The organism is Pseudomonas sp. IT-P176 (assembly GCF_949767245.1).
Taxonomy (GTDB): Bacteria; Pseudomonadota; Gammaproteobacteria; order Pseudomonadales; family Pseudomonadaceae; genus Aquipseudomonas.
Map to the genome: position 1 here is coordinate 114164 of NZ_CATKPN010000101.1, position 56731 is coordinate 170894.

49 protein-coding genes (2 of these 49 cut by a window edge) are annotated in these 56731 nt (G+C 61.6%); 22 read left to right on the forward strand and 27 right to left on the reverse strand.

Annotated features, from left to right (window positions below; all coding sequences use genetic code 11):
• From ACM6IP_RS24485 to ACM6IP_RS24495, 3 genes are all read left to right on the forward strand, one after another.
• Positions 1-351: the 3' portion of an NADP-dependent oxidoreductase gene (locus ACM6IP_RS24485; protein ID WP_320332673.1), read on the forward strand. It extends 684 nt beyond the left edge of the window; 351 of the gene's 1035 nt are visible here — the last part of the coding sequence; its start codon lies beyond the left edge, outside the window; its stop codon occupies positions 349-351.
• 76 nt (positions 352-427) lie between these two features.
• Positions 428-1030, forward strand: a complete 603-nt coding sequence (gene recR / locus ACM6IP_RS24490) for a recombination mediator RecR (protein ID WP_095165387.1) — start codon at positions 428-430, stop codon at positions 1028-1030.
• 114 nt (positions 1031-1144) lie between these two features.
• The gene (locus ACM6IP_RS24495) at positions 1145-2293 is read left to right on the forward strand and encodes an acyl-CoA dehydrogenase family protein (protein ID WP_095165385.1); all 1149 of its coding nucleotides are present in this window, start codon (positions 1145-1147) and stop codon (positions 2291-2293) included.
• 47 nt (positions 2294-2340) lie between these two features.
• On the opposite strand, the gene ACM6IP_RS24500 is transcribed toward ACM6IP_RS24495, so the two are convergent.
• The 8 genes from ACM6IP_RS24500 to ccoG all read right to left on the reverse strand — a co-directional run bounded on the left by ACM6IP_RS24500 (position 2341) and on the right by ccoG (position 10783).
• On the reverse strand, positions 2341-2889 hold the full coding sequence (locus ACM6IP_RS24500) for an adenine phosphoribosyltransferase (RefSeq protein ID WP_095165383.1): 549 nt from the start codon (positions 2887-2889) through the stop codon (positions 2341-2343).
• Positions 2890-2967: 78 nt separating this feature from the next.
• Positions 2968-3702 (reverse strand): fumarate/nitrate reduction transcriptional regulator Fnr, encoded by a 735-nt coding sequence (gene fnr, locus ACM6IP_RS24505; protein WP_095165381.1) that lies wholly within the window; start codon positions 3700-3702, stop codon positions 2968-2970.
• Positions 3703-3812: 110 nt separating this feature from the next.
• Positions 3813-5195 (reverse strand): oxygen-independent coproporphyrinogen III oxidase, encoded by a 1383-nt coding sequence (gene hemN / locus ACM6IP_RS24510; protein WP_320332671.1) that lies wholly within the window; start codon positions 5193-5195, stop codon positions 3813-3815.
• 98 nt (positions 5196-5293) lie between these two features.
• Positions 5294-5977 (reverse strand): sulfite exporter TauE/SafE family protein, encoded by a 684-nt coding sequence (locus tag ACM6IP_RS24515; protein ID WP_414862441.1) that lies wholly within the window; start codon positions 5975-5977, stop codon positions 5294-5296.
• Positions 5970-6197, reverse strand: a complete 228-nt coding sequence (gene ccoS / locus ACM6IP_RS24520; RefSeq protein ID WP_401127364.1) for a cbb3-type cytochrome oxidase assembly protein CcoS — start codon at positions 6195-6197, stop codon at positions 5970-5972. Before ccoS ends, ACM6IP_RS24515 begins: the two co-directional genes overlap by 8 nt.
• Positions 6198-6219: 22 nt before the next feature.
• Entirely contained in the window at positions 6220-8670 is a 2451-nt protein-coding gene (locus ACM6IP_RS24525; protein WP_401127362.1) for a heavy metal translocating P-type ATPase, read from the reverse strand.
• A gap of 146 nt (positions 8671-8816) precedes the next feature.
• Complete coding sequence (locus ACM6IP_RS24530) at positions 8817-9356, reverse strand: FixH family protein (protein ID WP_159997066.1); 540 nt, start codon at positions 9354-9356, stop codon at positions 8817-8819.
• An 11-nt stretch (positions 9357-9367) separates the two neighbouring features.
• Positions 9368-10783 carry a cytochrome c oxidase accessory protein CcoG gene (ccoG, locus tag ACM6IP_RS24535; protein WP_095165370.1) on the reverse strand — a complete coding sequence of 472 codons (1416 nt, stop codon included), beginning with the start codon at positions 10781-10783 and terminating at the stop codon, positions 9368-9370.
• 378 nt (positions 10784-11161) lie between these two features.
• On the opposite strand from ccoG, the gene ACM6IP_RS24540 reads away from it, so the two are divergent.
• Complete coding sequence (locus ACM6IP_RS24540; protein ID WP_414862442.1) at positions 11162-12175, forward strand: metallophosphoesterase family protein; 1014 nt, start codon at positions 11162-11164, stop codon at positions 12173-12175.
• Positions 12176-12246: 71 nt separating this feature from the next.
• Here ACM6IP_RS24540 and ccoP (ACM6IP_RS24545) read toward each other — a convergent pair whose 3' ends face one another.
• From ccoP (ACM6IP_RS24545) to ccoN (ACM6IP_RS24580), 8 genes are all read right to left on the reverse strand, one after another.
• A complete protein-coding gene (gene ccoP / locus ACM6IP_RS24545; protein ID WP_095165367.1) occupies positions 12247-13224 on the reverse strand; it encodes a cytochrome-c oxidase, cbb3-type subunit III in 978 nt (325 codons plus the stop codon).
• Positions 13221-13406: a CcoQ/FixQ family Cbb3-type cytochrome c oxidase assembly chaperone gene (locus ACM6IP_RS24550; RefSeq protein ID WP_003175465.1), complete on the reverse strand. Its 186-nt coding sequence runs from the start codon at positions 13404-13406 to the stop codon at positions 13221-13223. The genes ccoP (ACM6IP_RS24545) and ACM6IP_RS24550 overlap by 4 nt, the downstream gene beginning before the upstream one ends.
• Before the next feature lie 5 nt (positions 13407-13411).
• Positions 13412-14020 carry a cytochrome-c oxidase, cbb3-type subunit II gene (ccoO, locus tag ACM6IP_RS24555; RefSeq protein WP_009042961.1) on the reverse strand — a complete coding sequence of 203 codons (609 nt, stop codon included), beginning with the start codon at positions 14018-14020 and terminating at the stop codon, positions 13412-13414.
• Positions 14020-15462, reverse strand: a complete 1443-nt coding sequence (gene ccoN, locus ACM6IP_RS24560) for a cytochrome-c oxidase, cbb3-type subunit I (protein WP_095165365.1) — start codon at positions 15460-15462, stop codon at positions 14020-14022. The genes ccoO (ACM6IP_RS24555) and ccoN (ACM6IP_RS24560) overlap by 1 nt, the downstream gene beginning before the upstream one ends.
• Before the next feature lie 481 nt (positions 15463-15943).
• Positions 15944-16897 (reverse strand): cytochrome-c oxidase, cbb3-type subunit III, encoded by a 954-nt coding sequence (gene ccoP / locus ACM6IP_RS24565; RefSeq protein ID WP_095165363.1) that lies wholly within the window; start codon positions 16895-16897, stop codon positions 15944-15946.
• Positions 16894-17109, reverse strand: coding sequence for a cbb3-type cytochrome oxidase subunit 3 (locus ACM6IP_RS24570; RefSeq protein ID WP_095165361.1), 216 nt, complete (start codon positions 17107-17109; stop codon positions 16894-16896). Before ACM6IP_RS24570 ends, ccoP (ACM6IP_RS24565) begins: the two co-directional genes overlap by 4 nt.
• Positions 17110-17112: 3 nt before the next feature.
• Positions 17113-17721, reverse strand: coding sequence for a cytochrome-c oxidase, cbb3-type subunit II (gene ccoO / locus ACM6IP_RS24575; RefSeq protein ID WP_095165359.1), 609 nt, complete (start codon positions 17719-17721; stop codon positions 17113-17115).
• A 10-nt stretch (positions 17722-17731) separates the two neighbouring features.
• Positions 17732-19156: a cytochrome-c oxidase, cbb3-type subunit I gene (ccoN, locus tag ACM6IP_RS24580; RefSeq protein WP_095165357.1), complete on the reverse strand. Its 1425-nt coding sequence runs from the start codon at positions 19154-19156 to the stop codon at positions 17732-17734.
• Between the two features lie 98 nt (positions 19157-19254).
• Here ccoN (ACM6IP_RS24580) and ACM6IP_RS24585 point away from each other — a divergent pair, with 98 nt between their 5' ends.
• Complete coding sequence (locus ACM6IP_RS24585) at positions 19255-19932, forward strand: alpha/beta family hydrolase (RefSeq protein ID WP_414862443.1); 678 nt, start codon at positions 19255-19257, stop codon at positions 19930-19932.
• Positions 19933-20036: 104 nt separating this feature from the next.
• On the opposite strand, the gene ACM6IP_RS24590 is transcribed toward ACM6IP_RS24585, so the two are convergent.
• On the reverse strand, positions 20037-21602 hold the full coding sequence (locus tag ACM6IP_RS24590; RefSeq protein ID WP_159997057.1) for a methyl-accepting chemotaxis protein: 1566 nt from the start codon (positions 21600-21602) through the stop codon (positions 20037-20039).
• 212 nt (positions 21603-21814) lie between these two features.
• On the opposite strand from ACM6IP_RS24590, the gene ACM6IP_RS24595 reads away from it, so the two are divergent.
• Both ACM6IP_RS24595 and ACM6IP_RS24600 read left to right on the forward strand, forming a co-directional pair.
• Entirely contained in the window at positions 21815-23275 is a 1461-nt protein-coding gene (locus ACM6IP_RS24595) for a PAAR domain-containing protein (RefSeq protein WP_414862444.1), read from the forward strand.
• A complete protein-coding gene (locus ACM6IP_RS24600) occupies positions 23272-23883 on the forward strand; it encodes a hypothetical protein (RefSeq protein WP_414862519.1) in 612 nt (203 codons plus the stop codon). Before ACM6IP_RS24595 ends, ACM6IP_RS24600 begins: the two co-directional genes overlap by 4 nt.
• Before the next feature lie 82 nt (positions 23884-23965).
• Here ACM6IP_RS24600 and acnA read toward each other — a convergent pair whose 3' ends face one another.
• Positions 23966-26707, reverse strand: a complete 2742-nt coding sequence (acnA, locus tag ACM6IP_RS24605) for an aconitate hydratase AcnA (RefSeq protein WP_414862445.1) — start codon at positions 26705-26707, stop codon at positions 23966-23968.
• A 198-nt stretch (positions 26708-26905) separates the two neighbouring features.
• On the opposite strand from acnA, the gene rlmM reads away from it, so the two are divergent.
• Together rlmM and tusA are read left to right on the forward strand one after the other, a co-directional pair.
• A complete protein-coding gene (rlmM, locus tag ACM6IP_RS24610; RefSeq protein ID WP_414862446.1) occupies positions 26906-27979 on the forward strand; it encodes a 23S rRNA (cytidine(2498)-2'-O)-methyltransferase RlmM in 1074 nt (357 codons plus the stop codon).
• 116 nt (positions 27980-28095) lie between these two features.
• Positions 28096-28338, forward strand: a complete 243-nt coding sequence (tusA, locus tag ACM6IP_RS24615) for a sulfurtransferase TusA (protein WP_174244624.1) — start codon at positions 28096-28098, stop codon at positions 28336-28338.
• Between the two features lie 76 nt (positions 28339-28414).
• On the opposite strand, the gene ACM6IP_RS24620 is transcribed toward tusA, so the two are convergent.
• Positions 28415-29830, reverse strand: coding sequence for an MATE family efflux transporter (locus tag ACM6IP_RS24620; RefSeq protein ID WP_159997051.1), 1416 nt, complete (start codon positions 29828-29830; stop codon positions 28415-28417).
• Positions 29831-29978: 148 nt separating this feature from the next.
• Here ACM6IP_RS24620 and pdxB point away from each other — a divergent pair, with 148 nt between their 5' ends.
• Positions 29979-31121, forward strand: a complete 1143-nt coding sequence (gene pdxB, locus ACM6IP_RS24625) for a 4-phosphoerythronate dehydrogenase PdxB (RefSeq protein WP_414862447.1) — start codon at positions 29979-29981, stop codon at positions 31119-31121.
• Between the two features lie 63 nt (positions 31122-31184).
• On the opposite strand, the gene ACM6IP_RS24630 is transcribed toward pdxB, so the two are convergent.
• Positions 31185-31364: a PA1571 family protein gene (locus tag ACM6IP_RS24630; protein WP_095165344.1), complete on the reverse strand. Its 180-nt coding sequence runs from the start codon at positions 31362-31364 to the stop codon at positions 31185-31187.
• A gap of 260 nt (positions 31365-31624) precedes the next feature.
• Between ACM6IP_RS24630 and ACM6IP_RS24635 the strand changes: the two genes are divergently transcribed.
• Both ACM6IP_RS24635 and ACM6IP_RS24640 read left to right on the forward strand, forming a co-directional pair.
• Positions 31625-33400 (forward strand): ABC transporter transmembrane domain-containing protein, encoded by a 1776-nt coding sequence (locus ACM6IP_RS24635; protein ID WP_401127347.1) that lies wholly within the window; start codon positions 31625-31627, stop codon positions 33398-33400.
• A gap of 68 nt (positions 33401-33468) precedes the next feature.
• Positions 33469-34527, forward strand: a complete 1059-nt coding sequence (locus tag ACM6IP_RS24640; RefSeq protein ID WP_414862448.1) for a Fic family protein — start codon at positions 33469-33471, stop codon at positions 34525-34527.
• 72 nt (positions 34528-34599) lie between these two features.
• On the opposite strand, the gene ACM6IP_RS24645 is transcribed toward ACM6IP_RS24640, so the two are convergent.
• On the reverse strand, positions 34600-36528 hold the full coding sequence (locus ACM6IP_RS24645; RefSeq protein WP_414862449.1) for a transglycosylase SLT domain-containing protein: 1929 nt from the start codon (positions 36526-36528) through the stop codon (positions 34600-34602).
• A gap of 213 nt (positions 36529-36741) precedes the next feature.
• Here ACM6IP_RS24645 and ACM6IP_RS24650 point away from each other — a divergent pair, with 213 nt between their 5' ends.
• Positions 36742-38658 (forward strand): ATP-binding cassette domain-containing protein, encoded by a 1917-nt coding sequence (locus tag ACM6IP_RS24650; RefSeq protein WP_095165638.1) that lies wholly within the window; start codon positions 36742-36744, stop codon positions 38656-38658.
• Positions 38659-38873: 215 nt separating this feature from the next.
• Here the strand turns inward: ACM6IP_RS24650 and ACM6IP_RS24655 are convergent, their stop codons facing one another.
• Positions 38874-39311, reverse strand: a complete 438-nt coding sequence (locus tag ACM6IP_RS24655; protein WP_095165337.1) for a universal stress protein — start codon at positions 39309-39311, stop codon at positions 38874-38876.
• A gap of 104 nt (positions 39312-39415) precedes the next feature.
• Here ACM6IP_RS24655 and ACM6IP_RS24660 point away from each other — a divergent pair, with 104 nt between their 5' ends.
• From ACM6IP_RS24660 to ACM6IP_RS24690, 7 genes are all read left to right on the forward strand, one after another.
• On the forward strand, positions 39416-39853 hold the full coding sequence (locus ACM6IP_RS24660; RefSeq protein ID WP_095165335.1) for a hypothetical protein: 438 nt from the start codon (positions 39416-39418) through the stop codon (positions 39851-39853).
• A 516-nt stretch (positions 39854-40369) separates the two neighbouring features.
• A complete protein-coding gene (gene fadB / locus ACM6IP_RS24665) occupies positions 40370-42517 on the forward strand; it encodes a fatty acid oxidation complex subunit alpha FadB (RefSeq protein WP_095165333.1) in 2148 nt (715 codons plus the stop codon).
• Positions 42518-42548: 31 nt separating this feature from the next.
• The gene (gene fadA / locus ACM6IP_RS24670; protein ID WP_095165331.1) at positions 42549-43724 is read left to right on the forward strand and encodes an acetyl-CoA C-acyltransferase FadA; all 1176 of its coding nucleotides are present in this window, start codon (positions 42549-42551) and stop codon (positions 43722-43724) included.
• A 99-nt stretch (positions 43725-43823) separates the two neighbouring features.
• Positions 43824-44060, forward strand: a complete 237-nt coding sequence (locus ACM6IP_RS24675) for a DUF1653 domain-containing protein (RefSeq protein ID WP_414862450.1) — start codon at positions 43824-43826, stop codon at positions 44058-44060.
• 114 nt (positions 44061-44174) lie between these two features.
• The gene (topA, locus tag ACM6IP_RS24680; protein ID WP_095165327.1) at positions 44175-46796 is read left to right on the forward strand and encodes a type I DNA topoisomerase; all 2622 of its coding nucleotides are present in this window, start codon (positions 44175-44177) and stop codon (positions 46794-46796) included.
• 143 nt (positions 46797-46939) lie between these two features.
• On the forward strand, positions 46940-47461 hold the full coding sequence (locus tag ACM6IP_RS24685) for a DUF6586 family protein (RefSeq protein ID WP_095165326.1): 522 nt from the start codon (positions 46940-46942) through the stop codon (positions 47459-47461).
• Positions 47462-47601: 140 nt separating this feature from the next.
• Positions 47602-47835: a hypothetical protein gene (locus ACM6IP_RS24690; RefSeq protein ID WP_095165324.1), complete on the forward strand. Its 234-nt coding sequence runs from the start codon at positions 47602-47604 to the stop codon at positions 47833-47835.
• 107 nt (positions 47836-47942) lie between these two features.
• Here ACM6IP_RS24690 and sulA read toward each other — a convergent pair whose 3' ends face one another.
• Together sulA and lexA are read right to left on the reverse strand one after the other, a co-directional pair.
• Complete coding sequence (sulA, locus tag ACM6IP_RS24695; RefSeq protein WP_159997039.1) at positions 47943-48416, reverse strand: SOS-induced cell division inhibitor SulA; 474 nt, start codon at positions 48414-48416, stop codon at positions 47943-47945.
• Positions 48417-48426: 10 nt separating this feature from the next.
• The gene (gene lexA / locus ACM6IP_RS24700) at positions 48427-49035 is read right to left on the reverse strand and encodes a transcriptional repressor LexA (protein ID WP_095165320.1); all 609 of its coding nucleotides are present in this window, start codon (positions 49033-49035) and stop codon (positions 48427-48429) included.
• Between the two features lie 252 nt (positions 49036-49287).
• Here lexA and ACM6IP_RS24705 point away from each other — a divergent pair, with 252 nt between their 5' ends.
• Complete coding sequence (locus ACM6IP_RS24705; protein ID WP_320332661.1) at positions 49288-49995, forward strand: TetR/AcrR family transcriptional regulator; 708 nt, start codon at positions 49288-49290, stop codon at positions 49993-49995.
• Positions 49996-50192: 197 nt separating this feature from the next.
• Positions 50193-51203 carry a beta-N-acetylhexosaminidase gene (gene nagZ, locus ACM6IP_RS24710; RefSeq protein ID WP_414862451.1) on the forward strand — a complete coding sequence of 337 codons (1011 nt, stop codon included), beginning with the start codon at positions 50193-50195 and terminating at the stop codon, positions 51201-51203.
• Positions 51204-51285: 82 nt separating this feature from the next.
• Here the strand turns inward: nagZ and ACM6IP_RS24715 are convergent, their stop codons facing one another.
• The 3 genes in view from ACM6IP_RS24715 to mfd are tightly spaced (at most 11 nt apart) and all read right to left on the reverse strand, a layout consistent with a single transcriptional unit that may run on beyond the window.
• Entirely contained in the window at positions 51286-53976 is a 2691-nt protein-coding gene (locus ACM6IP_RS24715; protein ID WP_414862452.1) for a DEAD/DEAH box helicase, read from the reverse strand.
• A gap of 11 nt (positions 53977-53987) precedes the next feature.
• Positions 53988-54554, reverse strand: a complete 567-nt coding sequence (locus ACM6IP_RS24720) for a CsiV family protein (protein WP_414862453.1) — start codon at positions 54552-54554, stop codon at positions 53988-53990.
• A gap of 10 nt (positions 54555-54564) precedes the next feature.
• Positions 54565-56731, reverse strand: the 3' portion of a protein-coding gene (mfd, locus tag ACM6IP_RS24725; protein ID WP_414862454.1) for a transcription-repair coupling factor. It continues 1283 nt past the right edge of the window; only the last 2167 of its 3450 coding nucleotides appear in the window; its start codon lies off the right edge, out of view; the stop codon is at positions 54565-54567.

The window sequence follows — 56731 nt, forward strand, 5'->3', positions numbered from 1 at the left end:
AAGGTATTCGACGCGGTCCTGCCGTTGCTCAATCCCAAGGCGCGGGTCCCGGTGTGCGGCTTGATTGCCCAATACAACGCGCACGAGGCGCCACCGGGCCCGGACCGCATGCCGCTGCTGCAGCGCACGTTGCTGACCAAACGGGTGCGGATGCAGGGGTTTATCGTGTTCGACGACTATGGTGATCGCCACTCCGAGTTTGCCAAGGCCATGGCGCCCTGGGTACGCGAGGGCAAGGTGAAGTTCCGCGAGGACGTGGTCGAAGGCCTGGAGCAGGCGCCCGAGGCCTTTATTGGCCTGCTGGAGGGGCGCAACTTCGGCAAGCTGGTGGTGCGGGTGGCCAAGGACTGACCGACCGATGAGCATTTGACGCTGGCCAGAGGCGCGGGTATAAACCGCGTCTCGTTGTTTTGTCGGACCTTTGCCCATGAGCTTCAGCCCTTTGATTCGCCAACTGATCGACGCCCTGCGCACCTTGCCTGGGGTCGGCCAGAAAACTGCCCAGCGCATGGCGTTGCAACTGCTCGAACGCGACCGCAGCGGTGGCTCGCGGTTGGCGCTGGCCTTGAGCCAGGCAATGGAAGGGGTCGGTCATTGCCGTCTGTGCCGTACCCTGACCGAAGAAGAACTGTGCCCGCAGTGCTCCGACACCCGCCGCGACGACAGCCTGCTGTGCGTGGTGGAGGGGCCGATGGACGTGTATGCCGTGGAGCAGACCGGCTTTCGCGGTCGCTACTTCGTGCTCAAGGGCCATTTGTCGCCACTCGACGGCCTGGGGCCGGAAGCCATTGGCATTCCGCAATTGCTGGCACGGATCGAAGACGCCGGTACCTTCAGCGAAATAATCCTGGCCACCAACCCGACCGTGGAAGGTGAAGCCACCGCTCACTACATCGCCCAGTTGCTCGCCAACAAGGGCTTGATCACCTCGCGTATCGCCCACGGCGTACCGTTGGGGGGCGAGTTGGAACTGGTGGATGGCGGCACACTGGCGCATTCGTTTGCCGGGCGTAAGCCGATCGCTTTGTAATCCAGCATCTGGTTTGATGCCTTCGCGGGCAAGCCTTGCTCCTACGGGCATAAATCTGTTGAAAACCAAGCAAGCGCTCGGTTAACTTCGCTGAACCTTCAGTGGAGTTCGCCGATGCCTGCCTTTCAGGAATACTTCGATCCCAGCCATGAATTGGTCCGCGATAGCGTAAGACGTTTCGTCGAACGCGAGATCATCCCGGACATCGACCAGTGGGAGGAGGCCGAGGGATTTCCTCGCGAGCTCTACCTCAAGGCTGGCGCGGCGGGCATCCTGGGCATCGGTTACCCCGAAGCGCTGGGTGGTAGCCACGAGGGTGACCTGTTCGCCAAGATCGCCGCCAGCGAAGAGCTGATGCGCTGTGGCTCCGGCGGGCTGGTGGCGGGGCTGGGATCGCTGGACATCGGACTGCCGCCGATCGTCAAGTGGGCGCGGCCCGAGGTGCGTGAGCGGGTGGTGCCGCAGGTGCTCAGCGGCGAAAAGATCAGCGCGCTGGCGGTCACCGAGCCTAGCGGCGGCTCCGACGTGGCCAACCTGCAGACCCGTGCTGTGCGCGACGGCGATCACTACCGGGTCAATGGCAGCAAGACCTTCATCACCAGCGGGGTGCGCGCGGACTTTTATACGGTGGCGGTGCGCACCGGCGACACCGGGTTCGGCGGCATCAGCCTGTTGCTGATCGAGCGCGACACCCCAGGGTTCAGCGTTGGGCGTCAATTGAAGAAAATGGGTTGGTGGGCGTCGGACACCGCCGAGTTGTTTTTCGACGATTGCACAGTGCCCGTCGGGAACCTGATCGGCGCCGAGAACATGGGCTTTGCCTGCATCATGGGCAACTTCCAGAGTGAGCGCCTGGCCCTGGCCCTCATGGCCAACATGACCGCGCAACTGGCACTGGAAGAAAGCCTGAAGTGGGCCCGCCAGCGCGAAGCGTTCGGCAAGCCCATTGGCAAGTTCCAGGTGCTCAAGCATCGCCTGGCGGAAATGGCCACGGCGCTGGAGGTGTCCCGGGAGTTCACCTATCGCCAGGCGGCAAAAATGGCTGCCGGGCAAAGTGTGATCAAGGAAATCTCCATGGCCAAGAACTTCGCCACCGACACCGCGGATCGGATCACCCACGACGCGGTGCAGATCCTCGGCGGGCTGGGCTACATGCGCGACAGCCTGGTGGAGCGGCTGTACCGCGACAACCGGATCCTGTCCATTGGCGGCGGCACGCGGGAAGTGATGAACGAGATAATCAGCAAGCAGATGGGGCTGTAGATTGCGCTATGGCGGCTTGCCCGCGATGATCTCAGCACCGACACCGGCTACTGTTCGGACAAGGCAAACTGCGTCAGGCAGAACGTCGGGATGCCCATGTCTTCCAGGCGCTGCGAGCCGCCCAGTTCCGGCAGGTCGATGATCGCCGCGGCTTCGAAAATTTTCGCGCCCATGCGCCGGACCAGATTGGCCGCGGCAATCAGGGTGCCGCCGGTGGCGATCAGGTCATCGAACATCAGTACTGAGTCGCCTTCGCACAGGCTGTCGGCGTGGACTTCGAGGAAGGCTTCGCCGTACTCGGTCTGGTAGCCCTCGGCCAGTACGTCGGCCGGCAGCTTGCCTTGCTTGCGAAACAGCACCAGTGGTTTGTTCAGTTGATAGGCCAGCACCGAGCCGATCAGGAAACCACGGGCATCCATTGCACCGATGTGGGTGAAATCGGCTTCGACATAACGATGGGCAAAGCTGTCCATCACCAGGCGCAGGGCCTTGGGCGACTGGAACAAGGGGGTGATGTCGCGAAAGATCACGCCAGGCTTGGGAAAGTCGATCACGGGGCGGATCAGGGATTTGATGTCGAAGGAGTCGATGAGCATCGTCGAGATGTCCTGGCAGGCTGCAAATGCAGCAGTATAACGGCGGCCGAGCAGGTTCGCTCGGCCGCCCGTGCCTCCTCAGCCTTCGACAGAGCCGCCGGCCAGCGCGCACAGTTGGATCGGGTCGAGGATGTGTACTTCCTTGCCCTCGGCGGCGATCAACTGGTTTTGCTGAAAACGGGTGAACACCCGGGACACGGTTTCCACCGCCAGCCCCAGGTAGTTGCCGATTTCGTTGCGCGACATGCTCAGGCGGAACTGGTTGGCCGAGAACCCGCGTGCGCGGAAACGCGCCGAGAGGTTGACCAGGAAGGTGGCGATTCGCTCGTCAGCGGTCTTCTTCGACAGCAGCAGCATCATTTGCTGGTCGTCGCGAATCTCGCGGCTCATCACCCGCATCAACTGACGGCGCAATTGCGGCAGTTGCAGGGCCAGTTCATCGAGACGCTCGAAAGGGATTTCGCACACTGAAGTGGTTTCCAGCGCCTGGGCGGACACCGGGTGAGACTCGGTGTCCATGCCCGACAGGCCGACCAGTTCGCTCGGCAAGTGGAAGCCGGTGATCTGTTCTTCACCGCCGTCGCTGAGGCTGAAAGTCTTCAGGGCGCCGGAGCGCACGGCAAATACCGAATCGAATCGGTCGCCCTGACGGAACAGGAACTCGCCCTTTTTCAGCGGACGGCCGCGTTTTACGATGTCGTCCAGCGCATCCATGTCTTCCAGATTCAGCGATAGTGGAAGGCAGAGGGGGGCCAGGCTGCAATCCTTGCAGTGAGCCTGGCTGTGAGCGCGCAGTTTAACTGGCTCGGACATTTCTTAGATCCTTGTGGGAAAAACACACATAAGACGTAAGGGTACCCCACGGGAGGACCCGGAGGCCAGACTGCGGCAACATGGCGCAGTCTATTTGTCCGTAGCTTGGGTCAAATTACTCGCGAAAAACGCTGGCGGTTCTGCTGTTCCAGGTATGCGTCGAACACCATGCACACCGATCGCACCAGCAGGCGCCCGGCCGGCAGGATCAGGATTTTCTCGCTATCGAGTTCAATCAGGCCATCAGTGGCCATGGCCTGCAACTGCGGCCAGAGCTCGCCGAAGTAGCCACGAAAGTCGAGGTTGAACTGCTGTTCGATGGTTGCGAACTGCAGATGGAAATTGCAGATCAACTGCTGGATCACCGCTCGCCGGATCCGGTCGTCCTGGGTGCAGACCAAGCCACGGCTGGTGCCCAGTTGGGAGCTGGCCAGGGCATTCTGGTATTCGTTGAGATCGCTGCTGTTCTGGCAGTACAGGTCGCCGATCTGGCTGATGGCCGAAACCCCCAGGCCGATCAGGTCGCAATGTCCGTGGGTGGTATAGCCCTGGAAGTTGCGCTGCAGGGTGGTCTCTTCCTGGGCAATGGCCAGTTCATCGTCCGGCAGGGCGAAGTGGTCCATGCCGATGTAGCGATAACCGGCGGCGGTCAATTGCTCGATGGTGCGCTGCAGCATCTGCAGTTTTTCCGCCGGAGCGGGCAGGTCGCTGCTGTTGATCCGCCGCTGCGGCATGAAGCGCTCGGGCAAGTGAGCGTAGTTGAACACCGAGAGCCGGTCCGGCTGCAGGCTGATGACTTCCTCGACGGTGCGAGCGAAGTTTTCCGCGGTCTGCTTGGGCAGGCCGTAGATCAGGTCGATATTGATCGAGCGAAATTGCAGAGTGCGCGCCGCATCGATCACCGCACGGGTCTCTTCCAGACTCTGCAGGCGATTGACCGCCCGCTGCACTGCCGGATCGAGGTCTTGCAGGCCGATGCTGACCCGGTTGAAGCCCAGTTCGCGCAGCAGGCCCATGGTCGACCAGTCGGCCTCGCGTGGGTCGATCTCGATACCGTAGTCGCCGGAGTCATCGTCCAGCAGGTTGAAATGCTTGCGCAGTTGCGCCATCAGCTGGCGCAACTCGTCGTGGCTGAGGAAGGTCGGGGTGCCGCCACCAAAATGCAATTGCTCGACTTTCTGCTGCGGGTCCAAGTGGCAGGCCACCAGCTGGATTTCCTGCTCCAGGCGTTGCAGGTACGGCAGCGCACGGCCACGGTCCTTGGTGATGACCTTGTTGCAGGCGCAGTAGTAGCAAATGTTCGCGCAGAACGGCACATGCACGTACAGCGACAACGGTCGCTGGGCCTTGCGACTCTCGCGCAGGGCGTGGAACAGGTCGAAGGAGCCGACCTGGCTGTGGAATTGCACCGCGGTCGGGTACGAGGTGTAGCGAGGTCCCGCCAGGTCGTAACGGCGGATCAGATCTGTGTCCCAACGAATGGCGTCGAGCATGCGGGCATTCCCCGGATAGGCTGGCAGTGACAGCGAGTCTAGGGGGTTGCCAACGTGGGCATGTTGACTTGTATCAAGGGGCGCGGCGGGCGCCGTGCTCAGTGCCCCATCAACCAATGCTGATGCGGCCCCGGCAGGGTCCAGATGCCGAACAGGATCACCAGCAGGCCACCCGCCATGCGCACGCTACGCTTGCGCAGCAGGGCGGTGACTCGTTCGGCGGCCAGCCCGGTGGCCAGCAGCACCGGCCAGGTGCCGAGGCCAAAGGCGAGCATCAGCAGCGCACTGTCCAGCGCATTGCCCTGGCTGGCGGACCACAGCAGGGTGCTGTACACCAGCCCGCAAGGCAGCCAACCCCACAGCGCACCCAGCAGCAAGGCGCGCGGCAGGCTCGAGACTGGCAGCAAACGGTTGGCCACGGGCTGGATATAACGCCACAGGCCACGGCCCAGGCTTTCGATGCGGGTCAGGCCGCTCCACCAGCCCGCCAGATACAGGCCCATGGCGATCAACAGCAGGCCGGCGAGGATGCGCATGAACATCGCGGCCGGGCTGTTGGCCACTGCCCATCCCGCCAGGCCGATCAGCAGGCCGGCGGTGGCGTAGCTGAGAATCCGCCCGAGGTTGTACGCCAGCAGCAGGCGAAAACGCCGACTGCGTTGATCCTTGGGGATCGCCAGGGTCAGCGCGCCCATCAGCCCGCCACACATGCCCAGGCAGTGGCCGCCACCGAGCAGCCCGAGGATCAGTGCCGAGACCAGCAGGGGTGCCAGTTCAAGCATGGGGTGGGGTCTTGTCGGTCGGCTTGGCCGGATCCGCCGGGTGGCCGTCGGCTTCGTTGATCGCCGCCTGGTGGTTAGGGTCCTGGTCGTCGAACAGGATGCTGTGGGCCGGTCCGTCGAGGTCGTCGTACTGACCGCTGTCGACCGCCCAGAAGAAAATGTAGATAGCGATGGCGACGATCAGCAGTGCCGCCGGGATCATCACGTAGAGAGCTGGCATCGGGACTCCATGCGCGCGCGGCTCAGGCCGGCAGCGCGGGGGTGTGTGGCGGGGTGCTTGCGGGCGCGCTCGGCAGGCGAGTCAGGCGCAGGGCATTGAGCACCACGGTCAACGAACTGATGGACATGCCGACCGCGGCCCACACCGGAGTGATCCAACCGAGGGCCGCGAATGGCAACATGAGGCCATTGTACAGCCCGGCCCACAGCAGGTTCTCGATGATTACCCGACGGGTCCGGCGGGCCAGGCTAAAGGCTTGCACCAGGGCGTCCAGGCGGTTGGACAGCAACACCGCATCGGCGCTGGTTTTCGCCAGGTCAGTGGCCGAACCCATGGCCACGCTGATGTCGGCGGCGGCCAGCACCGGCACATCATTGACCCCATCGCCGAGCATCAACACCTTGCGGCCTTGCTGTTGCAGTTGCTTGAGCACTTGCAGCTTGTCGTCCGGGCGCAAACCGCCCCGGGCTTCATCGATGCCCAGCTCGGCGGCCACGCTGGCGACCATTGGCGAACTGTCGCCGGACAGCAGCAGCGTACGCCAGCCCCGGGCCTTGCAGGCGGCGAGCAGGGCGGGGGCGTCACTGCGCAGGCGGTCGTCGAGGACCAGCCAGGCCAGTGCGCCGCTGCTGTCACCCAGCAGCAGCCACTGCCCGGCTTCCTCAGGCATGGCCGGCACCGCACAGCCGCTGAGCGCGCAGACGAAGGCCGGTTGGCCAATGCGCAGGCGCTGCTCGCCGACTCGCCCTTCGAGGCCCAGGCCTGGGCTGCTGAGGACTTCTTCGGCGGCCAGCGGGGCGCGGCCGAATGCGCGGGCAATCGGGTGTTCGGAACGGTTTTCCAGGGCGGCGGCGAGGGCCAGGCACTGGTCGCTGTCGAGGCTGGCCAGGGGTCGGATCGAGCGCAAGGCCAGGCGTCCTTCGGTGAGGGTTCCGGTCTTGTCGAAAATCACCGTGTCGATCTGGTTCAGGCCTTCGAGCACATGCCCACGGGTCAGCAACAGGCCGAGTTTGTGCAGGGTGCCGGTGGCGGCAGTCAGGGCGGTGGGCGTGGCCAGTGACAAGGCGCACGGGCAGGTAGCCACCAGCATCGCCAGGACGATCCAGAACGCCCGGGACGCATCCAGTTGCCACCACAGCAGGCCGATCACCGCGGCGGCCACCAGTGACAGCAGGAGGAACCATTGCGCGGCTTTGTCGGCGATCTCCGCCAGCCGCGGTTTTTCCGCCTGGGCCCGCTCCAGCAAGCGGACGATGGCCGACAGGCGCGTGTCCTGGCCGAGGGCCTGGACCTCGACGGTCAGCGCGCCTTCGACATTCAGCGTGCCCGCGGTGACCGCATCGCCACGCGTGCGGGCCTGGGGCAGGTATTCGCCGGTCAGCAGCGACTCATCGACGCTCGACTGGCCGTCGAGAATCCGCCCGTCCGCCGGCAGGATCGCGCCGGGGTGCACCAGCACCTGGTCGCCCAGGCGCAACTCGCTGAGCAGGATCCGTTCGCTTTGGCCATCGGTGCTCAGGCGCAGGCAGGAGGCCGGCAGCAGGTTCACCAGCTGCGCGGTGGCCGCGGCCGTGCGCTCCCGGGCCCGGCGCTCCAGGTAACGCCCGGCCAGCAGGAACAGGGCGAACATGCCGACCGCATCGAAATACAGCTCGCCGGTGCCGGTGATCGAGGTCCAGATGCCCGCCAGGTAGGCGCCGCCAATGGCCAGCGAGACCGATACGTCCATGGTCAGGTGGCGGGTGCGCAGGTCGCGCATCGCCCCTTTGAAGAACGGCGCGCAGCTGTAGAACACAATCGGCGTGGTCAGGAACAGCGCGACCCAACGCAAGATGGTGTGCAGTTCGGGGCTGAGGTCGATGTTGAATTCCGGCCATGTCGCCATGGTTGCCATCATCGCCTGGAACCACAGCAGGCCGGCTACACCCAGTTGGCGCAGGGCCAGGCGGTTTTCGCTGGCCAGTTGTTCGCTGGCGCGGTCGGCCTGGTAGGGGTGGGCGGCATAGCCGATGTGGCGCAACTCGCTGAGCACCTGACTCAACGGCAACTGGCTATCGACCCAGCGCACGTGCAGGCGATGGTTCGACAGGTTCAGCCGCGCCTCGGCCACGGCAGGCAGGCCACGCAGGTGTTTTTCGATCAACCAGCCACAGGCGGCGCAACTGATGCCTTCCATCAGCAGCGTGGTTTCGGCCAGGTCGCCGTCGTGACGGACGAAGGGTTGCTGCACGTCGGCGCGGTCGTACAGCGCCAGTTCGTCGACCAGCTGCACCGGCAAGGCTTCGGGGTTGGCCGAGGCTTCGCTACGGTGACTGTAGTAATGCTCCAGGCCACCGGCGACTATCGCTTCAGCCACCGCCTGGCATCCTGGGCAGCAGAGCTCGCGGGTTTCGCCGAGGATCACGGCAGTAAACCGGCTGCCAGACGGGACGGGCAGGGCGCAGTGGTAGCAGGGGATTGGGCTGGTGGTCATGGGGTAATCACTAGTACCGCTGGATCTCTATCGTCGGATAGGGCCGCTTCTCGGACAAACCCGCTCCCGCAGGGATCGTTGGCGAGCTCACGACCGCTGATCAACTGTGGGAGCGGGCTTGCCCGCGAATGCGCGAAGCGCAGTTTTTAGTTCTTCAGGTCTTCGGCGCCTTGCAGTGGTTCGTCACCCAGCAGCAGGTCCTTGTCGTGGCTGACCTGTTCTTCTTCGAACATGCGCCAGATGTGATCGTCCTGGCTGCCGAGCAATTCGACAAAGCGGCGGCCTTCGACCTTGTCGGTCACCTGGCCGATGTAGCGGCCTGGTTCGGTTTCGCTGCGAGTCAGGGTGATCTTGCGGTCTTTCTCAGGCTGGGTCGGCGAGATCAGGTTCAGCTCCAGGGTCTTGGGCTGGCTGTTGCCGGTCAGGTGCAGGTCGACTTCGCCGGTGACCCCATCCAGGTGCACGCTGGCGCGCAGCAGCAGGGTCTGGGCCAGCAGCTCACGGTCCAGGGAGCGGTTGATGCCTTTGCCAGCCTCGTAGTAATTGTCGTTGACCAGGTTGTCCGGGTTGTTCACCGCGATGGTCACCATCGACAGGGTCAGCGTCACCGAACAGGCCAGGATCGCGATGATGATCCAGGGCCAGAGGTGCTTGTACCAAGGGCTGGTGGCATTTGCTGCAGGCATGATGACTTCTCTCAACGAATTTGTGGGCCGATGAATCGGCTCTTGGCTTCAATGTGGACGCTGTCGTCGTCGGCATCCTTGAGGATGAATTTCACCTCGTTGGTGCTCGACGGCAGTTGCTCCGGTGCACTCGACAACTCGACCGGCATGCTGAAAATTTCCCCGGCGGCGACCTTGATCTCACGCTTGCCTTGCAGCTTGAGGTCTGGCAGGCCAGCGGCTTCCAGCAGGTAGGTATGGTCGCGCTGGTCCTTGTTCATGACTTTGAGGCTGTAGACGTTCTCGATCCGCCCTTCGGCGTTCTCGCGGTACAGCACGCGGTCCTTGCTGACGTCGAAGCCCACCAGTGGGCGCATGAAGAAAGCGGTCACCAGGAGGCTGATCATTGCCAGCAACACCAGCGCATAGCCGATCAGGCGCGGTCGCAGTTTATGGGTTTTCTGGCCGGACAGGTTGTGCTCGGTGGTGTAGCTGATCAGGCCGCGGGGGTAGTCCATCTTGTCCATGATGCTGTCGCAGGCGTCGATGCACGCGGCACAGCCGATGCATTCGATCTGCAGGCCGTCGCGGATGTCGATGCCGGTCGGGCACACCTGTACGCACATGGTGCAATCGATGCAGTCACCCAGGCCCTGGGCCTTGTAGTCCACGCCTTTTTTGCGCGGGCCACGGGCTTCGCCACGGCGCGGGTCGTAGGAGACGATCAGGGTGTCCTTGTCGAACATCACGCTCTGGAAACGTGCATACGGGCACATGTAGATGCACACCTGCTCGCGCAACCAGCCGGCGTTGCCGTAGGTGGCGAGGGTGAAGAAGCCGACCCAGAAGTACGACCAGCCATCCGCCTGGCCGGTGAAGAAGTCGATGACCAGCTCACGAATCGGCGAGAAATAGCCGACGAAGGTCATGCCGGTGACGAAACCGATCAACAGCCACAGGCTGTGTTTGCTGAACTTGCGCAGGAACTTGTTGGCGCTCATGGGCGCCTTGTCGAGCTTGATGCGCTGGTTGCGGTCGCCTTCGGTGACCTTCTCGCACCACATGTAAATCCACGTCCAGACGCTCTGCGGGCAGGTATAGCCGCACCAGACGCGTCCGGCGTAGACGGTAATGAAGAACAGGCCGAAGGCGGCAATGATCAGCAGGCCCGAGAGCAGGATGAAGTCCTGCGGCCAGAAGGTGGCGCCGAAAATGAAGAATTTGCGTTCAGGCAGGTTCCACCACACGGCCTGGTGGCCGCCCCAGTTGAGCCACACCGTACCGAAATACAGCAGGAACAGCCCGGCACCGCCCATCATCCGCAGATTGCGGAACAGGCCGGTGAAGGCGCGGGTGTAGATTTTTTCTCTTGAGGCGTAAAGGTCGACGCTGTTGTTCGCGTTCTTGGCAGGTGGTGTAACGTCGTGTACCGGAATTTGATTGCTCATCATTGCATCCCACGGCAGTGGAAAAATGCCTCGGTCAGTACGTGCCGACCGCGGTCAAAAAGGCTGTTGCAGTGGCGCAATGATACGCCTGAAGCTCTAGCGCAAGGGTGCGACCTTTGGTCGCGTTGGGAAAAATGGGAGGATGGTGTAGCAAATGTAACAAATCATGATGCAGGTCAATTGACTTGTTCAGTATGGACGATTTCCCCCCCACCATCCTCACGCCTGGCCAGCATCGCCACCACCGGCGCTGAAACATCGGCACTTGATTAAGTGCGGCCAGGGGTTTGTTTCATTTTCGCAAGGGGCAGTAAGTTGGTGGCGAGCCAGGATCGACCTGGCTCATTCACCTTAAACCCTTTATGAAAATGGAATTTTATGAAGCTCATTAATTGTTACAAGTTAGCCGCCGTGCTGGTGCTCTTCTGCGGGGCGCCCGGCGCATTCAGCGCGCAGGAGACTGTATCACCTGTGCACCTGGTCTTTGCCTCCGACCCGCAGTATCCCTGGACTGAAAGCTCCGATGACGGCTCGTCCGAATCAGACTCAGCGCGCGACGCCCGTTCGAAGTGGCTGATCGATACCCAATACGCCGATATTGCCAGTTTCCGCCGCAATTTCGGGGGTGTCCAGCGGGTGCCAGTGATGATCAATGGCGACCTCACGGCGTTTGGCCACGGCTGGCAACGCTCGGTGCTGATGCCGATTCTGGAGTCCCGGCTGGAGGGGGTCTATGACTACGGGTTGGGCAATCACGACTATGAAAACAACGTCGACGATTGTTTTCTCAACAGCTGCGCTGCCGACAGTATCGAGGCGCTCAAGCAGCGTTACTGGGGCAAGGTCGACAGCATGGACTTCGGCGTGCGGGTCTCGGGGGGCACCGATATCTATTACGGCAGCCTGGCGTATTCGCGCAACCAGGGTGATGTGCATCTGGTGCAACTGCACAACGAGCCGACCTATTCGGTGAACTTCAGCTCCGGAGTGCCTCTCATCAGTCCCAAGGCGTTCGAAATCAGCGATGCGCTGGAATGGCTCGAAGGCGACCTGAAAAAGGCCCGGGAGCAGGGCCGAATTATTATTCTCAACCTGCACAAGCCGCGAGACTGGGCCGGCAGTCAGGAGCAGATCGCCCGGTTCAGAAACATGATCGAGACCTACAAAGTCACGGCGGTATTTGCCGGGCATTATCACGGCTACACAGGGCAATACTGGTATGCCACCGAGGAATTTGGCCAGGTGCCGGTGTTTCTCAGCGGTTCGGCTTCCCAGCAGAGCTACCTGATCGCAAGCTTTGCCGCAGACCGGCAATCACTGGCGGTCCATCGCGTCAAAGACAATAACTGGCCCAGCCGTCAACTCGAGTCGGTGATTGAAGTGCGGTATTAGGGGGGGCACAAACCAAACGGCCCCGTCAGGTGACTGACGGGGCCGTTTGGTTGTTGCATCAAGCGTTTGCCTTACTCGGCGTCCGCTGCCTTCTCGCCGTGAGACAGGCTGTAGACGTAAGCGGCCAGCAGGTGAACCTTGTCGTTACCCTGCATTTGCTCTTGCGCAGGCATCTGGCCCTGACGGCCGTAACGGATGGTCTGCTGCAGTTGAGCAAAGCTCGAGCCGTAGATGAACGCGCCCGGGTGAGTCAGGTCAGGTGCACCCATTGCTGGCGTGCCTTTGCCCGCTGGGCCGTGGCATGCCACGCAGTTGGCGGCGAACAGCTTCTGGCCAGCAACCGGGTCGGCTTTGCTGCCTTCTGGCAGTTTACGGCCATCGAGGTTGGTCAGGACAAATGCCGCAACGTCGCTGACGCCTTGTTCACCGATCACTTCAGCCCAGGCTGGCATCACGGCGTGACGACCGCCGAGGATGGTGGCCTTGATTTCTGCTGGCGAACCGCCCCAGCGCCAGTCGGCGTCGGTCAGGTTCGGGAAGCCATAAGCACCCTTGGCGTCGGAGCCGTGGCAAACCGAGCAGTTGGAGGCGAACAGGCGGCCACCCATCTTCAGGGCTTGTGGGTCCTTGGCGACCTCTTCGATCGGCATGGCAGCGAACTTGGCGAAGATCGGACCGAACTTGGCGTCCGACTTGGCCATTTCCTTTTCCCACTCGTGAACGCCGGTCCAGCCGGACTGGCCGTTGGCGAACGGGGTCTGCTTCTCGTTATCGAGGTAGCTGTAACCCGGCAGCAGGCCTTTCCAGTTGCCCAGGCCCGGGTACAGCACCAGATAACCCAGGGCGAAGACGATGGTGCCGACGAACAGCATGAACCACCATTTCGGCAGCGGGTTGTCGTACTCCTCGATCCCGTCGAAGGAGTGGCCAACCGTCTCATCTGTCTGCTCGCTGCGCTGGCCCTTGCGGGTCGACAGCAGCAGCCAGGTCAGGGCGAAGATGGTACCCAGACTGAGGACTGTGACGTACAGACTCCAGAACGTAGTCATTCTTTGTTACTCCTAGAAGCTTGCTCGACGTGCTTGATGGCTTCGGGATCATCCGCGAAAGGCAGCAAGGTCGCGTCTTCAAACTCGGACTTGCGCTTGGGGCTGAACACCCACAAGGCCAGACCGATAAAGGCAACCATCACGACAACGGTGCCCAGGCCACGAATCATCCCGATATCCATCTAAATCACCGTTTGCTTTTGATGATGGTGCCCAGGCCTTGCAGATAGGCCACCAGCGCGTCCATTTCGGTTTTGCCCTTCACAGCATCCTTGGCGCCGGCGATGTCTTCGTCGGTGTAAGGGACGCCGAGCGTGCGCAAGACTTCCATTTTCTTCGCGGTGTCCTTGCCGTCGAGCTTGTTTTCCACGAGGAACGGGTAGGCCGGCATTTTCGACTCGGGCACCACGTTGCGCGGGTTGTACAAGTGCGCACGCTGCCAGTCATCGGAGTAACGACCGCCGACGCGGGCCAGGTCCGGACCGGTACGCTTGGAACCCCACAGGAACGGGTGGTCCCAGACGCTTTCACCGGCTACCGAGTAGTGGCCATAACGTTCGGTTTCAGCGCGAAACGGACGGATCATCTGCGAGTGGCAGCCGACACAACCGTTGGCGATGTAGACGTCGCGGCCTTCCAGTTCAAGGGCGGTACGTGGCTTCATGCCTTCGACCGGCTTGTTGGTGACATCCTGGAAAAACAGCGGGACGATCTGGGTCAGGCCGCCGATGCTGACGGCGATGACCATGAAGAAGGCCAGCAGGCCAATATTCTTCTCGACTGCTTCATGCTTCATCAGTGAGCTCCAACTACAGCAATCTGTTCGGCGGCTTTGGCTTCTGCCGGGTTCGAGGCGCGTACGGTACGGAATACGTTGTAGGCCATGAACAGCATGCCGGAGGCGAAGAATGCACCGCCCAGGGCGCGAACGATAAAGCCCGGGTGGCTGGCTTGCAGCGCTTCAACGAACGAGTAGGTCAGGGTGCCGTCGTCGTTGATTGCACGCCACATCAGGCCCTGGGTGATGCCGTTGACCCACATCGAAGCGATGTAGAGCACGGTACCGATGGTCGCGAGCCAGAAGTGGGTGTTGATCAGGCCAGTGCTGTGCATCTGCGCACGACCGAACAGTTTCGGGATCATGTGGTAGATCGCGCCGATCGAGATCATCGCTACCCAGCCCAAGGCACCGGCGTGTACGTGGCCGATGGTCCAGTCGGTGTAGTGCGACAGCGAGTTGACGGTCTTGATGGCCATCATCGGGCCTTCGAAGGTCGACATGCCGTAGAACGCCAGGGAGACCACCAGGAAGCGCAGGATCGGGTCGGTGCGCAGCTTATGCCAGGCGCCCGACAGGGTCATCATGCCGTTGATCATGCCGCCCCAGCTTGGAGCCAGCAGGATGATCGACATCGCCATGCCCAGGGACTGAGCCCAGTCCGGCAGTGCGGTGTAGTGCAGGTGGTGCGGACCGGCCCAGATGTACAGGGTAATCAGGGCCCAGAAGTGCACGATCGACAGGCGATACGAGTAGATCGGACGCTCGGCCTGCTTCGGCACGAAGTAGTACATCATCCCCAGGAAGCCGGTGGTCAGGAAGAAACCTACCGCGTTGTGGCCGTACCACCACTGGATCATGGCGTCGGTCGCACCGGCGTAGGCCGAGTAGGACTTGAAGAAACTGACCGGCAGGGAGGCGTGGTTGACGATGTGCAGCATCGCCGTCACAACGATGAAGGCACCGTAGAACCAGTTACCGACGTAGATGTGCTTGGTCTTGCGCTTGGTGATGGTGCCGAAGAACACCAGACCGTAGGTGACCCAGACGATAGCCAGCAGGATAGCCAGAGGCCATTCCAGTTCCGCGTATTCCTTGGTGGTGGTGTAACCCAGCGGCAAGGTAACAATCGCGCCGACGATCACCGCTTGCCAACCCCAGAAGGTGAAGGCCGCGAGGCTGTCGGAAATCAGTCGCGTTTGGCAGGTTCGCTGCACGACGTAATAAGAAGTGGCAAACAATGCACAACCACCGAAGGCGAAGATCACCAGGTTGGTGTGCAGTGGGCGCAGGCGTCCAAAGCTCGTCCACGGCAGACCGAAGTTCAACTCCGGCCAGACCAGTTGCGAGGCGATGAAGACACCGAGCCCCATGCCAAGGATCCCCCAGACCACCGTCATGATGGCGAACTGGCGGACTACCTTATAGTTATAAGCAGTCGGACTGATTGCTGTGCTCATTCTAAGGTTCCACGGTTTGGGTGTTTTATTAGGGATAAAAATCGGCCGCAAGTATGGAGAAAGCGGGGGGTCATTGCAACGCGCCATGACCTGCGTCAATGCTTTCAAAAGCTGATTCTGCGGCCTTTCCATGCGCCGCGTAGGGACAAATTTGCCCAGGGGGAAAATGTCCCGGCAGGGGAAAAGGGCGAGGGGGTCGGGTCAGTTGTAACGGGGTGTGTTCAAACGAGGCGTGCAGGTGACAGACGGCAACTTGGACGACAGCCGGTGTCTACCGGCCTTTGCGGCCTGTCATCGAACCGAATCGTCGAACCCATCCTTTACGGTTGACCTGTGACCGGCCTTTGCCAGTCCGCTTGGCAGCAAGCTTAGACGTGAATCTGCCGGACGCAAAGGCAGACCTTTTTTGGGTGCGACAATGCGTCGCAAAGAGGTAGGGAACTGCCGCACCAGGAAGGTGCGACAGTAATGCGGTTGCGAGTTATTCGCTTTTGCCCTCTGCCTGCAGCGGCTGAGCGCTGGCACCGTGGGAGAGGCTGTAGACGTACGCTGCCAGCAATTGCACTTTGTCATTGCCGAGCAGTTCGTTCTGCGCCGGCATGTGGCCCTGGCGACCATGGCGAATGGTCTGCTGCAACTGGGCCAGGCTAGTGCCGTAGATGAACGCCGCAGGGTGCGTCAGGTTCGGCGCGCCCATCAGTTCCATGCCCTGGCCATTGGCGCCGTGACAGGCTACGCAGGTGGTGCTGTACGCTTGCTGTCCGGCGACCAGGTCGGCACCGCTGTCCTCTGGCAACGGCAGGCCGGCGAGTTCGTGGCGTACATAGGCGGCAACGTTTTTCACCCCGGCATCGCCCAGGACTTCACCCCAGGCCGGCATCGCCGCCATCCGCCCACCCATGATGGTGGTCTTGATCGCCTCCGCGCTACCGCCCCAGCGCCAGTCGCTGTCCGCCAGGTTGGGGAAGCCGAAGGCACCCTTGGCATCCGAGCCGTGGCACACCGAGCAGTTGGAGGCGAACAGGCGTCCGCCCATCTTCAGTGCTTGTGGATCCTTGGCTACTTCTTCCACGGGCATGGCTGCAAATTTGGCGAAGATCGGCCCGAACTTGGCATCGGCCTTGGCCATTTCCTTGTCCCATTCCTTGGTCTGGGTCCAGCCGTCCTGATAGCCCGGCAGGATGCCTTTCCAGTTACCCAGGCCCGGGTAGAGGATCAGGTAGCCCACGGCAAACACCAGGGTCCCGGCGAACAGCAGGAACCACCACTGGGGCAGCGGGTTGTCATATTCCTCGATGCCGTCGAAGGCATGGCCCATGGTCTGGTCGACACTGCCCTTGGTCTCACCCTTGCGGGTGCCGACCAGCAGCCAGGTCAGGCCGATCAGGCTGCCGATGGTCAGTACGCAGATCCACGTACTCCAGAAGGTGGTCATGGCCGGGTACTCCTTGTTGCGGGTTCTTGAGTGCTGGCGTCTTCGGCCAGGGGTTCATCGGCAAACGGCAGCAGCCGGGCTTCGGCGAATTGCGCGCTGCGCTTGCTGTTGAACACCCACAGGGTCAGGCCGATAAAGGCCACGAACACCACGACGGTGCCCAGGCCGCGGATCATTCCAGTGCTGATTACGCTCAATATTTCATAGGGCATGGCTCACCTCTTGCTCTTGATCGCAGTGCCGAGCACTTGCAGGTAGGAGACCAGGGCGTCCATCTCGGTCTTGCCCTTGAGCGTGGCGACTGACCCGGCGATGTCCTCGTCGGTGTAGGGCACGCCCAGGGTGCGCATGACCTTGAGCTTGGTTTCGGTATTGCTGCTGTCCACGGCCTGGGTAACCAGCCATGGATAGGCCGGCATTTTCGACTCCGGTACCACGTTGCGCGGGTTGTACAGGTGGGCGCGGTGCCAGTCATCGGAGTAGCGACCGCCGACCCGTGCCAGGTCCGGACCGGTACGCTTGGAACCCCACAGGAACGGGTGGTCCCAGACGCTTTCACCGGCTACCGAGTAGTGGCCATAACGTTCGGTCTCGGCGCGGAACGGACGGATCATCTGCGAGTGGCACTGCACGCAGCCTTCGCGGATGTAGATGTCGCGACCTTCCAGTTGCAGCGCGGTGTAGGGCTTCATGCCTTCGACCGGCTTGTTGGTGACGTCCTGGAAGAACAGCGGGACGATCTGCGTCAGACCGCCGATGCTCACCGCAAAGACCATCAGCAACAGCAGCAGGCCGACGTTTTTTTCAATCGTTTCGTGTTTCATGGTGGACTCCTCAGGCCATCTGCGCCGCGGCGGCGACTTCGGCTGGTTGGGCCTCACGCACGGTGCGCCAGGTGTTGTAGGCCATCAGGAACATGCCGCTCAGGAAGATCGCCCCGCCGACCAGGCGTACGACGAAGCCTGGGTGGCTGGCCACCAGGGTTTCCACGAAGGAGTAGGTCAGGGTCCCGTCTTCGTTGACGGCACGCCACATCAGGCCCTGGGCAATGCCGTTGACCCACATCGAGGCGATGTAGAGCACGGTGCCGATGGTGGCGAGCCAGAAGTGCGCGTTGATCAGGCCGACACTGTGCATCTGCGTACGACCGAAGATTTTCGGGATCATGTGGTACAGCGCGCCGATGGAGATCATCGCTACCCAGCCGAGGGCGCCGGCGTGTACGTGGCCGATGGTCCAGTCGGTGTAGTGGGAGAGGGCGTTGACGGTCTTGATCGCCATCATCGGGCCTTCGAAGGTCGACATGCCGTAGAACGCCAGGGACACCACCAGGAAGCGCAGGATCGGGTCGCTGCGCAACTTATGCCAGGCGCCCGAGAGGGTCATCATGCCGTTGATCATGCCGCCCCAGCTCGGCGCCAGCAGAATCAGCGACATCACCATGCCCAGCGACTGAGCCCAGTCCGGCAGCGCGGTGTAGTGCAGGTGGTGCGGGCCGGCCCAGATGTACAGGGTGATCAGGGCCCAGAAGTGCACGATCGACAGGCGATAGGAGTACACAGGGCGCTCGGCCTGCTTCGGCACGAAGTAGTACATCATCCCCAGGAAACCGGCAGTGAGGAAGAAGCCTACGGCGTTGTGGCCGTACCACCACTGGACCATGGCATCGGTCGCACCGGCATACACCGAGTAGGACTTGGTCAGGCTGACCGGCAGCTCCAGGTTGTTGACGATGTGCAGGATGGCCACAGTGATGATGAACGCGCCGAAGAACCAGTTGCCGACGTAGATGTGCTTGGTCTTGCGCTTCATCAGCGTGCCGAAGAACACGATGGCGTAGGCGACCCAGACGATGGTGATCAGGATGTCGATCGGCCATTCCAGCTCGGCGTATTCCTTGGAGCTGGTGTAGCCCAGCGGCAAGGTGATGGCTGCCAGCAGGATCACCAGTTGCCAGCCCCAGAAGGTGAACGCGGCGATTTTTGGCGCGAACAATTGCGTCTGGCAAGTGCGTTGGACCGAGTAGAACGAGGCGGCAAACAGTGCGCAGCCACCAAAGGCGAAGATCACCGCGTTGGTGTGCAGCGGGCGCAGGCGACCGAAGCTGGTCCACGGCAAATTGAAGTTCAGTTCGGGCCAGACCAATTGAGCCGCGAGAAAAACCCCGAGCCCCATGCCGACGATGCCCCATACCACCGTCATAATGGCGAATTGGCGGACCACCTTGTAGTTATAGGCGGTACTTAAAGAAGTGTTCATGGTTCCCCATCCACGGTTCAGCCGAAGTGAAGGCGTCTGCGCAAGGCACGAACGCTCCCTTCGCCTGGAGTTATAGGCAGATTAAAAGCGAGGCAAGCATGGACAAAGAGCACAAGGCCAGTATTGACGGGGATCAATGGGAGCAGTGTGTGCGTCAGCAGGGCTGGTTGTGGAATGGCGCCTCGACGCCGGCCGTGGCGACCCTGATTCTTGCCCATGGGGCGGGTGCGCCGATGGACAGCGCATGGATGGCCGACATGGCTGGACGCCTTGCGGCCCGTGGGGTCAATGTGCTGCGCTTCGAGTTTCCCTACATGGCCCAGCGACGCCTGGACGGCGGTCGGCGGCCGCCCAATCCGGCGCCGAAGCTGCTCGAGTGCTGGCGAGAGGTGTATGCCCTGGTGCGACGTCATGTCGCTGGGCCCCTGGCCATTGGTGGCAAGTCCATGGGCGGGCGGATGGCCAGTTTGCTGGCGGATGAGTTGGGGGTGGATGCGTTGGTGTGCCTGGGCTATCCGTTTTACCCCGTGGGTAAGCCGCAGAAGCCGCGAGTGGAGCATTTGGCCGGATTAAAGACCCGGGCCTTGATTATCCAGGGTGAGCGGGATGGGTTGGGTAATCGGGATACGGTGGAGGGTTATGACTTGGCGCCTTGCATCGAGTTGATGTGGCTGGTGGCAGCGGATCATGACTTGAAGCCGCTGAAGGCTTCTGGGGTTAGTCATGAGCAGCATTTGACGGCGGCTGCGCAGGGGATTGCGGAGTTTTTGCGGTAGTTGGGTGGATCAAGATCAAGAGCTGCAGGCGAGCTAACGCCCGCTCCTACACTAGTGTGGGAGCAACTGTCTTAACCCCAATCCCCCGTAACGATCAATCGCAATCAGCGGTTGAAGCGCTCCACCAGCGAATACTGGGTATTTGCGGTCCGGGTCAGTTCTTCGCTGAGGAGGGCCGAGTTCTGCGCCTGTTCCGAGGTCTGGTCGGCCAGTTCGGAAATGTTGCTGATGTTGCGGCTGATCTCTTCGGCCACCGCGCTCTGCTCCTCGGTGGCGGCGGCGATTTGAGTGGTCATGTCGGTGATATTGGCCACCGCTTCGCTGATGCCCACTAGGGCCTGGTCTGCCTCAAGGACCCGCGCCACGCCTTCTTCGGCCTGGCGATGGCCGGCTTCCATGGTTTGCACGGCGGTGCTGGCGGTTTGCTGGAGCTTGGCGATCAGGCTGTGGATCTGTCCGGTCGACTCGCTGGTACGTTGTGCCAGTTGGCGGACTTCGTCGGCCACCACCGCAAAACCCCGGCCCATTTCGCCGGCGCGAGCGGCTTCGATGGCGGCGTTGAGGGCCAGCAGGTTGGTCTGGTCGGCAATGCCTTTGATCACATCGACCACACCACCGATTTCGTCGCTGTCCTTGGCCAGTTGGGTCACCGTCAGGCCGGTTTCCCCGACTACCACCGACAGGCGCTGGATGGCGTCGCGGGTTTCCCCGGCGATATCGCGACCACGCCCGGTCAGGCGGTTGGCTTCCTGGGTCGCGTCTGCGGTGCGCTGGACGTGGCTGGCCACTTCCTGGGTGGTGGCGGCCATCTGGTTGACGGCGGTGGCCACCTGCTCGGTTTCCACGCGCTGACGTTCCAGGCCAGTGGAGCTGTTATGCGCCAGTTGGTCAGATTGACGTGCCTGCTCCGTCAGGTGCTCGGCGGTGTCCTGCAGGCGGGTCAGGCAGGTTTTCAAGCGGGCTTCCTGGCTGAGGATCGACATCTCCAGGCGCGCCTGGGCGCCACGGCTGTCGGTGTACATCTGGGCGATCAGCGGGTCGGAGGTGGTCTGCTCGGCGAGGCGCAACAGGCGCTTGAGACCGCGTTGTTGCCAGCTCAGCCCCAGCAGGCCCAGCGGCACCGAAAGGCCGGCAGCGAGGGCAAAGCCCCATTGCGAATTGAGGGTGGCGCCGATCATGAAGCTCAACTGGCTGACCAGGATGAATGGCAGCCAGTCCTGCAGCACCGGCAGCCATTTGTCACGCTGGGGAACGGCGGACTTGCCCTGGTTGATGCGCTGGTACAGGGTCTCGGCGCGCCGGATCTGCTCGGCGGTGGGCTTGACCCGAACCGACTCGTAGCCGATCACCTGGTTGCCGTCGAATACCGGGGTCACGTAGGCGTTGACCCAGTAATGGTCACCGTTCTGGCAGCGATTCTTGACAATGCCCATCCATGGCAGGCCTTGTTTTAATGTGCCCCACATATGCGCGAAGACCGCCGACGGGACGTCGGGGTGACGGACCAGATTGTGCGGCGCACGGATCAGTTCTTCACGGGAGAACCCACTGATCTCGACAAAAGCGTCGTTGCAGTAGTTGATCACGCCTTTGGCATCGGTGGTGGAAATCAACCGTTGCTGAGCCGGGAAGGTCCGTTCGCGTTGAGTGATGGGCTGGTTATTACGCATGGCTTTTTCAATCCGCAAGGCTTTGACAGGGTTTCGGCCAGCCCGCTGGATTATTGAAATTTTTTTTCAAGAAATCGGCGCTGCGTCGCAAAACGACTGGTGCGTCATTAACGGATAGGGCCTACAGCACTCAAAGAAACGTCTGATTTATCTCCCGCAAGAGCGTCATCTAGCGTGGGTCCTTTCGTCAAATCGACAGGGACCAATCTGGCATGAAGCGCTATCACATCACCGTCGGGGCCAAGACCACCGCCGACGGCACCGTAATGACCGGCTACGAATTCTGGACCATCGATGGCCAGCCCATTGCCCGCGAAGGCGACGAGGTCGCTTGTCCGGCCTGCGACAGCACTGGCGTCATCGTCTGCGACGGCCCGCACCTGGTGGACCTCATGCAAGGACGCCCCACCGCCCTGGACGGTGACCTCTGTCACTGCAAGTGCGACCCACCACCACGCCTGATCGCCAACCAGACCCTGCAGTGCCAGGAGTTCAAGGACCTCGCACCAGATCCGCGCTTCACGCCGCCGTCCACTTCGTTCACAACCCAGCAGCCTGCAACCGGGCCGCGCTCATCCAATCTCACCTCAACACCCAGCCGCCCCACACCCATCTTCACAGAACGACCTGAAAGGGTCTGCGAAAATCTCTGGATCAGTTACCAACAACAAGCCGAGTCCATCGTCGCACCTGGCGGCCAGTTGATTGCCGATCCCAAGGCCCGCAACCGCGCGATCAACGCCGCCTACGCCCGACTGTGGCTGCAGGATCCGCGTTTCCAGTGGGCCGGCCTCGCCGCCTTCGCATCAAAACAGGTGGGCTGTGGCTTGCTGCATGCCGCAGATTCGATCGACCGGATCCAGGCTGAATATGACGCCGAGCAGCAACTGCAGCAGAGTGCCAGGTCAGGCTTCTATGGCTTGCTCGAGCCCAGCGAACGCGAGCGACAAACCAGACTCCAGACCTTCCGGCAAGCACAACGCGACTACGAGCACGCGCTGCGCAACAACCCGCTACCAGGTATCGACTTCAGGCCCGAGGGCGAACTGTCCTACGCGCAGCAGCTGTACCAGCACGTGTACAAGATGTTGGCCATGGGTAATACCACGCTGTTCCTGGACGTGTATCCGTTGCATGTTTTTTATCAAGAGCGGGGGATGTCGGCGCTAGAGGCCTGCTTACCTTCGCGGAAAAACATCTATGGGAATGTTCAGAATCCGGTGCTGTGGCCTGTGGCGCAGGAGAGGCTGGCATTCGGCGCAGACCACGATGAAATCCTGGAAAGTTTTCAGGCCATCGAGGGCGGTCGTGTCGCCGAGAGTGTTGAGCATCTTGCCAAGCACGAACAGAAGAATATCCTGCAACCGGCGATGTACAGCGACCTGGTTTTGGTCGCACTGCTACGTGGCAACCACCTGTCCCATGTCACTGACTTTCCGTCCGGTGTTGCTCAAGCAATCGAGTTGACCCTGGCCAGCCAGTGCCAACGAGTGGATGACGGACGCACGATTGGCTTCAGTAGCAATCCTCTTGCTGACCTGTCGGATATTGATCAACGCATGGCCTTCGTACTCAAGGCGGCGGTGCAGTTTGATCAACTGTTACACAGCAACGATCGCAACCAGATCGAACAGGCGATATGGAATATCGCCTCTGGCAGAGGCATGCGATGAATTGGCTGATGCAACTTGGCTGGCGACATTGGGTTGTCGCTCTGGCTGTAGTCGCCTTTCTGGGATGGGCGATCGAACTGCAGTCAGAAAAGGAAATCGCACTGAAGTTTGGCGAGCCCTGGGAGGATATGCGTCAGCGCTCCAGTGCCGCTATTGGTCCAACCATTCCTGGACACTTTGCGTTCAGCATTCCCAAGTCGGACGCTCGGCTACGTTTCATCGATCCTCAATATGGGTTCATTACTCCACTTGCACGATTTTTCACCATCAACTTCAACAGTGATGGGTTAATCAGCGGTATCCGCATGTCCCCGCAAATCGAGCCTCTGTTACTCGATGACGCCCTCAATGTCGTACTGGATCTGCAGGAGCAATGGCGCAAGGGCGGCTGGATGCCGAATCGGGCCGGGGACTTTCCATCGTTCGCCGATACCCCCCAATGGCGTGCCCAACTGCGCGAAGTCAATAAAGGCGGTACGGCTTACTGGCTAGCGGGTGACAAGTATCAGGTCATGCTCATGGTTAATCGCTTTCGCGACTATAAGCGGCCCACAGAGGAGCGTTACCTCATCACGCTTGGGCTTTCCAAGTCACGAGGCGTGAAATGAGTCGGTTTGCAGCTATGGGGCTTGTACTCGCGCGGCTGAAAAGGCAGCGCGAGTACCCACCGAAAAGCGCTCGGGGCTGCCCTTATGAGGCAATCAACTGCCGCAACACGTAATGCAGGATTCCCCCGGCCTTGAAGTACTCCACTTCATTGAGGGTGTCGATCCGGCACAGCACCTCGATTTTCTCGCGGCTGCCGTCCTCGCGGGTGATGATCAGGGGCAGGTTCATCCGTGGCGTCAGTTCCACGCCGCTGAGCCCCTGGATGCTCAGGGTTTCCTTGCCGGTCAGGTTCAGGCTCTTGCGGTTCTGGTCGAGCTTGAACTGCAGCGGCAGGACACCCATGCCCACCAGGTTGGAGCGGTGAATCCGTTCGAAGCTTTCGGCGATCACCGCCTTGACCCCCAGCAGGTTGGTGCCCTTGGCCGCCCAGTCGCGGCTGGAGCCGGTGCCGTATTCCTGCCCCGCGATCACCACCAGCGGCGTGCCGGCGGCCTGGTAGCGCATGGCCGCGTCATAGATCGCCATTTTCTCGCCAGTGGGGATATACAGGGTGTTGCCGCCTTCTTCGCCGCCGAGCATTTCATTGCGGATGCGAATGTTGGCGAAGGTTCCGCGCATCATTACTTCATGGTTGCCGCGCCGTGAGCCGTAGGAGTTGAAGTCCCGTGGCTCGACCCCTTGCTCGCGCAGGTAGCGGCCGGCCGGGCTGTCGGCCTTGATGTTGCCGGCGGGGGAGATGTGGTCGGTGGTCACCGAGTCGCCGAGCAGCGCCAGTACCCGGGCGTGGCTGATGTCCTCGACCACTGGCGGAGGGCCGTCGATGTGGTCGAAGAACGGTGGGTGCTGGATGTAGGTGGAGTCTGGCTGCCAGACGTAGGTAGCCGCTTGCGGCACCTCGATGGCTTGCCACTGCTCGTCGCCGGCGAACACTTCGGCGTACTCCTTGTGGAACATCGCGGTGTTGACCTGGTTGACCGCTTCGGCGATCTCCTGGGTGCTAGGCCAGATGTCGCGCAGGTACACCGGGTTGCCGTCCTTGTCGTCGCCCAGTGATTCGCGGCTGATATCGATGCGCACCGTGCCGGCCAGTGCATAGGCCACCACCAGCGGTGGCGAGGCGAGCCAGTTGGTTTTCACCAGGGGGTGGACCCGGCCTTCGAAGTTGCGGTTGCCCGACAGCACCGAAGCGACGGTGAGGTCGGAGCCCTGGATGGCTTTTTCGATCGGCTCCGGCAAAGGGCCGGAGTTGCCGATGCAGGTGGTGCAGCCGTAACCCACCAGGGCAAAGCCCAGTTGATCGAGGTATTGAGTCAGGCCGGCGGCATTGTAGTAGTCGGTCACCACCTTGGAGCCGGGCGCCAGGGAACTCTTGACCCAGGGTTTGCGCTGCAGGCCTTTTTCCACGGCTTTTTTCGCCACCAGCCCGGCGGCCATCATCACGCTGGGGTTTGAGGTGTTGGTGCAGGAGGTGATGGCGGCAATCACCACTGCGCCGTTTTTCAGGCGATAGGTCTGACCCTCGTATTGGTAGTCCGCCTCGCCGACCAGGTCGGCATTGCCTACGGCCACACCGCCACCGCCTTCACTTTCCAGGCGGCCTTCTTCCTTGCTGGTGGGTTTGACCTGCAGGCCGAGGAAATCGCTGAAGGCTTGGGCCACATTGGGCAACGAGACCCGGTCTTGCGGGCGTTTTGGTCCGGCGAGGCTGGCTTCGACGCTGCCCATGTCCAGCGCCAGGCTGTCACTGAACAGCGGTTCCTGGCCGGGCAGGCGCCACAGGCCCTGGGCTTTGCTGTAGGCCTCCACCAGTTTGACCACCGCAGTCGGACGGCCGGACAGGCTCAGGTAGTCCAGCGTTACCTGGTCCACCGGGAAGAAGCCGCAGGTCGCGCCGTATTCCGGCGCCATGTTGGCGATGGTGGCGCGGTCGGCCAGGGGCAGTTCGGCCAGGCCGTCGCCGTAGAACTCGACGAATTTGCCCACCACGCCTTTTTTGCGCAGCATCTGGGTCACGGTCAGCACCAGGTCGGTGGCGGTGATGCCCTCCTTGAGTTTGCCCGTGAGCTTGAAGCCAATCACCTCAGGAATCAGCATCGACACCGGTTGGCCGAGCATCGCCGCTTCGGCCTCGATCCCGCCGACACCCCAGCCCAGTACTCCGAGGCCGTTGATCATGGTGGTGTGGGAGTCGGTGCCCACCAGGGTGTCGGGGAAGGCATAGGTACGGCCGTCCTCGTCCTTGGTCCACACCGTGCGTGCGAGGTATTCGAGGTTCACCTGGTGGCAGATGCCGGTGCCCGGCGGTACCACGCTGAAGTTGTCGAAGGCGCTCTGGCCCCAGCGCAAGAAGGCATAACGTTCGCCATTGCGCTGCATTTCGATGTCGACGTTCTCTTCGAATGCGCTGCTGCTGGCAAATTTGTCGACCATCACTGAGTGGTCGATCACCAGGTCCACCGGCGACAGCGGATTGATCCGCTGTGGGTCGCCGCCGGCCTTGGCCATGGCGGCGCGCATGGCGGCCAGGTCGACCACCGCCGGTACTCCGGTAAAGTCTTGCATCAACACGCGCGCCGGACGGTACTGGATTTCCCGGTCGCTGCGCCGCTCCTTGAGCCAGGCCGCGAGGGCCTTGAGATCAGCGCCGGTGACGGTTTTCCCGTCCTCCCAGCGCAACAGGTTTTCCAGCAGGACTTTGAGCGACATCGGCAGCTGGTCAAGGTTGCCCAGGGCTTTGGCAGCCGCTGGCAAGCTGAAGTAGTGATAGGTCTTGTCGTCGACTTGCAGGGTGCCAAGGGTTTTCAGGCTATCGAGGGACGGCATTGAAATGACTCCTTTGAGTCCGCACGGCTACGGACTGACGGGATGGACAGAGCATTAAACCTAGCCCTGTTTTAAGTAGCTGGCTAATTACTGGACTCTATGGGCAGGTCCAGGGTTGCGAAGTCAGCTATCATGCGCCGGTTTTCGTGACAGGCTTTGCTACAGGGCAAGTTTGCGCGCACTTGCCCAGGAGATTTAATGAACATCCTCTTTATGCATTGCCGGCCGGGCTTCGAAGGTGAAGTCTGCTCGGAGATCGCCGAACATGCCGCGCGTTTGAACGTGGCCGGCTACGCCAAGGCGAAAACCGCCAGCGCCTGCGCCGAGTTCATCTGCACCGAGGAAGACGGCGCCGAGCGCTTGATGCGCGGCCAGCGTTTTGCCCAGTTGATCTTCCCGCGGCAATGGGCACGCGGGATCTTCATCGACCTGCCGGAAACCGATCGCATCAGTGTGATCCTCGCCCACCTGGCGCAGTTCCCGGTGTGCGGCAGCCTGTGGCTGGAAATGGTCGATACCAATGACGGCAAGGAGCTGTCGAACTTCTGCAAGAAATTCGAAGGCCATTTGCGCAAGGCCCTCATCGCGGCTGGCAAGTTGGTGGAAGACCCGCTCAAGCCACGTTTGCTGCTGACCTTCAAAAGTGGGCGCGAAGTGTTCATGGGGCTGGCTGAAGCCAACAACTCGGCGATGTGGCCGATGGGTATTCCCCGCCTGAAGTTTCCCCGCGAAGCGCCAAGCCGCTCGACCCTGAAACTGGAAGAGGCCTGGCACCACTTCATCCCGCGCGATCAGTGGGATGAGCGCTTGCACAGCGACATGACCGGTGTCGACCTGGGTGCCGCACCGGGTGGCTGGACCTGGCAACTGGTCAATCGGGGCATGCTGGTGACGGCCATCGACAACGGGCCGATGGCGCAAAGCCTGATGGATACCGGGCTGGTACAGCATTTGATGGCCGACGGCTTCACCTTCAAGCCCAAGCAGCCGGTGGACTGGATGGTCTGCGACATCGTCGAGAAACCGGCGCGTAACGCGGCGATGCTGGAAGAGTGGATCGGTGACGGGCATTGCCGCGAAGCGGTGGTCAACCTCAAGCTGCCGATGAAGCAGCGTTATGCCGAAGTGAAGCGCCTGCTCGAGCGCATCGCGGAAGGTTTCAAGGCCCGCGGGATCCGGGTCGACATCGGCTGCAAGCAGCTGTATCACGACCGCGAGGAAGTGACCTGCCATTTGCGTCGCCATGATGTGAAGAAAACCAGGTCCCGTTGAGTGGGCCCCGTCGCGAGCGTGGGCGCTGCCACAGTAATGGTGTTATGCCATAGCTGACGGGGCCCCCGGCTTTGCGCGACAATGCCGGCACGTTTCAGGAGTCAGACATGAGTGAATTGATCCATACGCCGGTTGACGGCACCCTTGACGCCACCGGCCTGAACTGTCCGGAACCGGTGATGATGCTGCACCAACACATTCGCGACCTGGTCCCGGGCGGCCTGCTCAAGGTGATCGCCACGGATCCTTCGACCCGTCGCGACATTCCCAAGTTCTGCGTGTTTCTCGACCATGAGCTGGTCGGTCAACATGAGGATGGCGGCACCTACCTGTACTGGATTCGCAAGAAGTCCGGTTGATCGGCGTTAGGGGCAGCCACAAGTACGCGTTTGCGTTGACGTCCATCGCGAGCAAGCCGCAAGCGGGCACCCGCTCCTACACGGCCGGGGTGCGCTGGTGAATACGAATCCGCTTGCGGGCACTGCGCACCAGGCGGATCGACAGCATCAGCGCCGCGCAGCTCAGGCCGGCAATCAGCCCTTCCCACAACCCGCTCGGGCCGCTGGCGGGGCCGAACCAGTCGGTCAGTCCCAGTACGTAACCCACCGGCAGGCCGATGCCCCAATAGGCGAACAGGGTCAGGATCATCGTCACCCGGGTGTCCTGATAGCCTCGTAGCGCACCGGCGCAGATCACCTGGATCGCATCGGAGAACTGGTACAGCGCGGCATACACGATCAGCATCGAGGCGATCTGGATCACGCTCTGGTCAGGGGTGTAGATCGAGGCGATGGGTTCGCGCAGCAGCAGGATCAGGCTCGCCGAGAATGCCGCGAACACCAGGGCTGCACCCAGCCCGACCTTCGCCGCGAAACGCGCCTGGTAGGGATTGCCGGCACCCAGTGCCTGGCCGACCCGAACCGTGACCGCCATGCCCAGCGAGTAGGGAATCATGAACAGCAGCGAGCTGATGTTCAGCGCGATCTGGTGCCCGGCCACCACGGTCGAGCCGAGGCTGCCGATCAGCAGGGCGATGACCGCGAAGATGCTCGATTCGGCGAATACCGCGATGCCGATCGGCAGGCCGATGCCGATCAGGCGCTTGATCACTGCCCACTGCGGCCAATCGATCCGCACCAGCACCCGGGTGCGGGCATAGAAGGGCGCCCAGCGGGTCCAGCCGGCCATGCTCAAGGCCATGAACCACATCACGATGCCACTGGCCCAGCCGCAGCCAACGCCGCCCATGGCCGGCAGGCCGAAGTGGCCGTAGATCAGCGCATAGTTGAGCGGGATGTTGAGCAGCAGGCCGCTCAGGCCGATGGCCATGCTCGGGCGGGTGCGACCCATGCCGTCGCTGTAGCAGCGCAGTACGTAGTAGAAGGCGATGCCCGGAAAACCGAAGGCGATGCCCTGCAGGTAGCCCATGCTCGGGTCGATCAGCAGCGGGTCGACTTTCATCCAGTGCAGGATCGGCTCGGCGCTGAGCAACAGCCCGCTGCCCAGCAAGCCGACGACCAGCGCCAGCCACAGGGCCTGACGGGTCAGTGGGCCGATCTGCTCGAATTGTCCGGCGCCAAAACGCTGGGCGACCTTGGGCGTGGTGGCCAGCAGCACGCCGGTCATCAACAGGTACACCGGAATCCAGATCGAGTTGCCCAGGGCCACTGCCGCCAGGTCCCGTGGGCTGACCCGGCCGGCCATCACAGCATCGACAAACCCCATGGCGGTAGTGGCCAGTTGCGCGACCATGATCGGCAGGGCCAGGCCCAGCAGGCCTTTGAGCTCCAGGCGAACCGGGGTTGTGCGGGGCGGGGCAGTAGCGGCGGTGCTGTCAGTCACGGAGTTCACAGGCGAAGCGTCCAAAGGGTTTTGATGCGCAAGGCGGCGCATTCTACGCCCTGACGCAGCAGTCAGGAAAACTCCAGTGTTGCGGATTTGTAATCGCCGCCTCTGGCGGGAGCTGAGCTACACTGCCGGTCCGCCAAAGGAGCCTGCCATGCTGATTGTTGCTGACGAAAATATTCCGCTGCTCGATGCCTTCTTCGAAGGTTTCGGCGAAATCCGCCGCGTGCCGGGCCGCTCCATTGATCGCGCCACTGTCGAGCAGGCCGATGTGCTGCTGGTGCGCTCGGTGACCAACGTCAGTCGCGACCTGCTGCAAGGCAGTAAGGTGCGGTTTGTCGGCACCTGCACCATTGGCACCGATCACTTGGACCTCGAGTACTTTGCCGAGGCCAATATCGGTTGGTCCAGCGCCCCGGGCTGCAATGCCCGTGGGGTGGTCGACTATGTGCTGGGTAGCTTGCTGACCCTCGCCGAGATCGAAGGCGTAGCACTGGCCGAGCGCACCTATGGGGTGGTCGGGGCTGGCGAAGTGGGTGGGCGGCTGGTCAAGGTGCTGCAAGGCCTGGGCTGGAAGGTGCTGGTCTGCGACCCGCCGCGCCAGGCAAGCGAAGGAGGCGATTACGCCAGCCTTGAGCAAATCATCGCGCAATGCGACGTGATCAGCCTGCACACTCCTTTGACCTCATCCGGCGAGCAATCGACCCGGCACCTGTTTGATCGCCAGCGCCTGGAGCAACTCAAGCCGGGTGCCTGGCTGATCAATGCCAGTCGCGGCTCGGTGGTGGACAACCAGGCACTGCGTGAAGTGCTGCTGGAGCGCGAAGACCTGCAAGCGGTACTGGACGTCTGGGAAGGCGAGCCGAGTGTCGATATCGCCCTCGCCGAACTGTGCGTGATTGCCACCCCGCATATCGCCGGCTACAGCCTCGATGGCAAACAACGAGGCACTGCGCAGATCTATCAGGCGTTGTGCCAGTTCCTTGGCCAGCCTGCGACTGTGTCGCTGGACCAACTGCTACCTGCCCCCTGGCTGGCGCAGGTCAGCCTGAGCGCCAGCAGTGATCCGGCTTGGGCCTTGGCGATGCTCTGCCGTGGGGTGTACGACCCGCGTCGCGACGATGCGGATTTTCGTCACAGCCTGGTGGTCAGCGGCGCTGAGCAGCGCACGGCATTTGACCTGTTGCGCAAGCACTACCCGCAGCGCCGTGAGATTGACGGGCTGCGCGTGCAGATCGAGGGTCAGGCGCCTGAGTTGCGACAGATCGTGGCAGCCTTGGGTGCGCAGGCGGTATAGCGTAATCGCGGCGATAAAAAACCCGGCCTAGGCGGGCCGGGTTCGAAGACATCAGGCTATATGTCACTTTTGTTCGGCAGGCTTGACCAATCGCTGTTCCAGCTCGCGGCATGCGCTCTGGATCATGTCTTCAGTGATCGGTACTTCGCGGCCTTGGGCGTCAATAATGGCGCACCCTAGAGACTGGTGCGGCTGCGTGCGGATCACTTGAATCTTGTCATCGCTGCTGTGTTGCAAGGACATGGCCTGTCTCCTCATCAGGTTGTGCGCTTACTCTAAATCCGCCAGGTGACCACGCTGTGACAGCTCTACACAGGCCGATCAGGCGGTATCTCCACTCCACCAGAAATACTCTTCAACTTCCAGCCGGACTTTAGACCGATAGCATCTAGGCTCTATTGTTACAGGTCATATTCAATCCGACTGATTACGATTTACCCAAGTTCCCTTGAATTGACCGGTGTACGCTGGCCCGCGTTAATTCTTTCAGTTGGCCCTTTTGGATGATCCTGATGCTGTCAGCCCGCCACCGTCGCGCGATTCGTTTGTCCCTGCGTTTTATTGCGCCCTATCGCTGGCAGGCGTTAGGTGCCTTGCTGGCGCTGATCGTCACTGCCGGCATTACCCTGTCCATGGGGCAGGGCATTCGGTTGTTGGTGGACCAGGGTTTCATGACCCAGTCGCCGCACCTGCTCAACCAGAGCATCGGCCTGTTCCTGCTGCTGGTAGTGGGTCTGGCGATCGGCACCTTCACCCGCTTTTACCTGGTGTCGTGGATTGGCGAGCGCTGCGTGGCGGACATCCGTCGGCAGGTGTTCAACCACCTGATCTACCTGCATCCCGGGTTCTACGAGGACAACCGCAGTTCCGAGATCCAGTCGCGCCTGACCGCCGACACCACCTTGCTGCAATCGGTGATCGGGTCGTCACTGTCGCTGTTCTTGCGCAATGCCTTGATGGTGATCGGCGGCATCGTGCTGCTGTTCATCACCAACCCCAAGTTGACCAGCATTGTGGTGGTGGCGCTGCCGCTGGTGCTGGCGCCGATCCTGATTTTCGGCCGGCGCGTACGCAGCCTGTCGCGCCTGAGCCAGGACCGGATAGCGGATGTCGGCAGCTATGTCGCTGAGACCCTGGGCCAGATCAAGACCGTCCAGGCCTACAACCACCAGGCCCAGGACGAGCAGCGTTTCGCGGCCACGGTGGAGCAGGCGTTCGACACCGCGCGCAAACGCATTCTGCAGCGTGCCTGGCTGATCACGTTGGTGATCATCCTGGTGCTCGGCGCAGTCGGGGTCATGCTCTGGGTCGGTGGCATGGACGTGATCGCCGGTCGCATCAGCGCTGGGGAACTGGCGGCGTTCGTGTTCTACAGCCTGATCGTCGGCGGTGCCTTTGGCACCCTGAGCGAGGTGATTGGCGAATTGCAGCGGGCTGCCGGTGCGGCCGAGCGGATTGCCGAGTTGCTGCGTTCGGAAAACATCATCCAGCCGCCACCCAGTGGCCAGGTGACCTTGCCCGAGCGGGTTCGCGGTGAGTTGCAACTGCAGGAGGTGCGCTTTAGCTACCCGTCGCGCCCGCAAAGCTTTGCCGTCGACGGTTTGAGCCTGCGGATCAACGCCGGCGAAACCCTGGCGCTGGTCGGGCCTTCGGGGGCGGGCAAGTCGACGGTGTATGACCTGCTGCTGCGCTTCTACGATCCGCTGCAGGGACAGATCCTGCTGGATGGCGTCGACCTGACCCGGCTCGACCCGCAGGATCTGCGGCGCTGCTTCGCCCTGGTCTCACAAACCCCGGCGCTGTTTTTTGGCAGCATTGAAGAGAACATTCGTTATGGCAAGCCCGAGGCGACCCTGGCGCAGGTCCAGGAGGCCGCGCGGATTGCCTACGCCCACGAGTTTATCGAGCAGATGCCCGCCGGCTACCAGACCCACCTGGGTGATGGCGGGTTGGGGCTTTCCGGTGGTCAGCGGCAACGCCTGGCCATCGCCCGCGCCTTGCTGGTGGACGCACCGATCCTGTTGCTGGACGAGGCCACCAGCGCCCTCGATGCGCAGAGCGAACACTTGATCCAGCAAGCCCTGCCCAGCCTGATGAAAAACCGCACCACGCTGGTCATCGCCCATCGCCTGGCCACGGTGAAAAACGCCGACCGGATCGCCGTGATGGACCAAGGCAAGCTGGTGGCGGTGGGCACCCATCAGCAACTGATCGGCAGTAACGCGTTGTACGCGCGGCTGGCGGCGTTGCAGTTCAATGATGGGCATGAGGTGTCATGAATGAAGGCTGCTGAATGCATCCGCCTTCGGGCATTATGTCGGGCTCAAGGAAATACCTGGATCCGCCAATGAGCCGCTATCAACCCCCGTTGACCCTGAACACCAGAATTCTGACGCTGATCGCTGAAATCAGCGAGCAGATCGGTCAGCTTTTGGCAGTGGACGAAGCTCGGCAAGCACCTCAACTGCGTCGCGGGAACCGGATCCGCACTATTCAGGCTTCGTTGGCCATCGAAAACAATTCCCTCAGCGTCGCGCAGGTGACGGCGGTACTGGCGGGGCAGCGAGTGCTGGGATTGCCTAGAGAGATTCAGGAGGTGCGCAACGCATTTGCGGCCTATGAGTCCATGCCGCAGTGGCGTGCCAGCAGTCGGACCGATCTGCTGTCGGCGCACCAGTTGTTGATGCAGGGCTTGATCGACGACTGTGGTCGGTTCCGCCGCGAGGGAGTCGGTATTTACCGAGGCGAGCAACTGGTTCATATGGCTCCACCACCAAGTCGTGTGGCAACCCTGATCGATGACTTGCTGGCCTGGCTGGATGCCAGCGATTGGCATCCGCTGATCCTCAGCTGTGTCTTTCACTACGAATTCGAATTCATTCATCCCTTCGCTGACGGCAATGGACGCATGGGGCGGCTGTGGCAGACCCTGATTCTCAGTCAGTGGCGGCCGGTGCTGGCCTATCTGCCGGTCGAGGCGGTCATTCGCGAGCAACAGGATGCTTATTACGCGGCCTTGTCCGCCGCCGATCGGATGGCCGAATCGACACCTTTTGTCGAGTTCATGTTGCAGTCTCTGAGCCTGGCTTTGGCCGAGGCCGTCCTGAACGACCCAGTAACCGACCCAGTAACCGACCCAGTAACCGACCCAGTAACCGACCAAGTGGCCAGGCTGCTGGGCGTGCTGGCGGGGGCAGGAGCGCTGAAGATCAGTGAACTGATGGCTGAGGTTGGATTGACGCATAAAGCGACATTCCGGGCTAACTACCTCAAGCCCGCATTGATGGCAGGTTTGATCGAGATGACTCAGCCGGACTCGCCCAACAACCCTGCTCAAAGGTATCGCCTGACAGAGCTTGGCGAGAGGGTCGCGGCACGCTCTGGTTCTGTTGCACGGGGTCGGTGAGGCGCGTTTATCGAAGTACAAAAAAATGCCCGCATCCAATGATGCGGGCATTTTTTGTTTCAGTTAGGAAGGTTACTGATCGTCAAAATAGCGCTCATGCCAATCCACCAGCGGCTGGGGAGAGTTGAGCTTCTGCCCGTAGATCACCGAATAAGACAGCACGTTCTGCACATACTGGCGGGTTTCGTCGAACGGGATGCTTTCTACCCAGACGTCGAAGCTCAGGTGGTCGGCGCCACGCAGCCATTGGCGCACGCGGCCGGGGCCGGCGTTGTAGGCGGCAGAAGCGAGTACCCGGTTGCCGTTGAACTGGCTGTGGACCTGGCTCAGGTACGCGGCGCCGAGCTGGATGTTGGTGTCCGGGTTCAGCACTTGCTGGGGTGAGGCCAGGGGGATGTTGAATTTGCGCGCGGTTTCCTTGGCGGTACCGGGCATCAACTGCATCAGGCCGCTGGCGCCGACGCCGGAGCGGGCGTCATCCATGAAGGCGCTTTCCTGGCGGGTAATGGCGAACACCCAGCTGGAGTGCAGGCCACGCACCTTGGCTTCGCGGACCAGGGTGTTGCGGTGGGCCATCGGGAAACGGATGTCCAGGTCGTCCCAGTACTGTGCCTGACTGATGGTACGAATGGCCGGGAAGTACCATTTCAAGTCGTAGGCCAGCTTGGCCTGGGCGACCATTTCGTCCCGGTTGAAGTGGCGACTGACGTGGTACCACTCGCGGCGGCCGTCGACGATCTGCCCGCGGGCATGGAATTCCAGGGCGCGGCGCACGCCGGGGGTGTTGCGCACTTTATTGATCAAGGCCTGGCTCATCACCAGGGGCTTGTTGTTCAGCGAGTACGCAGACTGCGAGCGGTCGGCGGCGAGGAAGCCGTAGAAGTCCCGCTCACGGGCGAGGTTGCGGTACAGGGTCTGCGCTTCCGGGTTCTGCGGTTGTGCCAGTTCCAGGCTGCGGGCCTGCCAGTAGCGCCAGCGATTGGTGGTGGCCAGGTCTTGCGGCAGGCGCCGGGTCAGCTGATAGGCGTCGTCCCAGCGGGCCAGGCGCAACAGCAGACGCAGGCGCCATTCGGACACGGTGTTGTCGCGCAGTTCCGGGTCGTATTTGGTCATCACGTCCAGGGCGCGGCTGTCGAAGCGGCGGGCCAGGGTCAGGCCGATCTCGCGGGCAATCGCGACTTTTTCATCGCGGGAAAAATGCATGCTGGCGGCATAACCATCGAGCAGGGCCATGGCCTTTTCCGGGTCCTGGCGGGCCAGGCGACGCAGGCCCAGGCTGACCACATCGGCCATGGGCTCATCCGCCGGGTTGAAGCGCGATGGCTGGTTCAGCAGTTCGGGTTTCTGCGCCACGTCCACCAGTAGGCGGCCGCGGGGAGCCAAGGTGGTCATGCTGCTGACCAGGCTGTTGGCCAGCGCGTAGTTGCGCGCCTGGGCGGCCAGCTTGGCGCGTTCCCAGCGTTTCTGTTCGGTGAGTTGGCCTTGGGCCGCCCACATGCCGAACAGGGCGTCGCATGCGGCCGGCTGGGATTTGCCGGTCAACCAGAGTTTTTCGGTGTTGGCGTAGCCTTCAGCCTTGAGGTTGTGGCTGATCTGGTACTGCGCGTTGAGACAGTCCAGCTCGGTGAAGTTGAGCTTGGGGTCGTAGTATTTCTGGAAGGTCGCCCAGTCCCCGCGATCGGCCAGCCAGCGCAACCAGCGCAGCTTCATCCAGTTGGCCTGGGGCAGGTCGCCGTGTTCGGCGAGGAATTTCTCGATTTCGGCGTTGCTCGCGCTTTTCAGGCGGGCGGTCAGCTCGTCATACGCCAGGTAGGGTTCCAGCGGGTAGTCGGCGAGGGCCTGGCTGTAGCGAAAGTACGGGCCAGTGTCACCCTTGGCCAGGGCGCGCTTGGCTTCATCGTAATACTGGCGTTGGGTGGACAGGTCCACTGCCTGGGCGGATTGAACGGCTGTGGCAGAAAGAAGCAGACAGGATAAAAAGCTGAAGAGGCGACTGCGCATGAGACATCCGGGCAGAGAAATCATGACAAGTGCCAGCAGGTGCCAGCACTGATTATCTGTAGCTTAGCCTTTTGCCAGCAACGGGTGAAAGCTTTGCCGGCCCGCCGGCACAAGTTCGCAACAATTAATGTGCAGAGTGCTCCTTCAGTGAAAATGCCAGCCTTCTGACGCCTCAAGTCAGGTAGAATGCGCGCCCAGTTTTTGGAGAAGCTCATGACCCTGCTCAAATTCAGCGATGTGTCCCTTGCTTTCGGCTCTATGCCGTTGTTGGACAAGGTGTCCTGGCAGATCGCCCGTGGTGAGCGGGTGTGCATCATCGGCCGCAACGGCACAGGCAAGTCCAGCATGATGAAGCTGGTCAAGGGCGATCAGAAGCCCGATGACGGCTCCGTCTGGCGCGCACCTGGCCTCAAGATCGGCGAATTGCCGCAAGAATTGCCGGTGGCCGACGAGCGGACCGTGTTCGACGTGGTCGCCGAAGGCCTGGACGGTGTTGGCGAACTGCTCGCGCAGTACCATCACCTGAGCCAGAACATCGTTACCGATGCCGACCTGGACAAGCTGATGCACGTCCAGCACGACCTCGAAGCCCGTGACGGCTGGCGCTTGCAGCAATTGGTCGACAGCACCCTGAGCCGTCTGCAATTGCCTGCCGACAAGACCCTCGCCGAATTGTCCGGCGGCTGGCGTCGTCGCGTCCTGCTGGCGCAGGCCCTGGTTTCCGAGCCGGACCTGCTGCTGCTCGACGAACCAACCAACCACCTGGACATCGGTGCGATTGCCTGGCTTGAAGAAGCCCTGAAGGATTTCCAGGGCGCCGTGCTGTTCATCACGCACGACCGTTCATTCCTGCAGAACCTTGCCACCCGCATCCTCGAACTGGATCGCGGCGGGCTGATCGACTGGAACGGCGACTACGCCAGCTTCCTGGTGCACAAGGAAGCCACGCTGGCGGCCGAAGAGACCGCCAACGCGCTGTTCGACAAAAAGCTGGCCCAGGAAGAAGTCTGGATCCGCCAGGGCATCAAGGCCCGTCGCACCCGTAACGAAGGCCGCGTGCGTGCCCTCAAGGCCCTGCGTGTTGAGCGCAGCGAGCGTCGTGAGCGTACCGGCAAGGCGAACATCCAGCTGGACACCGCTGACAAATCCGGCAAGCAGGTGATGGTCCTCGAGAACGTGAGTTTTGCTCACCCGGGTGGCCCGTTCCTGATCAAGGATTTCTCGATGGTCCTGACGCGCGGCGACCGTATCGGCCTGCTCGGCGCCAACGGTACCGGCAAGACCACCTTGCTCAAGCTGATGCTCAACGGTCTGCAACCGACCAGCGGCAAAGTGGAAGAGGGTACGCGCATCGACGTGGCTTACTTCGACCAGTTGCGCCACCAGTTGGACCTGGAAAAGACGGTGATCGACAACGTCGCCGAAGGTCGCGACTTCATCGATATCGACGGCCAGAGCCGCCACGTGCTGAGCTACCTCGGCGACTTCCTGTTCAGCCCGCAGCGTGCCCGCACGCCGGTCAAGGCGCTGTCCGGGGGCGAGCGTGCCCGCCTGTTGCTGGCCAAGTTGTTCAGCAAACCAGCCAACCTGCTGGTGCTCGACGAACCGACCAACGACCTGGACGTGGAAACCCTCGAACTGCTGGAAGAGGTCCTGCTGACCTTCAATGGCACCGTGCTGATGGTCAGTCACGACCGGGCATTCCTCGACAACGTGGTGACCAGCACCCTGGTCTTCGAAGGTGAAGGCAAGGTGCGTGAATATGTTGGCGGATACCAGGACTGGCTGCGCCAGGGTGGCTCGCCACGTCTGCTGGGCGTGACCGAGAGCAAATCCGGCAAGGCTGACCTGAACTCGGCCGTGGTCGCTGCGGCGCCTGCGCCAGCGGCAGCGGTGGAAGCTCCAGCGGCCAAGAAGAAGCTCAGCTACAAGTTGCAGCGTGAGCTCGAAGCCCTGCCGGGGCAGATCGAAGCCATGGAACAGCAGATTGCGGCAGTTGAAGCGCAAATGGCCGACGCCAGTTTCTATCAGCGTCCCGCTGCCGAGACGGCGGCCGTGATTGCCCAGCTGGAGCAGTTGCAGGCTGAGCTGGAAGTCATGGTCGAGCGTTGGGCCGAGCTGGATGCCTGAGTGATCCTGCGATAAAAAAGCCCGGCGCTCAGTGATGAGTGCCGGGCTTTTTGTATGCAGCAGGATCGAAGCGATCCTCTGTAGGGGCGGGCGCCCGCTTGCGGCTTGCTCGCGATGGTCGTCAACGATGACGCGGGGAGCCTGACACCCCGTGGCGTTCTCGGGTTCATCGCGAGCAAGCCGCAAGCGGGCGCCCGCTCCTACAGGGGGGCGTGTCAGCTTTTGACCAGGCGTACCGCCAGCACATCGCACGGCGCGCCGTGCAGTACGTCGTTGGCGGTGGAACCCAGTAGCAATGCCAGGCCGTGGCGACCATGGCTGCCAACCACGATCAGGTCGCACGCCTGTTCCTTGGCGAAATGGTGGATTTCCTGGCGCGGCTGGCCGTAGGTCAGGTGGCTGCAGTCCTTGGTCAGTTCCGGATACTTGAGGATCAGGCGCTCGAGGCGTTCCTTGGCCTGGTCGAACTGCTGTTGTTGCAGTTGCGACAGGTCCATCGGCACGTCACCACCAAAGGCCATGGCCATTGGTTCGACGATGTGCACCAGGGACAGTTTGGCGCTGTTGCCCACTGCCAGCTCGCGAGCGCGGTGAATCACCGGATCGCACTCTTCGGTTAGATCGACGGCGACCAGAATATGGTGGTAGGGCATGGGGTGCACCTCCTGAGGATTGCGATAAGGGTAAGTATGGCTGGTTTCAAGCGTATTGGTTTCGACAGAGATCAATGCGCCCATCAAGAATCGGGAGTACAGATATGACGGTCTGGATAGTGGTGTCAATCCTTGCGGTAATGCTCAGCCCCCTGGCATGGCTCGCGCCGTCGCGTCGCCAGGGCGGCAGGATGGCCTTGCGCATGGAGGCGCGACGCATCGGCCTGGCCATGCAACTGGCGCCGCAGGAGTGGCCGCACTGGCTGCAACCGGAGCCCCCTAGCCCGTGCGCGCAGTACCATCGGCCGCGCCGGGGCACTCGGCCGGCGTGCTGGAGCTACTGGCAGAAAACTCCTGGGCAGTGGGTCAATCAGTGGCAGGAGCCCTGCGAGGATCCGGCCTTGCTGATTCATTTCGAAAAGTTGCCAGGCAACGTGTACAAGGTCGAGGCGGACAAGCAGATGATCACCTTGTATTGGGGTGAGAAGGGCGAATCCCAGGTACTGCAGCAGATCGATGCCACCCTCAAGGCGCTTGCTTGAGCGCAGGGCGTTTAATGATCGGCAATAAAAAGCCCGACAATCAGCATCGGGCTGGAGTTGGCCAGGCAGGCCGGAAATTTTCTGTCGTACTGATCCTGCGCTCGGTTTCCCTCCCGGCGCGCTGATTTTTCCTCTATCGCCCCTGCCAGCGTAGCTGCTAAAGCAACGCCTGCCGCAGATTAGGGCGACGATTCTAAATATTGATTCTATGAATGACAGTACATGCAGTCGCGTGTTGCTGGTCTTCGTGGTACGGAAATGACCGCAAAGTCGCGTTTAAACCAACGTTTTGGGCGATTGACAATTGTCGGAAATTCCGTGAAGGTGGCGTACCCAAATCAAACGGGCGTATGAATTGAGCGTTTGTATGTCAGAACGCTCCTACAGAATCCCGACTATCGCGTTGGCGGGTGTGCCTGGTGGAATGGCGTTAGCATCGACAGTAGCGTCTATGCCCAGCCAGGACATCAGCGTCCGACGTGTACTGTTCAGCTTCCATATCGTGGAGATCAGTTGATGATTTACGAAGGTAAAGCCATCACGGTTAAGGCTCTTGAAAGTGGCATCGTCGAACTGAAGTTCGACCTCAAGGGTGAGTCCGTCAACAAGTTCAACCGTCTAACCCTGAACGAACTGCGTCAGGCCGTGGACGCCATCAAGGCAGATGCGTCGGTCAAGGGCGTGATCGTCAGCAGCGGTAAAGACGTGTTCATCGTCGGCGCCGACATCACTGAGTTCGTCGACAACTTCAAGCTGCCGGATGCCGAGCTGGTTGCTGGCAACCTCGAAGCCAACAAGATTTTCAGCGATTTCGAAGACCTCAACGTGCCAACCGTCGCCGCGATCAACGGCATCGCGCTGGGTGGCGGCCTGGAAATGTGCCTGGCGGCAGATTACCGCGTCATGTCCACCAAGGCCAAGATCGGTCTGCCGGAAGTCAAGCTGGGCATCTACCCGGGCTTCGGCGGTACCGTGCGCCTGCCGCGCATCATCGGTGCCGACAACGCCATCGAGTGGATTGCCGCCGGCAAGGAAAACCGTCCTGAAGACGCACTGAAAGTCGGTGCGGTGGATGCGGTGGTTGAAGCCGACAAACTGCAGGAAGCTGCGCTGGAACTGATCAAGCGCGCCATTTCTGGCGAGTTCGACTACAAGGCCAAGCGTCAGCCGAAGCTGGAAAAGCTCAAGCTCAACGCCATTGAGCAAATGATGGCGTTCGAAACCGCCAAGGGTTTTGTCGCCGGTCAAGCGGGCCCGAACTACCCGGCGCCGGTTGAAGCGATCAAGACCATCCAGAAGGCCGCGAACTTCGGTCGCGACAAGGCCCTGGAAATCGAAGCTGCCGGTTTCGTCAAACTGGCCAAGACCTCTGCTGCGCAGAGCTTGATCGGTCTGTTCCTGAACGATCAGGAGTTGAAGAAAAAGGCCAAGGCCTACGACGAAATCGCCAAGGACGTGAAGCAGGCTGCCGTATTGGGCGCCGGTATCATGGGCGGCGGTATCGCGTATCAGTCGGCGTCCAAAGGCACGCCGATCCTGATGAAAGACATCAACGAGCACGGTATCGAGCAGGGCCTGGCAGAAGCCGCCAAGCTGCTGGTGGGCCGCGTTGATAAAGGTCGCATGACCGCCGCGAAAATGGCTGAAGTGCTCAACGGCATTCGTCCTACCTTGTCCTACGGCGACTTCGGTCACGTCGACCTGGTGGTTGAAGCCGTGGTCGAGAACCCGAAGGTCAAGCAAGCCGTGCTGGCTGAAGTCGAAGATCAGGTCAAAGAGGACACCATCCTCGCGTCCAACACCTCGACCATTTCCATCAGCCTGCTGGCCAAGGCTCTCAAGCGTCCGGAAAACTTCGTCGGCATGCACTTCTTCAACCCGGTGCACATGATGCCGCTGGTGGAAGTGATTCGTGGCGAGAAGTCCAGCGAGTTGGCGGTGGCCACCACCGTTGCCTACGCCAAGAAAATGGGCAAGAACCCGATCGTGGTCAACGACTGCCCGGGCTTTTTGGTCAACCGCGTACTGTTCCCGTACTTCGGCGGCTTCGCCAAGCTGGTCAGCGCCGGTGTGGACTTCGTGCGCATCGACAAGATCATGGAAAAATTCGGCTGGCCGATGGGCCCGGCGTACCTGATGGACGTGGTCGGCATCGACACCGGTCACCACGGTCGTGACGTGATGGCTGAAGGCTTCCCGGACCGCATGAAAGACGACCGTCGTTCGGCCGTTGACGTGCTCTACGAAGCCAAGCGCCTGGGCCAGAAGAACGGCAAGGGCTTCTACGCCTACGAGACCGACAAGCGCGGCAAGCAGAAGAAAGTGGCCGACCCGTCGGTACTGGAAGTGCTCAAGCCAATCGTTTACGAGCAGCGCGAAGTCACTGACGAAGACATCATCAACTGGATGATGATCCCGCTGTGCCTGGAAACCGTGCGTTGCCTGGAAGACGGTATTGTCGAGACTGCTGCCGAAGCCGACATGGGTCTGGTCTACGGTATTGGTTTCCCTCCATTCCGTGGCGGCGCACTGCGCTACATCGATTCGCTCGGTGTTGCCGAGTTCGTTGCCCTGGCTGACCAGTACGCTGATTTGGGCGCGCTGTACCACCCGACCGCAAAACTGCGTGAGATGGCCAAGACTGGCCAGCGGTTCTTCGGTTAAGCGTCCAACTTTTGAGCGAGAGTGAAATTTTATGAGCTTGAATCCTAGAGACGTCGTGATTGTCGACTTCGGTCGTACTCCGATGGGCCGCTCCAAAGGCGGCATGCACCGCAACACCCGCGCTGAAGACATGTCGGCGCACCTGATCAGCAAACTGCTGGAACGCAACGTCAAGGTCGATCCGAGCGAAGTCGAGGACGTGATCTGGGGCTGCGTCAACCAGACCCTGGAGCAGGGCTGGAACATCGCCCGCATGGCGTCCCTGATGACGCAGATCCCGCACACCGCTGCCGGCCAGACCGTCAGCCGCCTGTGTGGCTCGTCGATGAGTGCGCTGCACACTGCCGCGCAAGCAATCATGACCGGCAACGGTGACGTATTTGTCGTCGGCGGCGTCGAGCATATGGGTCACGTGAGCATGATGCACGGTGTCGATCCGAACCCGCACATGTCGCTGTACGCGGCCAAAGCCTCGGGCATGATGGGCCTGACCGCGGAAATGCTGGGCAAGATGCACGGCATTACCCGTGAGCAGCAGGATGCCTTCGGCGTGCGCTCCCACCAACTCGCCCACAAGGCGACCGTGGAAGGCAAGTTCAAGGACGAAATCATCCCGATGCAGGGCTACGACGAGAACGGTTTCCTGAAACTGTTCGACTACGACGAAACCATTCGTCCGGAAACCACCCTGGAAAGCCTGGCGGCTCTGAAGCCAGCGTTCAATCCAAAGGGCGGCACCGTGACCGCCGGTACTTCGTCGCAGATCACCGATGGTGCTTCGTGCATGATCGTGATGTCGGCGCAGCGTGCCCAGGACCTGGGTATCCAGCCAATGGCGGTGATCCGTTCGATGGCAGTGGCGGGTGTGGATCCGGCGATCATGGGCTATGGTCCAGTACCGGCGACACAAAAAGCACTGAAGCGCGCGGGTCTGAGCATCTCCGACATCGACTTCTTCGAACTCAACGAAGCTTTCGCTGCACAGGCCCTGCCGGTGCTGAAAGATTTGAAAGTGCTCGACAAGATGAACGAGAAGGTTAACCTGCACGGCGGCGCGATCGCCCTGGGTCACCCATTCGGTTGTTCCGGTGCGCGTATCTCCGGCACCCTGCTCAATGTCATGAAGCAGAATGGCGGCACCTTCGGTGTATCGACCATGTGCATTGGCCTCGGCCAGGGCATTGCCACCGTCTTCGAACGCGTTTAAGCGTTGCGTTGACGGAAGCCGGGGCCAAGTGCCCCGGTTTTTGTTTTTCTGAAGATTTTTTTGTTTTTTATTTCGACGTATTTGAACGAGGCCCAGAGCATGCCGATCCAACCCGGGCTCTACCAGCATTACAAAGGTCCGCAGTACCGTGTTTTCAACGTTGCACGGCACTCCGAAACCGAAGAAGAAGTGGTCTTCTACCAAGCCCTGTATGGCGATTACGGCTTTTGGGTGCGCCCTTTGAGCATGTTCCTGGAGTCGGTCGAAGTTGACGGCGAGCAGGTCCCGCGCTTTGCTTTGGTGCAGGCCGAACCCAGCCTTTTTTCCCGGCTATAAGCGCAAGTCGCGCAGAACCCTGCGCTTGACCTCACCTTGTTGCCACTATATATAGCGGTGCCGCGTCAGGCGCCAACCGCCTTTCACTTCTCGAATTCAGGAATTTTCTGATCCATGGGCAAATCGCTGGTCATTGTGGAATCCCCGGCTAAGGCCAAGACCATCAACAAGTATCTGGGCAACCAATACGTGGTGAAGTCGAGTATCGGCCATATCCGAGACCTGCCCACCAGCGGTTCGGCTAGCGCCAGCAAAGAGCCAGCCGCCAAGCGCGGCAAGGCCGCTGCTGGTGAAGTGCCGGCGCTGTCGCCTAAGGAAAAAGCGCGCAAGCAACTGGTTGCGCGCATGGGTGTCGATCCGGACCACGGCTGGAAAGCCAAGTACGAGATCCTCCCGGGCAAGGAAAAGGTCATCGAAGAACTGCGTCGGCTCGCCAAGGACGCCGACACCATCTATCTCGCAACGGACTTGGACCGCGAAGGGGAAGCCATTGCCTGGCACCTGCGCGAAGCCATCGGTGGGGATGACAGCCGCTACAAGCGCGTGGTGTTCAACGAAATCACCAAGAAGGCGATCCAGGAAGCCTTCTCCCAGCCAGGCGAGCTGGATATCGATCGGGTCAACGCCCAGCAAGCGCGGCGCTTCCTCGATCGCGTAGTGGGCTACATGGTCTCGCCGCTGCTGTGGTCGAAGATCGCCCGTGGCTTGTCGGCCGGCCGTGTCCAGTCGGTTGCCGTGAAGCTGGTGGTGGAGCGTGAGCGCGAGATTCGTGCGTTCAACCCCGAAGAGTACTGGGAAGTCCACGCTGACCTCGGCACCGCCAAGGGCGCCAACGTGCGTTTTGAAGTGGCCCGTGAAAACGGCGAAGCCTTCAAGCCGCTCAACGAAGCCCAGGCCATGGCGGCCCTGGAAAAGCTCAAGTCGTCCAGCTACACCATTGCCAAGCGTGAAGACAAACCGACCAGCAGCAAACCGTCGGCCCCGTTCATCACCTCCACCCTGCAGCAGGCCGCCAGTAACCGCCTGGGCTTCGGTGTGAAGAAAACCATGATGATGGCCCAGCGCTTGTACGAAGCCGGCTACATCACTTATATGCGTACCGACTCGACCAACCTCTCGGCCGATGCCGTGGCGATGGCGCGCACTTATATCGAAGGCGAGTTCGGCGGCAAGTACCTGCCGGAAACCCCGAATGTCTACAGCAGCAAGGAAGGCGCCCAGGAGGCTCACGAAGCGATTCGTCCTTCCGACGTGAATACCGATCCAAGCAAGCTGTCGGGCATGGAACGTGACGCTGAGCGTCTCTACGAGCTGATCTGGCGCCAATTCGTCGCCTGCCAGATGCTGCCGGCCAAATACCTGTCGACCACCGTCAGCGTCGCTGCCAGTGGCTTCGAGCTGCGTGCCAAGGGCCGTATCCTGAAGTTCGACGGCTATACCCGCGTGATGCCGCAAATGGCCAAGCCGGGCGACGATGATGTGCTGCCGGACATGGCCCAGGGCGATGTGCTGAAGCTGATCAAGCTTGATCCCAGCCAGCACTTCACCAAGCCGCCGGCGCGCTACTCGGAAGCGAGCCTGGTCAAGGAAATGGAAAAACGCGGTATCGGTCGTCCGTCGACCTATGCGGCAATCATTTCGACCATCCAGGACCGTGGCTACGTCGCGCTGCACAACCGTCGTTTCTATTCGGAAAAAATGGGTGACATCGTCACCGAGCGTCTGTCCGAGAGCTTCTCCAACCTCATGGACTACGGCTTTACCGCCGGCATGGAAGAGAACCTCGATGACGTCGCCCAGGGCGAGCGTGACTGGAAAAGCGTGCTGGACGAGTTCTACGGCGACTTCAAGAAGAAGCTCGAAGTGGCCGAGAGTCCGGAGCACGGCATGCGGGCCAACCAGCCGGTAATGACCGATATCCCGTGCGTGACCTGCGGTCGCCCGATGCAGATCCGTACCGCGTCGACCGGCGTGTTCCTCGGATGCTCGGGCTACAGCCTGCCGCCGAAAGAACGCTGCAAGGCCACCGTCAACCTGGTGCCGGGCGATGAAATCGCCGCGGACGACGAGGGCGAGTCGGAGTCCCTGGTGCTGCGTGGCAAGCACCGTTGCCCGATCTGCAGCACCGCGATGGATGCTTACCTGCTGGATGAGAAGCGCAAGCTGCACATCTGCGGGAACAACCCCGATTGCGATGGCTACGAGATCGAGCAGGGCAGCTACCGGATCAAGGGCTACGAAGGCCCGAGCCTGGAATGCGATAAGTGTGGCAGCGAAATGCAGCTCAAGACCGGCCGTTTCGGCAAGTTCTTCGGTTGCACCAACGCCACCTGCAAGAACACCCGCAAACTGCTGAAAAGCGGTGACGCGGCGCCACCGAAGATGGACCCGGTGAAGATGCCCGAGCTCAAGTGCGAGAAGGTCAACGACACCTACATCCTGCGCGACGGTGCTTCCGGCCTGTTCCTGGCGGCCAGCCAGTTCCCGAAAAACCGCGAGACCCGTGCCCCGCTGGTGATCGAGATCGTGCCCCACAAGGACGAGATCGATCCCAAGTACCACTTCCTCTGTGAAGCGCCGAAGAAGGATCCGGATGGCCTGCCAGCCGTGATTCGCTACAGCCGCAAGACCAAGGAGCAGTACGTGCAGACCGAAGTCGAGGGCAAGCCTACCGGTTGGAAGGCCTTCTACGACGGCGGCAAATGGGTGGTTGAAGACAAGCGCGTAGCCAAGTAAGCCGGCAGCGCGTTACAAGCAGGCCGCATGCCTACCCTTGGGTGAGCATGCGGCCTTTGTTTTGGGCTTGCGGATGCCTTGTCTGATCCGTGACACTGTCAGGCCAGCATTACGCGTCCTATTTCGTTGTGGAGACTGCCGTCATGGCCTTTGAGCTCTATACCCGCACCAACCAGAAAATCTACTTCGCCGGCTTGTCGCTAGAGGCCCTGGCCCGAGCGGAAGACGGGAGGGCGATGAACTCCCCGGCGCTGATCCAGGCCGGGCGCGAGTCAGCGCTGTTTCACTTGTACGGCGCGTTGCTGGGGCTGTGCCATGAGATCGCCGGGTTCTACCGCCTGCCGCAGGCCAATGCACCTCGGGCGGAGCTCTTGCTGACCCCTGAGGTGCTCGAGACCCTGGCCATCCCAGAGCTGGCGGAAATGGTCGAGCTGGCCCGCAATCGTGAAACCTGGCTGGCCAAGCTGTTGGCGGCCCACACCGCGCTTTTTCAGCCGCCTCGTGCACCGCACAAGCCCAAGGGCGACGTGACGCAACCGCTGATCGTGGCGGTGAGTCTCGATGAGGAGCCTGAAGCGGAGCTGAGCAGGGAAGAACTGGAAAGCTGGCGCCAGAACCTCAAGAGCCTGGCACTGCGTTTCCGTGAAGGCTTGAACGAGTGCTGAAACATCCCGCAGGAAGCTGAGCAGCAAGGGTCAGGGATGATCTCAAACAATGGTTTCGGTTACATGCTGTCGGTCAAGATCCTGAGCGAAGCATCACCGATGCCTATATAATCCCCGCCTTTCGTGGAGAACAGACCTTTATGCCAACGTCCTTTCTAGAAATTGTCGAACTGCCAGACGGCCGAATTGAACTGCGCAGGGCTGAGGACGAGGGTTCCCTGGTGACGCTGGACTTCTCGGAAGATGCCAAGGCGTTCCTGCAAGGCCAGCACGTTGAAGTCGCCAAGGCGATGTTGAGCGTGGGTGTGCAGATGGCTGGGCGCCTGGTTGAAGGCGATTTTGAAAAGGAAGAGGGACCGCGGATTCTGCATTGATTCCGTCTGTCGGCTTTTTTCGTAAGTATCCTTACAGATCTTCGTTACAGATTGGCTTCTCTGCCCTGGAGAAGCCCTGCGTCTAACGCGTGCGCCCTGGCTGCTACTTAGCCCAATCGAATATTCAGACTTTGTGCATCGCCGATACGTGCGGCGCCGATCAACTGTTGCCGCGCGCTGCTGTTCAGCGGGTTCAGCCAGCTGACAACGGTGTGGCTGCGGCCCAGGCGCAGGGCTTCGCAGGCCAGTTGCTGGGCGCTTTGCGTGCCGCGTGGGTGGAGCAGGAGAATGCGCTCGCGGTTCAGGCCTGCATCGCGCAGCCAGGCTTGGGTCAGGCTGGCTGGAGGGGCGATAAGGGTCAGCCAGCGGGCGTCCTGGTCCTGGCTCAACTCCCTGAGGATCGGCGCCAGGAGGCTCAGGCAGTTCCCGGCCGCACCACGTAGAGACAGCTCGCTGAATGCTTCAGGTTCGGCGCTCCAGGGCGCCTCGACCACGTCTTTGAGGATCGGCGCCAGTGGCTGGGCCATGAACGCTTCGAACAACGGCAGTTGGGCGGGCTGTGGTGTGTGTGGGAACTGCATAACGCCTCCTTTATCGGCGAATGACGCCGACACTCAAGCCTTCGATCACCAGGTCCTGATCTTTCAGGTTCACTTCGATCGGGGCGAACTCGGGGTTTTCGGCCATCAGCCAGACCTTGCTGCCATCACGCTTGAAGCGTTTGACGGTGACTTCATCGCCAATGCGTGCGACGACAATCTGGCCGTTGCGGGCCTCGCGAGTGGTGTGGACGGCCAGCAGGTCGCCGTCGAGTATCCCGACGTCCTTCATGCTCATGCCGTGTACGCGCAACAGGTAGTCGGCGCGCGGATGAAAGAAGGCCGGGTTGATGTTGCAGGACTCTTCGATGTGCTGCTGGGCGAGGATTGGTGCACCGGCGGCGACCCGGCCAATGATCGGCAGGGTGGATTCGTCGGCCTTGGCCTCGAAACCAGGAATACGAATACCGCGCGATGCGCCGGGGGTCATTTCGATAGCGCCCTTGCGGGCCAGGGCCTTGAGGTGTTCTTCCGCCGCATTGGGCGATTTGAAACCGAGCTCCAAGGCGATTTCCGCGCGGGTTGGCGGATAACCGTTGTCTTCGAGGCAACGTTTGATAAAAGCCAGAATCTCAGCTTGGCGTGGCGTCAGTTTTAGCATCTCGATCGCTCTGTCTTTTTATACAGTGACTGGGATTATATACAGTGGAATGATCTTGGCAATCCTCCTTTTTGCGGTGACCGCCGGACGGTCGGCCGGCAGTTCGCTGCTGCCGGTGTTGTAGGACTGGCTACAGCCAGCAGCTTGTATGGTTAAATAGCTGACTGAGCATTCCCAAAACGGACGGGCAGACTTGACAATACACAGGCTGAAACGTATGTTTCAAACAAGTGTTTGTCAGGCGGAGTAGCCATGGCCCAGTCGGAAACCGTAGAACGCATTCTCGATGCTGCCGAGCAGTTGTTCGCGGAAAAAGGTTTTGCCGAAACTTCATTGCGGTTGATCACCAGCAAGGCCGGGGTCAACCTGGCTGCGGTGAACTATCATTTCGGCTCCAAGAAGGCCTTGATCCAGGCAGTCTTCTCGCGTTTTCTCGGGCCGTTCTGCACCAGCCTCGATCGTGAGCTGGAGCGGCGTTCCGCCAAGCCGGACAACAAGCCGAGCCTGGAAGAACTGCTGGAAATCCTCGTCGAACAAGCCCTGGTGGTCCAGCCACGCAGCGGCAATGACCTGTCGATCTTCATGCGCTTGCTCGGCCTGGCCTTCAGCCAGAGCCAGGGGCACTTGCGGCGTTACCTGGAAGATATGTACGGCAAGGTGTTCCGCCGCTACATGACGCTGGTCAACGAAGCCGCCCCGCGTATTCCGCCTATCGAGCTGTTCTGGCGGGTGCACTTCATGCTGGGGGCCGCGGCGTTCAGCATGTCCGGGATCAAGGCCCTGCGTGCGATCGCCGAGACCGATTTCGGCGTCAATACCTCGATCGAACAGGTGATGCGCCTGATGGTGCCGTTCCTGGCCGCAGGTATGCGCGCCGAAACCGGCGTCACCGACGCCAGCATGGCTGCCGCGCAACTGCGCCCACGCAGCAAGTCGGTACCGGCCGCCGCCAAGGTTTAGCCGCGTATGGCTGGGCGCGGCAGCGGACATCCGCTAAGCTAGCCGCCCATGCCGACTGCCGTTTCAACCCTGTCCCCTGTTTCCCCGACCGCGCTCATTTTGCCGGGCATCGCCTGTGGCGCCGAAGCTGCGTGGCTGCGTTGGGCTCGGGACTTTCAAGACGCGCCGCGCGCGCATTTCCAGATCAAGGAATTTTTATGACTGCTGGCCTGCAAGGCTCGTTGATGGTGGACGTCGCCGGTACCTGGCTGACGGCTGAAGATCGCCAACTGTTGCGTCAGCCCGAGGTGGGTGGCCTGATCATTTTTGCCCGCAATATCGAGCATCCACGCCAGGTGCGCGAGTTGAGCGCGTCGATCCGCGCCGTGCGCCCCGACTTGTTGCTGGCAGTGGATCAGGAGGGTGGTCGGGTGCAGCGTCTGCGCCAGGGTTTTGTCCGGCTACCAGCGATGCGGGCGATTGCCGATAACCCGAACGCCGAGTACCTGGCCGAGCAGTGTGGCTGGATCATGGCTACCGAAGTGCTGGCCGTGGGCCTGGACCTGAGCTTTGCCCCGGTGCTGGACCTGGACTATCAGCGCAGTGCGGTGGTCGGCACGCGCTCCTTCGAGGGTGATCCCGAGCGCGCGGCGTTGCTCGCCGGCGCGTTCATGCGTGGCATGAACCAGGCTGGCATGGCCGCCACCGGCAAGCACTTCCCGGGGCATGGCTGGGCCGAGGCGGATTCCCACGTGGCGATCCCTAATGATGAGCGCAGCCTGGAGCAGATCCGCGCCCACGACCTGGTGCCGTTCGCCCGTTTGAGCAAGCAACTGGCGGCGGTGATGCCGGCCCACGTCATTTACCCGCAGGTCGACTCGCAGCCCGCAGGTTTCTCGCGGCGCTGGCTGCAAGACATCCTGCGTGGCGAGTTGCAGTTTGATGGGGTGATTTTCAGTGATGACCTGTCGATGGCTGGAGCTCACGTGGTGGGAGATGCCGCCAGTCGCATCGAGGCGGCGCTGACTGCCGGTTGCGATATGGGTCTGGTATGCAATGACCGGGCAGCGGCCGAGCTGGCACTGACAGCAGCGCAACGCTTGAAGGTTAGGCCGTCTGCGCGTATCGCGCGGATGCGTGGCCAGGCGTTCGCCAGCACCGACTATCGCCAGGACCCGCGCTGGTTGGCGGCCTTGGGTGCGCTCAGGGATGCGCAGTTGATCGATTGAGGGCTTGGTTGCGCTTACCGAGTTGAACCCATCGCGGGCACCCGCTTGCGGCTTGCTCGCGATGGCGATCTGTCAGGCTCTGCTAGACCTTCGACTTGTCCGGCAGCGGCGCAAACAGGGCGTCAATGTCGTCGCTCTGCAGCTTCCAGTCACCCGTGGTGCGGCCGTCCAGCACGCCGGCGGCGAGGTCGGATTTTTCCTTTTGCAGATGCTGGATTTTCTCCTCGACCGTGCCGCGGGCGATCATCTTGTAGACGAACACGGGTTTCTCCTGGCCGATCCGGTACGCGCGGTCCGTGGCCTGGTTCTCGGTAGCCGGGTTCCACCATGGGTCGTAGTGAATCACGGTGTCGGCTTCGGTCAGGTTCAGGCCCACGCCACCAGCCTTGAGGCTGATCAGAAAGATCTGATGCTTGCCGCTCTGAAAATCCTTCACCGGGCTGCGCCGATCCCGAGTCTGCCCGGTCAGCAGCGCGTAGGCGATACCGCGTTTTTCCAACTCCTGCTCGATCAGCGAGAGCATTGAGGTGAACTGGGAAAACAGCAGGATCTTGCGCCCCTCCTCGAACAGCTCCTCAAGCATCTCCATCAGGCTGTCCAGCTTGCCCGAAGTGCTGCCGCGGGTGGGTAGGGCGGCTTCATTGACCAGGCGTAGATCGCAGCACACCTGGCGCAACTTGAGCAGTGCCTCGAGAATGATGATCTGGCTGCGGGCCACGCCTTTGCGGGTGATTTCGTCGCGGACTTTCTTGTCCATCGCCAGGCGCATGGTTTCATAAACGTCGCGCTGGGCCTCGTTGAGGTCGACCCAGTGGATGATTTCGGTTTTTGGCGGCAGCTCGGTGGCCACCTGTTCCTTGGTGCGACGCAGCAGGAAGGGTTTGATCCGGCCATTGAGGTGCTGCAGGCGGACGTCGCTGGCGCGCTTTTCAATTGGCACGCGGTAGTCGCGGTTGAAGCTTTTGACATCCCCCAGCCAACCGGGCAGCAGGAAGTGGAACAGTGACCACAGTTCGCCCAGGTGGTTTTCCAGGGGCGTGCCACTGAGGCACAGGCGCTGCCGGGCAGTCAGCTCGCGAGCCGCTTGCGCCGCCTTGCTGGTGGGGTTCTTGATGTATTGCGCTTCGTCGAGCACCAGGATGTGCAGGGGTTGCTGGGCCAGGCGCTCGACATCCTTGGGCAGCAGCGCATAAGTGGTGAGGATCAGGTCGTAGTCGGCCAGGTGATCGAAGTGTTTTTTGCGCGCGGCGCCATACAGTGCCAGGACCTTGAGCTGGGGCGCGAAGTGCGCGGCTTCGTCGAGCCAGTTGGGAATCAGGCTGGTGGGCATCACCACCATGCACGGCCGGTCGAGGCGCCCGGCGTTTTTCTCGGTCAGTACGTGGGCCAGGGTCTGCAGGGTTTTGCCCAGCCCCATGTCGTCCGCCAGGATCCCGCCGACTTCCAGTTCCCGCAGCGATTGCATCCAGCTCAGGCCTTCCAGCTGATAGGGGCGCAGCGTCGCGTTGAGACCGACCGGGGGCTCGGCGCTGTAGTCCTTGATGTCTCGCAGGCGCTGGGCGAAGGAGCGGATGTGCTCGCCGCCTTCCCATAGCAGTGGCAGGTCTTCCAGTGGATTGAGGCGCGTGGCGTCGGCGCTGCTCAAGCGCAGGCTGGTTTCGCCGGGTTCTTGCAGATAGAACTCGCCCAGGGTCGCCAGTACCGGCTTCAAGCGGCCGAACGGCAGGGCCACTTGGAGCGGGCCCTGCTCGGAGTTGGGGCGGTGGGGAATGTTCACCAGGATCAGTTCGTCGTCACGGCGCCGGGCCAGGCGTTCCGGGTTGAGGATTTCGGTATGCGAGCGCATCAGGTTCAGCAGGATCGGCAGCAGGCTCAGGCGCTCGCCGTTGACGATGATCCCTAGCTCGAGGTCGAACCAGTCGCGCTCCGGCGCCTCATCGACCGTGGCGTACCAGTCGTCGACGGTGGTCAGGTCGAAACCGAAGTCCTCGTCGATCTCCAGCTCCCAGCCTTGGCTGCGCAGCTTGGGCAGCTCATTGAGGGTGAAGGTCAGCCAGGCGCTGTCATTGACCATCTCATAGAGTTCGCCGGCACTTTCCGGCAGGGCCTTGCTTTGCCGGGTCGCGACCTTGAAGCCGAGGATACGCAACTGCTCGCGGTAGGTCTTTTCCACTTCCGGCTGGCGTTTGATGCGCAGGGTCTGGTGTTCCTGGCGGATCAGCACGTCGTTGTTTTTCTGCCCGCTGACGTACTCGTCCAGGTAGCTGAATGAGAGTGCCGCGCGGTGCTGGATGTAGCGCTGCATCTTGCCATTGCGTGGCTCGAAGGCGCTGAACTCGACGCTGGCCAGCCACAGGCGTGGCAGTGGTTGCACATTGTCCAGCACCTGCTGTGGCAACGGCGCGGGCGCGCGGTTCTCCAATACGGCCTGGAGTTTTTCCAGGAGCAGGGCGTCCTTGGCGGCGGCCGGGTACTCCAGGGTGTCCTGGACTTTGAGCAGCACCGCGGCGCAGTGCTTGCAGTTGACCCGTACCGGGCAACTGCAGGTGGCTTCCACCAGCAGCAAGGTGCTTTTGGCTGATTCGCGCAGGGTGATGGTCTGGCGGTAGACATTGCCGCCAGAGCCTTCGCAACTGGCGGTGATGGTGCTGTCGCCGGCTTCGACGATCCTGACGCGGTTCTCCAGGGCGTAGCGACGGCCGCGCTCCAGGCTCTGTTCCTTGAATCGACTGACCCAGGAAGGGGCCAGGGGTTTGCTCAGGCTCGGGGACATAGGGACTTCAATCAGTCCGGTACGACATCAGGCGCTTGTTGCGGGGCCGGTGCCGTCAGCGAGGTGATCTTGATCAGCAGGCCCAGGTGGCCGTTGTCGAGAAAGTTCAGTTGGCCATTTTTGGTGTGGCTTTCCTGTTGCAGGCGTTCGCTGGCGCTGACCAGTCCATCGCTGCTGAACTGATTGACCCAGAAGCTGGCGTTGACGTCGGTAAACCGACCCAGCTTGAGATCCAGCGTGCCCTCGATCGGGAAGTGCCCGTATTGCTCTTCGCCGTCGCTGATCGCCACTTTGCTCGAGGTCTCGCCGAGGTTCTGCTGCCAGGTTTTATGCAGCAGCACGCTGTAGTCGGCACTGGTGCCAAGCTTTTCCACTTCGGCGTTGAGGGCCGGAGTGCGTAGGCTGTCGGCGCTGATCGACTGTGCCCCGGCGGCCCAGTCCTCCGGCGCGGCGCGGCTGGCCACGGCGGGTACGGCGTTCTGGCGCACCAGGATCATTTCTACCTGATACAGGCTGTCGGCAAATGCCGTCGGGGCGAGCAGCGTGAGCAACAGGCTCAGTGAGCGAAACAGGCGCATGTGGCGTCCTTCAAGCAGTTTTCGGGATGAGGCGCTCAAGCAGCGCCTCTACGGTGTTGAAGCGCTCTTCCGGGCGCTCCATCGGCACCTGGAACTTGAACATCGTGGCGCCTTCGAATTTGTAGCGTTTGGGCTGGCTCTGGATCAGCTTGATCAGGGTCAGCGGGTCGACCGGCGTTTGCGAGTCGAACTCGATACGGCCACCCTGGGGGCCGCCATCGATCTTCTTGATCCCCAGTTGTTCGGCCTGCAGTTTCAGCGCGGTGATGCGCACCAGGTTCTTGGTCGGCTCCGGGAGCAGGCCGAAGCGGTCGATCATCTCCACTTGCAGGTCCTTGAGGCCTTCCTCGTCGGTAGCCGAGGCAATACGTTTGTACAGGATCAGGCGCGCGTGCACGTCCGGCAGGTAGTCCTCGGGGATCAGGGCCGGTACCCGCAGGTTGACCTCCGGACCGCCACCCAAGGGCTGGTCGAGGTTCGGTTGCTCGCCCTTGCGGATCGACTTCACGGCCCGTTCGAGCATTTCCATGTACAGGGTGAAGCCGACGGCCTGGATCTGCCCGCTCTGGCCGTCGCCCAGCAATTCGCCGGCGCCACGGATTTCCAGGTCGTTGGTGGCCAGCACAAAACCGGCGCCGAGGTCCTGGGTATTGGCGATGGCTTCCAGGCGTTTTTCCGCGTCCGTGGTGATTTGCTGGCGCGGCGGTGTCAGCAGGTAGGCGTAGGCCTGGTGGTGACTACGTCCGACGCGGCCGCGTAATTGGTGCAACTGCGCCAGACCGAACTTGTCGGCCCGCTCGATGATGATGGTGTTGGCGCTCGGCACGTCGATGCCGGTCTCGATGATGGTCGAGGCAATCAGCACGTTGAAGCGCTTGTGGTAGAAGTCGCTCATCACCTGTTCGAGTTCGCGTTCACGCATCTGCCCGTGGCCGATGCCGATCCGTGCTTCCGGCACCAGTTCGGCGAGGTCGGCGGCGCATTTCTCGATGGTCTTGACATCGTTGTGCAGGTAGTAGACCTGGCCGCCGCGCAGCAGCTCGCGGAGCAAGGCTTCTTTGACCGTGCTCTTGTTCTGCTCCATGACGAAGGTGCGTACCGACAGGCGTCGCGCCGGTGGCGTGGCGATGATCGACAGGTCGCGCATGCCCGACACTGCCATGTTCAGCGTGCGCGGAATCGGCGTGGCGGTCAGGGTCAGGATGTCGACTTCGCTGCGCAGGGCCTTGAGTTGTTCTTTCTGCCGTACGCCAAAGCGGTGCTCTTCGTCGATGATCACCAGCCCGAGGTTTTTGATCTTGACGTCGTCCTGCAGCAGCTTGTGGGTGCCGATGACGATGTCGATCTTGCCCTCGGCCAGGTCGGCCACTGCGGCATTGACCTCCTTGGTCGACTTGAAACGGCTCATCACCTCAACGGTCACCGGCCAGTCGGCGAAGCGATCGCGAAAGCTGTTGTAGTGCTGCTGGGCGAGGAGGGTGGTCGGCACCAGGATCGCCACCTGGCGACCGCCGTGCACGGCGATGAAGGCGGCGCGCATCGCCACTTCGGTCTTGCCGAAGCCGACATCGCCGCAGACCAGGCGATCCATCGGCTTGGGGGCGAGCATGTCGGCGCGCACGGCGTCGATGGTGGTTTGCTGGTCCGGGGTTTCTTCGAACGGGAAGCCGGCGCTGAAGGTTGCGTAGTCGGCTTTCGGGTCGGCGAACGCATAACCTTCGCGGGCGGCGCGACGGGCATAGATGTCGAGCAGCTCGGCGGCGACGTCGCGCACCTGTTCGGCGGCTTTGCGCTTGGCTTTCTGCCAGGTTTCGGAGCCCAGGCGATGCAACGGGGCCAGGGCGTCGTCGCTGCCGGTGTAGCGGGCGATCAGGTGCAGGTTGGCCACCGGCACATACAACTTGGCGCCCTCGGCGTATTCAAGGGTGAGGAATTCGGCGGCCTGGTTTTCGATCTCCAGGGTTGCCAGGCCCAGGTAGCGGCCGACCCCATGGTCGATGTGCACCACCGGCGCGCCTTCACGCAGCTCGGTGAGGTTCTTGATCACCGCGTCGTTGTTGCCGTCGGCGCGTTTCTCCCGGCGCCGACGCTGCATCACGCGCTGACCGAACAGCGGGCTTTCGGCAATCAGGGCCAGGGCCGGGTCGTCCAGTAACAGGCCTTCGTCGAGTGGGGCG

Excerpts from the sequence above, each read along its gene's own strand:
- ccoN (WP_095165365.1), bottom strand. The coding sequence starts at position 15,462 with ATGAGCACAGCAATCAGTCCGACTGCTTATAACTATAAGGTAGTCCGC.
- ACM6IP_RS24660 (WP_095165335.1), top strand. The coding sequence starts at position 39,416 with ATGACGGTCTGGATAGTGGTGTCAATCCTTGCGGTAATGCTCAGCCCC.
- rlmM (WP_414862446.1), top strand. The coding sequence starts at position 26,906 with ATGAACATCCTCTTTATGCATTGCCGGCCGGGCTTCGAAGGTGAAGTC.
- fadA (WP_095165331.1), top strand. The coding sequence starts at position 42,549 with ATGAGCTTGAATCCTAGAGACGTCGTGATTGTCGACTTCGGTCGTACT.
- ACM6IP_RS24595 (WP_414862444.1), top strand. The coding sequence starts at position 21,815 with ATGAAGCGCTATCACATCACCGTCGGGGCCAAGACCACCGCCGACGGC.
- ACM6IP_RS24550 (WP_003175465.1), bottom strand. The coding sequence starts at position 13,406 with ATGGATATCGGGATGATTCGTGGCCTGGGCACCGTTGTCGTGATGGTT.
- ACM6IP_RS24720 (WP_414862453.1), bottom strand. The coding sequence starts at position 54,554 with ATGCGCCTGTTTCGCTCACTGAGCCTGTTGCTCACGCTGCTCGCCCCG.
- ACM6IP_RS24495 (WP_095165385.1), top strand. The coding sequence starts at position 1,145 with ATGCCTGCCTTTCAGGAATACTTCGATCCCAGCCATGAATTGGTCCGC.
- ccoG (WP_095165370.1), bottom strand. The coding sequence starts at position 10,783 with ATGAGCAATCAAATTCCGGTACACGACGTTACACCACCTGCCAAGAAC.
- ccoS (WP_401127364.1), bottom strand. The coding sequence starts at position 6,197 with ATGCCAGCTCTCTACGTGATGATCCCGGCGGCACTGCTGATCGTCGCC.
- ACM6IP_RS24645 (WP_414862449.1), bottom strand. The coding sequence starts at position 36,528 with ATGCGCAGTCGCCTCTTCAGCTTTTTATCCTGTCTGCTTCTTTCTGCC.
- ACM6IP_RS24715 (WP_414862452.1), bottom strand. The coding sequence starts at position 53,976 with ATGTCCCCGAGCCTGAGCAAACCCCTGGCCCCTTCCTGGGTCAGTCGA.
- ccoO (WP_095165359.1), bottom strand. The coding sequence starts at position 17,721 with ATGAAACACGAAACGATTGAAAAAAACGTCGGCCTGCTGCTGTTGCTG.
- ACM6IP_RS24635 (WP_401127347.1), top strand. The coding sequence starts at position 31,625 with ATGATCCTGATGCTGTCAGCCCGCCACCGTCGCGCGATTCGTTTGTCC.
- ACM6IP_RS24585 (WP_414862443.1), top strand. The coding sequence starts at position 19,255 with ATGGACAAAGAGCACAAGGCCAGTATTGACGGGGATCAATGGGAGCAG.
- ACM6IP_RS24500 (WP_095165383.1), bottom strand. The coding sequence starts at position 2,889 with ATGCTCATCGACTCCTTCGACATCAAATCCCTGATCCGCCCCGTGATC.
- ccoO (WP_009042961.1), bottom strand. The coding sequence starts at position 14,020 with ATGAAGCATGAAGCAGTCGAGAAGAATATTGGCCTGCTGGCCTTCTTC.
- ACM6IP_RS24590 (WP_159997057.1), bottom strand. The coding sequence starts at position 21,602 with ATGCGTAATAACCAGCCCATCACTCAACGCGAACGGACCTTCCCGGCT.
- ACM6IP_RS24640 (WP_414862448.1), top strand. The coding sequence starts at position 33,469 with ATGAGCCGCTATCAACCCCCGTTGACCCTGAACACCAGAATTCTGACG.
- ACM6IP_RS24525 (WP_401127362.1), bottom strand. The coding sequence starts at position 8,670 with ATGACCACCAGCCCAATCCCCTGCTACCACTGCGCCCTGCCCGTCCCG.
- ACM6IP_RS24650 (WP_095165638.1), top strand. The coding sequence starts at position 36,742 with ATGACCCTGCTCAAATTCAGCGATGTGTCCCTTGCTTTCGGCTCTATG.
- ACM6IP_RS24630 (WP_095165344.1), bottom strand. The coding sequence starts at position 31,364 with ATGTCCTTGCAACACAGCAGCGATGACAAGATTCAAGTGATCCGCACG.
- ACM6IP_RS24540 (WP_414862442.1), top strand. The coding sequence starts at position 11,162 with ATGAAGCTCATTAATTGTTACAAGTTAGCCGCCGTGCTGGTGCTCTTC.
- ACM6IP_RS24705 (WP_320332661.1), top strand. The coding sequence starts at position 49,288 with ATGGCCCAGTCGGAAACCGTAGAACGCATTCTCGATGCTGCCGAGCAG.
- ACM6IP_RS24655 (WP_095165337.1), bottom strand. The coding sequence starts at position 39,311 with ATGCCCTACCACCATATTCTGGTCGCCGTCGATCTAACCGAAGAGTGC.
- ccoP (WP_095165367.1), bottom strand. The coding sequence starts at position 13,224 with ATGACTACGTTCTGGAGTCTGTACGTCACAGTCCTCAGTCTGGGTACC.
- nagZ (WP_414862451.1), top strand. The coding sequence starts at position 50,193 with ATGACTGCTGGCCTGCAAGGCTCGTTGATGGTGGACGTCGCCGGTACC.
- topA (WP_095165327.1), top strand. The coding sequence starts at position 44,175 with ATGGGCAAATCGCTGGTCATTGTGGAATCCCCGGCTAAGGCCAAGACC.
- ccoN (WP_095165357.1), bottom strand. The coding sequence starts at position 19,156 with ATGAACACTTCTTTAAGTACCGCCTATAACTACAAGGTGGTCCGCCAA.
- ACM6IP_RS24600 (WP_414862519.1), top strand. The coding sequence starts at position 23,272 with ATGAATTGGCTGATGCAACTTGGCTGGCGACATTGGGTTGTCGCTCTG.
- ACM6IP_RS24690 (WP_095165324.1), top strand. The coding sequence starts at position 47,602 with ATGCCAACGTCCTTTCTAGAAATTGTCGAACTGCCAGACGGCCGAATT.
- recR (WP_095165387.1), top strand. The coding sequence starts at position 428 with ATGAGCTTCAGCCCTTTGATTCGCCAACTGATCGACGCCCTGCGCACC.
- ccoP (WP_095165363.1), bottom strand. The coding sequence starts at position 16,897 with ATGACCACCTTCTGGAGTACGTGGATCTGCGTACTGACCATCGGCAGC.
- ACM6IP_RS24515 (WP_414862441.1), bottom strand. The coding sequence starts at position 5,977 with ATGCTTGAACTGGCACCCCTGCTGGTCTCGGCACTGATCCTCGGGCTG.
- lexA (WP_095165320.1), bottom strand. The coding sequence starts at position 49,035 with ATGCTAAAACTGACGCCACGCCAAGCTGAGATTCTGGCTTTTATCAAA.
- sulA (WP_159997039.1), bottom strand. The coding sequence starts at position 48,416 with ATGCAGTTCCCACACACACCACAGCCCGCCCAACTGCCGTTGTTCGAA.
- ACM6IP_RS24685 (WP_095165326.1), top strand. The coding sequence starts at position 46,940 with ATGGCCTTTGAGCTCTATACCCGCACCAACCAGAAAATCTACTTCGCC.
- fnr (WP_095165381.1), bottom strand. The coding sequence starts at position 3,702 with ATGTCCGAGCCAGTTAAACTGCGCGCTCACAGCCAGGCTCACTGCAAG.
- ACM6IP_RS24675 (WP_414862450.1), top strand. The coding sequence starts at position 43,824 with ATGCCGATCCAACCCGGGCTCTACCAGCATTACAAAGGTCCGCAGTAC.
- hemN (WP_320332671.1), bottom strand. The coding sequence starts at position 5,195 with ATGCTCGACGCCATTCGTTGGGACACAGATCTGATCCGCCGTTACGAC.
- acnA (WP_414862445.1), bottom strand. The coding sequence starts at position 26,707 with ATGCCGTCCCTCGATAGCCTGAAAACCCTTGGCACCCTGCAAGTCGAC.
- ACM6IP_RS24530 (WP_159997066.1), bottom strand. The coding sequence starts at position 9,356 with ATGCCTGCAGCAAATGCCACCAGCCCTTGGTACAAGCACCTCTGGCCC.
- fadB (WP_095165333.1), top strand. The coding sequence starts at position 40,370 with ATGATTTACGAAGGTAAAGCCATCACGGTTAAGGCTCTTGAAAGTGGC.
- pdxB (WP_414862447.1), top strand. The coding sequence starts at position 29,979 with ATGCTGATTGTTGCTGACGAAAATATTCCGCTGCTCGATGCCTTCTTC.
- ACM6IP_RS24570 (WP_095165361.1), bottom strand. The coding sequence starts at position 17,109 with ATGCCCTATGAAATATTGAGCGTAATCAGCACTGGAATGATCCGCGGC.